Genomic DNA, 42,904 nt, shown 5'->3' on the forward strand with positions numbered 1-42,904 from the left:
CCGTGTGGGAGAGTAGGACGCCGCCGAACAATGTGGGTGGAGAGGGCCCCGCCGGCATGCCGGCGGGGCCCTCTCTTTTTTGGTGTGTCCGGGGTGGTGTGGTGTCCGGGGATTGGGTTCCGGGGGCCGCGCCACCCCTCTTCTTTTTTCGCGTCCGGCGGGCAGCCCTCCGGCGGTGCCGGGTCAGGCCGGGAAGCGGTGGACGAAGCGGCGTTGCCAGGGGGTCTCGACGGCACGCGGGGAGTAGTGCCTCCTGACGTGGGCGACGGCTTCGCGGCCCGGCATTCCGTCCAGTACGGCGAGGCAGGCCAGTGCCGTACCGGTACGGCCGTATCCGCCGCCGCAGGCGATCTCGACGCGTTCGGTCCCCGCTCGCTCCCATGCCTCGCGCAGTGCCTCGGAGGCCGCCGTGCGGTCCGACGGCAGCCGGAAGTCGGGCCAGTGGATCCAGCGGGACTCCCATGCCACGGCCGATGGTTCCCGGCCCAGGAGGTACAGCGCGAAGGCGGGGGCAGGCCCCTCGGGGAGGGGACGGCGCAGTCCGCGGCCCCGGACGAGCCGGCCGGACGGCAGCCGCAGCACGCCCGCCGCCGCAGGGTCCCAGGTGGTGGTCACGGCGTGGGCCTCGGCACCGCCGGCCCGGTCTCGGCGAGCCGCGGCCACCAGACGTGCGCCTGCGCCTCGGAGCGGAGCAGCGCCAGGGTGGGCATGCCCATCGCCTCGCCGTTCACCAGGAGGTCGGGGAGCTGGGGGATGGGGGCCACCGCCGCGACGTTGTGGAGCACGAGGGCGAGTGGTGGGTCGAGCCGACCGGCGGATGACCCTGCGGCCATGCGGCGGCCGTGCTCGACCACGCTCGCGGTGAGAGCCGTGAGGAGCGGCATCGTGCCGGGGGCGCGGCGCGGGTCCTCGACGGTTTCGCCCACGACATAGAGCGTTCCCCCTTCGGCCGCAAAGGATTCCAGGGCGGCCGAATCCGCGCGGGATGCCGTACAGGCGTTGCGGACGTGGAGTCGGGAGAGGCCGGCCAGTGCGCCGCGGATGAGGTGGACGGCGGCGTCCCGGCGCTCCGGGTGGGCGATCAGGGTCGCCTCCAGCTCGCCCGCCGCGCCCGACGCCGCCTTGGGGTGCGTGCGCAGGATCCGGACGGCCTCGGTGGTGGAGCCCGCGGTGGCGCCGGCCCAGCGGTGGACCTGGCGGAACGGCTCGCCGGCGACGGCCGCGGCGTGGAGCCAGCATCCCAGGAGCGTCTCGGCGGCGCCGTGGACGGCCGCGTCCGCGCGGGCGGGGCTGCGTACGGGGGCGAGCAGGGCGGCGGCCCGGACGGCGGCGGTACGGCGGTCCTCGCAGCCGTGGTGGGGCGACCAGCGCAGGCGTACGGGGGCGTCGGTGCGCTGGTCCGGGTCGTAGAGGTGGACGGGGCCGAGCTTGGCGCGGGCCCCCACGGTCTCCGACCACAGGGTGGGGTCGGCGGTCACGACGAGGGCGGCGCCGGGGGCGGCGCGCAGGGCGTCGGCCGCGCGGCCGACGTGGGTGGTGCCGTACTCGATGCCTGCGGGCGGGCCGGAGAACGCCTCGGGGACGGGGTGGGCCCGTACGGGCGTCGGAGGGGGCGCTGGAGCCGTCGCGGGGATGGCGTGGGGTTCGGCGTGAGGTTCGGGGGCCGCGGGCTCGGGGAGGGGCGCCGTGGCCGTCTCGTGGGGCGCGGGCAGGGGCACGGACGCGGGCGCGGGCGGAGCGCCCGCGCGCCGGGCCGCGCGCAGGGCCCGTCGGCGGGCGACGGTACCGGCGACGAAGAAGCCCAGGACCGTGAGGACCATCGCCTGGCTGACGAGGATCCCCCAGAACAGGCCGGGGCCCGGCAGGGCGGCGGCCTCGGCGGCGGGCCAGGCGGCGGCCAGGTCGCCCGGCTCGGAGACGAGCGCGCGCATGGCCGTCGGGGTGTCGACGAAGGCGACGCCCCGCGGCCACGAGCCGTGGGCGAGGACGCCGGCCAGCCCGGCGGCCGTCCAGCACAGGGTGGTGAGACCCAGCAGGAAGCCGATGAGGCCGAGCAGCAGGCCGTCGGGGATGCCGCGCTCCGGCGGGGCACCCGTACCGCCGTCCCGCGCCCCTCGTGCTCCGCCCCGGCCCCGCGCCACCGTCAGGCCACCGTCTCGTCGGCGCGTGCGAGCCGTTCCATCGCGGCCGCGCGGGACTCGGTCTCGGCGTCGAGGTCGTCGGCCAGGGTGTCCTCCAGGGACGAGCGCGGGGAGGAGCCCGCCGAGGGGGCGGGCGAGGAGTCCGGCGAGGAGGATTCCGTCATGGCGCGGTCGGTGAAGACCAGCGGGCGCTCGGCCTCGGTGATCAGGTGTTTGACGACCTGGACGTTGCCGTTGACGTCCCAGACGGCGATGCCGGGGGTGAGCGTGGGGATGATCTCCACGGCCCAGCGCGGCAGGCCCAGCACCTTTCCGGTGGCCCGTGCCTCGTCGGCCTTCTGGGCATAGACGGTGCGGGTGGAGGCCATCTTGAGGATGGCGGCCGCCTCCCTGGCCGCCGCGCCGTCGACGACGTCGGACAGGTGGTGGACGACCGCGACGAACGACAGGCCGAGCCGCCGGCCGAACTTCAGCAGGCGCTGGAAGAGCTGGGCGACGAACGGGCTGTTGATGATGTGCCACGCCTCCTCGACCAGGAAGATGCGCTTCCTGCGATCGGGGCGGATCCAGGTGTGCTCCAGCCAGACGCCGACGATGGCCATCAGGATCGGCATGGCGATGGAGTTGCGGTCGATGTGGGAGAGGTCGAAGACGATCAGGGGCGCGTCGAGGTCGATGCCCACGGTCGTCGGGCCGTCGAACATGCCGCGCAGGTCGCCGTCGACCAGCCGGTCGAGGACGAGGGCCACGTCCAGGCCCCAGGCGCGGACGTCCTCCAGGGCGACGTTCATCGCCTCGGCGGACTCCGGTTCGGGGTGGCGCAGTTGCTCGACTATGTCGGTGAGGACGGGCTGGCGGCCGGTGACGGTCTCGTTGACGTAGGAGTGGGCGACCTTCAGGGCGAAGCCGGCGCGCTCGTCGAGGCCGTGGCCCATGGCGACCTCGATGATGGTGCGCAGCAGGGCGAGCTGGCCGGTGGTGGTGATGGACGGGTCCAGCGGGTTGAGGCGGATGCCCCGGTCGAGCGCGGCCATCGGGTCCAGGCGGATGGGGGTGATGCCCATCTGCTCGGCGATCAGGTTCCACTCGCCGACGCCGTCCTCGCCCTGGGCGTCCAGGACGACGACCTGGCGGTCGCGGAAGCGCAGCTGGCGCAGGACGTAGGTCTTCTCCAGGGCCGACTTGCCGTTGCCGGACTCGCCCAGGACCAGCCAATGGGGGGCCGGGAGCTGCTGGCCGTAGAGCTGGAAGGGGTCGTAGATGTAGCCCTTGCCGCTGTAGACCTCGCGGCCGATGATCACGCCGGAGTCGCCCAGGCCGGGCGCGGCGGTGGGCAGGTAGACGGCCTGCGCCTGGCCGGTGGAGGTGCGCACGGGCAGGCGGGTGGTCTCGGTCTTGCCGAAGACGAAGCTGGTGAAGGCGTCGGTGACGGCGGTCAGCGGATCGAACGCGGCCATGGTGGGTTGCGCCTCCTCAGCGGCGGATGCCGGTCGCGAACGGCAGGGTGTTCACGAACGCACGGTGATGCTCGCGGTCGCACCACTCCAGCTTCAAGTAGCTCTTTCCGGCCGATGCCCGGATGGTGCGCTTGTCACGTGCCAGGGCGTCGGGGTTGCGGGAGGAGACGGTGATGTAGCCGACGAGGTTGACGCCGGCGGCGCCGGAGGCCAGGTCCTGGCCGCGCTGGTCGACGCGGCTGTGGGCGGCCACGTCGCGGGGGTCGACGGTGCGGTTCATCTTGGCGGCGCGGCTGGCCTCGGCCTCGTCGTTGGTCTTCTCCGTGAGCATGCGCTCGATGGCGACCTCGGTGGGCTCCAGGTCCATGCAGACGGCGACGGTGCGGATCACGTCGGGGGTGTGGACGAGCAGCGGCGCCAGGAAGTTGACGCCCACGGGGGTCATCGGCCACTCCTTGACCCAGGCGGTGGCGTGGCACCAGGGGGCGCGGGTGGCGGACTCGCGGGTCTTGGCCTGGAGGTGCGTCGGCTCGGAGGCGTCCAGCTCGGCGGGCCAGGCGTTGCGGCGGCTCATGGCCTGGATGTGGTCGATGGGGTGGTCCGGGTCGTACATGGAGTGGATCAGGGAGGCCACGCGGGCCTGGCCCAGCGGCTGCCGCACCCTGATGTCCGCCTCGGTGAGGCGGGCGCAGATGTCGGTGAGCTCGCGGGCCATGACGACGGCCAGGCCCTCGTCGCGGGTGAGGCGGCGGCCGGTGGAGGCGCGGGTGGCCTTGGCGATCGCGGTGGCCTCGGCGGCCAGGTCGCGGGTGTAGTGCATGCAGGCCACGAGGTAGGCGCGGTGCTGCTCGCTGGAGGTGGAGACCATCGACAGCAGTTGCTCGTAGGAGTCCCGCAGCCAGGGCGCGGCCCGCTCGTCGCCGCGCTGGGCGACGTCCTTGGCGTGGGCGTCGGGGTCGGCGGGGAGGGTGCGGGCGAGCATCTGGAGGCGGGTGACGAAGCCGTCGCCGTTGGCCACGTGCTTGAGGAGGGTGCCGAAGCGGTCGACGAGGGCCTCCTGGTCCTCGCTGTCGCGCAGGCCCACGCCCGGTCCCTCGATCTCGATGGCGGCGGTGACGGTGCGCCGGTCGGCGTGGAGGAGGACGGCGATCTCGTCGGGGCCGAAGGGCGCGGACAGCCAGTTGACGCGGCCGACGCCGGGGGGCGGCGGGACGTCCACCTCGGTGCCGTCGAGCCGGGTGCCGGCCTCGGCGGCGGCCGAGCGGTAGGTGGTGCCGCGGCGCAGCAGGCGGCGGTAGCTGCGGTTGATCTCGAACCACCTGTAGTACGTACGGCCGTTGTAGGGGACGTACACCGCGGCCAGGGCGAGCAGCGGGAAGCCGACGAGCAGGGCGATGCGCAGCGACAGGACGGGAACGAGGAGCCCGCTCATCATGCCGAGGAAGGCGCCCGCGATGATCAGCGCGATCTCGCCCGTCTCCCGGTTCCTGCCGACGATGGCGTTGGGACGGGCGCGCCCGATCATGTACGTGCGGCGCGGTGCGACGGTGTGGGACGGGGTCGTCACCCGCGATCACCTCCGGTGCGAGGGCTGGTGCCGCCGCCACCGCTGCCCGTGCGGGGCGGGGGCGGCGCGGTGGGCTGGGAGGTCTGGGCGCCGCGCGAGGCGTGGGCGGCCACTCCGCCGGCCATCGGGTTGGCGGGCCGGGGGGTGGCGCCGGACTGCCCGCCACCGCCGCCCGCGTCGGCGCCGCCGCGGGCGCTGTGGGTGTTGATGCCCTGGCGCAGCATGGCGGCGGGGGAGGAGACGACGGCGGCGGCCGTACGGGAGGCGGGGTCGGCGCTGGCGTTGCGCTGGCGGACGATCTCGTCGCCGAAGCCGGGGACGAAGCGGTAGATCATGGCGCTGGCGAAGATGGCGAGCAGGATGATCGCCAGGCCGGAGACGATCGCGGAGAAGGCGTTGGGGCCCTCGTCGGAGGCGAGCGCCCCGGCGAGGCCGAGGACGATGACGATGACCGGCTTGACGAGGATCACCGCGATCATGATGCCCGCCCAGCGGCGTACGTGGCCCCACAGGTTCTTGTCGACGAGTCCGGCGTAGACGACCGTGCCCAGCAGGGCGCCGACGTACAGCAGGGCGGCGCGGATGACGAGTTCGAGCCAGAGCACGCCGGCGGCGAGGACGGAGACGAGGGAGACGACGATCAGCATGACGGGCCCGCCGCCGATGTCGTCGCCCTTCTTGAGGGCCTCGGAGAAGGAGCCGAAGAACTTGTCGGTGTCGGAGCCGGCGCCCGCGGCGATCACGTCGGTGACGGCGTCGGTCGCGGTGACCAGGGTGTAGAGGATCAGGGGGGTGAAGGCGGAGGCCAGGACCGTCAGCCACAGGAAGCCGATGGCCTCGGTGAGGGCCTCGGTGAGGGGGATGCCGCGGACGGCGCGCTTGGCGACGGCCAGCAGCCACAGGACGAGGGTGAGGATCGTCGAGGCGGCGAAGACGACGGCGTACTGGCGCAGGAAGGCGGCGTTGGTGAAGTCGACGGTGGCGGTGGAGGAGACGGCCTCGGAGAGCTTGTCGACGATCCAGGCGGCGGCGTCGGCGCAGCCCCGGGCGAGGGAGGCGAGGGGGTCGAGGGTGGACAGGGGGTCGGCGTCGCCGCCGGAGCCGCCGGTGGCGTTCTCGCCCTGCTCGCAGACGTCCCGGGCGGAGCCGGGGACGATCTCGCACTCGCTGCGGTCCCGCTCCTCGTCGGCCGGCGGGGACGGGGTGGGGTCGGCGGCCGCACGGGTGGCCAGCCAGAGCCCCGCGGCCTGTACGCCCGCCAGGATCGCGGCGAGCGACAGGGCGCGGCGGCCGGCTCGGTCAACGGGCATAGGTGAACCCTCCGTACTCGTCGACGGCCTTGCTGATGTCCTCGGCTGTGGAGGCCCGGAGGTCGCCCGGCACGGGGGCGGGGCCGTCCTTCTGGGAGTCCTCGGCGATCTTCCAGTCCGATCCGGTCCAGCGCAGCCGGAAGGTCCAGGTCTTCCAGGTGGTGGTCACGGGGAAGGTCGACTCCTCGCCGGCCATGCCGATCAGACCCGTGTACCAGACCTCGACGGTGGCGCCGTCGTCCCCGTACTCCGCCACCTTGGTGCCGACGGGGACGGTGCGCGAGACGAAGGTCATGCCGTCGGGGGCCTCGCCCTGCGGGGTGAGGCCCAGGCGCTCGAGGAAGGCCCGCGAGTACGCCTTGTCCTGCAGGCCCTTGACGCGGGCGGCGGCCTCGGGGGTGTAGAGGGCGTCGACGAGCATGTGCCGGTGCTCGGTCTCGAACATGCCCGTACCGCCCAGCGCCACCGCGTAGTTGGCCGCCGCGCTCTGGGCGCCCTGCTCGGTGCGGGGGAAGCCCGCGGGGACGCCGCCCGACCGGCCGGTGACGGGGCGTTCGCCGGTGGGGGCGGTGGGCCGGGCGTCGTCGCGCACGCTCTGTCCGCCGCCCGGCGAGCCGTCGCCTCCGCCCCTGTTGGCGAAGGCGAGGGCCGCGACCAGCAGGACGACGACGCCCACCACCGTCACCATGCTGCGGCCCACGCGGACCGGCTGCCGTCTGGGCCCGTCGTACGCGTCGACGACGTCGTCCCCGTACCCGCCATCGCCGCCGATGCTCATCGTGCGCGTGCCCTCTCGGTCGCCCGGGCGACGCCCGGTTGTCGTCGTGCCCTCTCCATGACGTTAACTCCGCCGCGGCGGTTGTGGGGCCGGTGTGTGCAGGATCGCTTCCGCACCGTGAGCGGCGCATCGGCGTGCCCGGTCCGGTGACGCCGTCGTGCGCCGCCGGTTGCGCCGCGGCGGTGGGGGCGGGAGGGCGTCCGGAGTGGGGGGCGGATCCTGGGCTGGTGCATCGCTGCGGTGCTCTTTTTCCTGGTGGGTGGGGCCGGCCGGGCGGTGGCGGCCCTCCGGGCGCGGCGGGGCGCGGCGCCCCGCCGTCCGCCGCGGGTCCGGCGCCGGCGGGCGGGGCGCCCGGACGGTGCGCCGCCCCGTCTACCGCTACGGACGTGGCGGGTCTCACGGGGCGTCCAGCGGGCCACCGGCCGGGACGCGTACCGCCGCCGGTCCGCGTACGGGCGGGTTCCCGACCCGCCGTCAGGCGCGCCGGTGCGCCCGGGAGTCGGGCGCCGGGAGGCGGGGGCCGGGGGGTCGGGGGGAGTGGGGGAGGGCGCCCGGGGGACGGCGGACGGGGCGGCGGGCGGCTACACGGCCATGCCGTAGACGATCGTGAAGAGCGTGCCGAGGGACCCGATGATGAAGACCCCGGTCAGGCCCGCCACGATCAGGCCCTTGCCCTGCTCCGCGCTGAAGGTGTCGCGCAGCGCCGTGGCGCCGATGCGCTGCTTGGCCGCGCCCCAGATGGCGATGCCGAGGCAGAGGAGGATGGCGACGGCCATCACGACCTCGATCATCACGCGGGCCTCGTTGCCCAGTGACCCGAACGGGCCCCAGTCAGGAGCGATCCCGCCGATGATGGTGGTGATGTCGCCCTTTTCGGCTGCCAGAAACATGGTGTGTCACCGCCCCTGGTGGGTTGTTGGAAATGCGCTTCACTTGGATTCTGACACGGTTGCGGCCGAATCGGCAGTGAACTCCTTTCGGATGGGGGAGGGTTGAGGGGTGCGGAAGGCATGGGTGGCGATCGGGGTCGGCGTCGGACTCGTCATGTGCTTCCTGGCGCTGCTCGTGGTGGGCACGTACAGCGCCGCGTCGAACCTCTTCGGCGGGCGGGGCGGGACGGTCGCGCTGGCGAAGAACGCGGTGCCGGCGGCGTACCGGCCCCTGGTGCAGAAGTGGGGCAACTACTGCCCGGCGCTCAACCCGGCGCTGCTGGCCGCCCAGCTCTTCCAGGAGAGCGGCTGGAACCCCCGGGCGCAGAGCCCGGCGGAGGCGCAGGGCATCGCCCAGTTCATCCCGGGCACGTGGGCGGTCCACGGCATCGACGGCGACGGCGACGGGGACCGCGACGTGTGGGACCCGGCCGACGCGATCCCGTCGGCGGCGAAGTACGACTGCACGCTGGCGAAGGACGTCAAGGGGGCCTCCGGCGACCCGACGGACAACATGCTGGCCGCCTACAACGCGGGCCCCTACGCGGTGGTGCGGTACGACGGCGTGCCGCCGTACCGCGAGACGCAGAACTACGTGAAGGTCATCCGGAAGCTGGAGAAGAGCTTCGCGGCGCCCGCCGGGCGCCTGTCGCCGACGCGGCAGGCCGCCGGGGCGATCGACTTCGCCCAGAAGCGGCTGGGGACGCCGTACCTGTGGGGCGGTGACGGCACGCCGGAGGACGGCGGGCGGTTCGACTGCTCGGGCCTGACGAAGGCGGCGTACGCGAGCGTGGGGATCGAGCTGCCGCGCGTCGCCAACGACCAGTGGAACACCGGTCCGCACCCGAGGCGGAACGAGCTGCTCCCGGGCGATCTGGTCTTCTTCGCGCACGATCTGAACGACTCGCGGTCGATCCACCACGTGGGGATCTACGTGGGCGGTGGCTATATGATCGACGCGCCGTACACGGGCGCGGTGATCCGCTTCGATCCGATCGACTCCCCCGACTACTTCGGGGCGACGAGGCCCACGGCGTCGTGACCTCCGGGGCGGCCGATGCCCCGGTGACGTGGTGTGCGGGACGCGACTCCCGGGCCGCGGCGCGGGTCACCCTCCGATAACGTCCGGGTGATCGTTCGGTGGAGGTTGGAACGCGCGGCCGGGGCAGGGCGTTTCCTTGACCGGAACGGGCATTCCGCTACCACGGGGGTCGGCAGCGAAGAGTGAGGGGCAGCATCGCGATGGCTGAATGGGACAACCCCGACGTCGAGCTGCTCTACGACATCAACGGATTGGCCAGGGAGGCCCCCGCCTGGGCCGACCACCTCATGGAGTACGTCGGCGAGTACGGCACCGTCGCGGCGCTGGCGCTGATGGGCGTGTGGGCCTGGTGGACCGCGCGGCGCCGCCCGGACGCGGTGTCGGCGGTGGCCGGACTGGTCTGGGCGCCGCTGGCGGCCGGCGTGGCGCTGCTGGTGAACGTGCCGATCCGGGGGTTCGTGGAGCGGCCCAGACCCTTCCTGACCCATGACGGGCTGGAGGTGCTGGTGGACGGGAAGCGGGACTTCTCGTTCGTCAGCGACCACGCGACGCTGGCGATGGCGCTGGCCGTGGGGATCTTCATGGTGAACCGCAGGCTGGGCCTGGTCGGGATCCTGGTGGCGGTCTTCGCCGGGTTCTGCCGGGTCTACATGGGGGTGCACTACCCCACCGACGTGATCGGCGGCCTGGCGCTGGGCACGGCCGTGGCGCTGCTGCTGGCCCCGGCGGCGATGGCGCTGCTGACGCCGCTGCTGCGCGCGGTGGCCTCCTCGCCGCGGATCGGCCGGCTGGTGAGCGCGGTCCCGGAGGCGGCGGCGCGGGACGAGGCTCCGGGGGCGGAGCGCCGCTCGTACGACCGGGACCTGGCCGCCTGAGACCGGAGAGCGCCCGGGGATGGCGGGCGTCCGCGGGAGACAACGGCGGGAGACACAGCGGGAGACAACGGCGGGAGACACGGCCGCCGGGGCGCACGCTCCGGCGGCCGTTCGCTCTGCCGGGGGTTCCCGGCCCCCTTCACGCCCCCCGGTGGTCCGCGGCGTCCGCGCGGGCGCGCCCGCGTGCCCGCCGGGCCGGGCCGCGCCACCCGCAGGTGCAGGTCGCGCTGCAGAACGGGCCCTTCTCCGTCGTCGAGACCAGGTGCTCCTCCGGAGGCGCCGGCCGCTGCGGCGGCACCCCCTGGCTGTTCTCCTGCTGCACACGACCACGGTACCGGCCGTGACGGCGGCCGGTGGGCGTCGTTAGTCGGATCGAGTTCCGAGACGTGTCCTTGGGGGTCGGCAGACGATGGTGGTGGAGCGGGGGCTGAAGGGCGGGACCGCGGTGGCCGGCGCGGTCTGCGCCGGGATGGCGCTGGTGGCCCTGGCCACCGCCGGGTGTTCCGGGCAGGGGGCCGCCGCCGCCGACGTGAGCGCCGCCGAGGCGCGGGCCGCCGTGCGGAAGGCGGCCGAGGTGCTGGCGAGGTCGGGCACCTCCCGGACGCGTACGGCGGTGGAGATGACCAACGGCGGCACCCGCGTCACCATCCGGGGTGCGGGCGTCTTCGACTACGGGGAGCGGACGGGGCGGCTGAGGGTGGTGCTGCCGGGCGAGGCCACCGGCGAGGAAGGGCGCCGCCCCATCGTGGAACTGGTCACACCGGGCGCGCTGTACATGCGGAACCGGGGCGCGGGCGTGCCCGACGGCAAGTGGGTGCGCGTGGACACGGCCACCCTGCCCGACGGGAACCTGGTCACCGGGGGCGCCACCGACCCGATCAGCGCCGCCGAACTGCTGCGCGGCGTGCGGTCGGCGTCGTTCCGGGGGGAGGAGCGGCTGCACGGGGAGACGGTGCGGCACTACCGGGGCACCGTGGACCTCGCGGCGGCGGCGAGGGAGGCGGAGCCGCGCTCGCGCCGGCAGCTGGCCGCCGCGGCGGAGGGGCTCTCCCGCCGGACGGTGGTCTTCGACGCGTACGTGGACGAACGGGGGCGGCTGCGCAAGGTCCGGCACCGCTTCGCCTTCCCGCACACGGCGGGCGCTCCGGGCCGGGAGGGGGAGGTCTCGGTGGTCTCCACGACGGCGCTGTACGGCTTCGGGGTGCCGGTGGAGGTCGAGTTGCCGGAGCCGGAGGACATCTACACCGGGAGGATCGCCGCGCCGTAGCGGAGGCGTCCGGGCGTAGCCGGGGACGGTGGCGCGAAATGGTCCGGACGTGCCATGCGCGGAGGGCGCGCTCCTTCCTACTCTGGAGTTCGGGCGCGCAGGAGGGGACCCGGAGGAGGTGGTGCGTGTGTCCGGCAGGAGCGGCGGTCCACTGGTCCAGGACCACGTGGCCCTCGACGAGATCGAGCTCTACGGGGAGCTGATGATCGCGGCGTCGACCGCGGCCGAGGACCGGCTCAGCCCCGCCCGCATCGACGAGGTGCTGCGGGTCGGGCGCGACCACGAGCGGAAGGGCCGCGGCTAGCCGCATCGCCCCGCGGCCCGCCCCGGCGGGCGTGTGCCGGCCGCGTATCGCCGCGTACCGCCGTGTGCCGGCCGCACGCCGGAGCTGCGGAACCACGGGTTCCGGTGTCCGGCCCCGTGCGTGCGCGCGCCGGCGCGCGTCAGGTGCGCAGCAGCCGGGCGATGGCGGCCGTGGCCTCCTCCACCTTGGCGTCGATCTCGGTGCCGCCCTCGGTGGCCGCGTGGGCCACGCAGTGGCGCAGGTGCTCCTCCAGCAGCTGGAGGGCGAAGGACTGGAGCGCCTTGGTGGACGCCGAGACCTGGGTGAGTATGTCGATGCAGTAGACGTCCTCCTCGACCATGCGCTGCAGGCCCCGGATCTGGCCCTCGATCCGGCGGAGCCGCTTGAGGTGGGCGTCCTTCTCCTTGGCGTAGCCGTGCGGACCGTGGGCGGTCTCTGGACGGGCGTCGGTGGTCGTCATACGGTCCTCCCGTGGTCCCCGTGAGGATCAATACCCCCACTGGGTATATGGTACCGAATGTTCCGATCTGTGGTGATGAGATGGCGGATCCCCGGGTACGGAGCGTGTGGTCCGATGGGTGACACTGAAGGACGCCGGTTCAATCCGACCGGATGATGCGCCTAGCATCATCGAGACCGACAACGATGCACCTCGAGGAATCCCAGTGCGCTTTCGTCTGACCCCCAGGGAGACGAGCTTCTATGACATGTTCGCGGCTTCCGCGGACAACATCGTCACAGGTTCGAAGCTCCTGATGGAACTGCTCGGGGCGGAGACCTCGGCCCGGGCCGAGATCTCGGAGCGCATGCGTGCGGCCGAGCACGCCGGTGACGACGCCACCCACGCGATCTTCCACCAGCTGAACTCCTCGTTCATCACGCCGTTCGACCGCGAGGACATCTACCGGCTCGCGTCGTCCCTCGACGACATCATGGACTTCATGGAGGAGGCCGTCGACCTCGTCGTCCTCTACCAGATCGAGGAGCTGCCCAAAGGCGTGGAGCAGCAGATCGAGGTCCTGGCGCGGGCGGCCGAGCTGACCGCCGAGGCGATGCCGAACCTGCGGACGATGGCCAACCTCACCGAGTACTGGATCGAGGTCAACCGGCTGGAGAACCAGGCCGACCAGATCCACCGCAAGCTGCTGGCCCACCTGTTCAACGGCAAGTACGACGCGATCGAGGTCCTCAAGCTCAAGCAGATCGTGGATGTCCTGGAGGAGGCGGCCGACGCCTTCGAGCACGTGGCGAACACGGTGGAGACCATCGCCGTCAAGGAGTCCTGAACCACGTGGACACCTTCGCGCTCGTCGTGACCGTCGGGGTCGCGCTCTTCTTCACGTACACCAACGGCTTCCACGACTCGGCGAACGCCATCGCCACCTCCGTCTCCACGCGCGCGCTCACCCCCCGGGCCGCGCTGCTGATGGCGGCCGTGATGAACCTGGCGGGCGCCTTCCTGGGCAGCGGTGTCGCCAAGACGGTCAGCGAGGGGCTCATCGAGACCCCGGACGGCCAGAGCGGAATGGCGATCCTGTTCGCCGCGCTGGTCGGGGCGATCACCTGGAACATGATCACCTGGTACTTCGGCCTGCCGTCCTCCTCCTCGCACGCCCTGTTCGGCGGCATGGTGGGCGCGGCGCTGGCGGGCGGCATCGCGGTGTACTGGTCCGGGGTCCTCCAGAAGATCGTCATCCCGATGTTCGTCTCGCCGGTGGTCGGGCTGCTGCTCGGCTACCTGGTGATGGTGGTCATCATGTGGATGTTCCGCAAGGCCAACCCGCACAAGGCCAAGCGCGGCTTCCGCATGGCGCAGACGGTCTCGGCGGCCGGCATGGCGCTCGGCCACGGTCTGCAGGACGCGCAGAAGACGATGGGCATCGTGGTGATGGCCCTGGTGATCGCGGACGTCCAGGACCACGGCCAGATCCCGATCTGGGTCAAGATCTCCTGCGCGCTGATGCTGTCGCTGGGCACGTACGCCGGCGGCTGGCGGATCATGCGGACGCTGGGGCGCCGGATCATCGAGCTGGACCCGCCGCAGGGCTTCGCCGCGGAGACGACGGCGGCGTCGGTCATGTACACGGCCTCGTTCATGTTCCACGCGCCGATCTCCACCACCCATGTGATCACCTCCGCCATCATGGGCGTGGGCGCCACCAAGCGCGTCAGCGCGGTGCGCTGGGGGGTCGCGAAGAACATCGTGCTCGGCTGGTTCATCACGATGCCGGCCGCCGCCGCGGTGGCGGCGGTGAGCTACTGGGCGGTGAAGCTGGTCATGGCCTGAGCCCGTGGCCGCCGCCGCGGGCCGGAGGCACAGGACGCCCGCCCCCCGGGATCCGGGGGGCGGGCGTTTCGTCTTGCGGTGGCACCGCCATGCAGCACCGCAGACGGCCGGGACGGGCCGGGGCCGGCCGGATCAGCCGAAGCGGCCCGAGATGTAGTCCTCGGTGGCCTGCACCGAGGGGTTGGAGAAGATGCGCTCGGTGTCGTCGATCTCCACCAGCTTGCCGGGCTGGCCCACCGCGGCCAGGTTGAAGAACGCGGTGCGGTCCGACACGCGCGCGGCCTGCTGCATGTTGTGGGTGACGATGACGATCGTGAAGCGCTCCTTCAGCTCGCCGATCAGGTCCTCGATGGCGAGGGTGGAGATCGGGTCGAGCGCGGAGCACGGCTCGTCCATCAGCAGCACCTGCGGCTCGACCGCGATGGCGCGGGCGATGCACAGCCGCTGCTGCTGGCCGCCGGAGAGGCCGGAACCGGGCTTGTCCAGGCGGTCCTTGACCTCGTTCCAGAGGTTGGCGCCCTTGAGCGACTTCTCCACGACGTCGTCGAGCTGCGACTTCTTGTAGGAGCCGTTGAGCCGCAGACCCGCCGCCACGTTGTCGTAGATCGACATGGTGGGGAAGGGGTTGGGCCGCTGGAAGACCATGCCGATGGTGCGGCGTACGGAGACCGGGTCGACACCGCCGGCGTACAGGTCCTCGTGGTCGAGCAGCACCTTGCCCTCGACGCGCCCGCCGGGGGTGACCTCGTGCATGCGGTTGAGGGTGCGCAGGAAGGTGGACTTGCCGCAGCCGGAGGGGCCGATGAAGGCGGTCACGGAGCGGGGCTCGACGGACATCGAGATGTCCTCGATGGCCTTGTGGGATCCGTAGTACGCGGTGAGGCCGCTGACGTCGATGCGCTTGGCCATGGGAATCACTTCTCTTCTGCTCGTACGGCCGGGTCAGCGGCCGGTCTTCGGGGCCTTCCAGCGGGCTATGCCGCGGGCCACCATGTTGAGGATCATCACGAAGGCGATCAGTACGAGGGCCGCCGCCCAGGCGCGGTCGTAGGAGGCCTCGTTGCCGTTGGCCCACTGCTCGTAGACGTAGTACGGCAGGGACGACTGGGCGCCCTCGAAGGGGTTGTTGTTGATCGACTGGGCGCCGAACACCAGCAGCAGGATCGGTGCGGTCTCGCCGGCGATGCGGGCGACGGCGAGCATCACGCCCGTGGTGATGCCGCCGATCGCGGTGGGCAGCACCACCTTGAGGATGGTGCGCCACTTCGGCACGCCCAGTGCCAGGGACGCCTCGCGCAGCTCGTTCGGGACGAGCTTGAGCATCTCCTCGGTGGAGCGCACGACGATCGGCATCATCAGGATGGCCAGCGCCATGGCGCCGGCGAAGCCGGAGTAGCCGAAGTCCAGGATGATGATCCAGAAGGACAGCACGAACAGGCCGGCGACGATCGAGGGGATGCCGGTCATGACGTCGACGAAGAAGGTGACGGCCGCGGCGAGCTTGCCGCGCCCGTACTCGACGAGGTAGATCGCCGTCAGCAGGCCGATCGGCGCCGCGATCAGGGTGGCGATGCCGACCTGCTCGACGGTGCCGATGATCGCGTGGTAGATGCCGCCGCCGGGCTGGAGGGTGATCACGCCGCTCATGGAGTGGGTGAGGAAGTACACGTCCAGCACCTTGGTGCCGCGGGCGATCGTCTCCCAGATCAGGGAGGCCAGCGGGAGGAGGGCGACCAGGAAGCTGACCCAGATCAGGCTGGTGGCCAGCCGGTCCTTGGCCTGGCGCTTGCCCTCGACGGCCGTGGTGACGGCGTAGGTGGCCACGACGTAGACGATCGCGGCGATCAGGCCCCACTGGATGCGGCTGTCCAGGCCGAACGCCAGGCCGGTCCCGGCGCCGACGCCCGCGGCGAGCAGGGCGAGCCCGGCGGGGGCCCAGCGCGGGAGGCGGGGCTGCTTGAGGGCGCCGCTGCCGGAGGGCGGTACGGAGACCGGGGGCTTTTCCATGACCGTGTTGCTCATCAGGCGTTCGCCCCCGAGTACTCCTTGCGGCGGGCGATGATCAGCCGGGCCGCGCCGTTCACCAGCAGGGTGATGACGAACAGGACGAGGCCGGACGCGATCAGGGCGTCACGGCCGATGTCGCCGGCCTCCTTGAAGCCCGCGGCGATGTTCTGCGCGAAGGTGCCGCCGCCGGGGTTGAGGAGACTGACGTTGATCAGGAAGTTGGGGGAGAGGACGGTGGCGACCGCCATCGTCTCGCCCAGCGCGCGGCCCAGGCCGAGCATCGAGGCGCTGATCACGCCGGAGCGGCCGAAGGGCAGGACGGCCATCTTGATGACCTCCCACCGGGTGGCGCCGAGCGCGAGCGCGGCCTCCTCCTGCATCTTCGGGGACTGCTTGAAGACCTCGCGGCTGACGTTGGTGACGATCGGCAGGATCATGATCGCCAGCAGGATGCCGACGGTGAACAGCGAGCGCGGGGCGCCGCCATCGTAGGAGAGGACGCCCGTCCAGCCGAGGAACTGGTCGAACCACTCGTACAGGCCGGTCAGGTGCGGCACCAGGAACAGGGCGCCCCACAGGCCGTAGATGATGCTGGGGACGGCGGCGAGCAGGTCGACGACGTAGGCCAGCGGCGCGGCGATCCGGCGCGGCGCGTAGTGCGAGATGAAGAGGGCGATGCCCACGGCCACGGGGACCGCGATGACCATCGCGATGACCGAGCTGACGACCGTGCCGTACGCCAGGACCGCGATGCCGAAGACCGGCGGGTCGGCGTTGGCGCTCCACTCGAAGGTGGTGAGGAAGTTGCCCTCGTTCTCGGCGAGGGCGACCAGGGTGCGCCAGGTGAGGAAGACCGCGATGGCGGCCATGATCACCAGCAGTGTGATGCCCGAGCCCTTGGAGAGGCCGAGGAAGACGCGGTCACCCGGGCGGTTGGCGCCCCTCGGTGGTGACTTCTGCGGAGGGAGTGAGGCGGTGGGTGCTATGTCCATGGTTTCTCCGGTCTGATGAGGGGTGTCATCCCCTGGCGGCGGTGCACCGGATGGGTCGGTCGTGTGCGGGACGGGGAAGCGGCCGGCCCCGCTGGGGTGCGGGGCCGGCCGCCCGTGGCGTCAGGAGAGGGACGAGACGGTCTCGCGGACCTTGGTGATGATCTCGTCGGGGATCGGGGCGTAGCCCTGCTCGGCCAGCGCCTTCTGGCCGTCCTCGCTGGCCGTGTAGGTCAGGAAGGACTTGGTCAGGTCCAGGGACTCCTTGGAGTTGCCCTTGTCGCAGACGATCTCGTAGGTCACCAGGACGATCGGGTAGGCGCCCTCGGCCTTGGTGGCGTAGTCCAGCTCCATGGCCAGGTCGTTGCCCTCGCCGACGACCTTGCCGGCGGCGATGGCCGCGGAGGCGTTCTCGACGGTGGCCTCGACCGGCTCGGCCGCGCCGGTGTCCAGCTTCACGGTCGGGATGTTGTTGCCGGAGGCGTAGGACAGCTCGAAGTAGCCGATGGCGCCGTCGTTGTTCTTGACGTTGGTGGCCACACCGGAGGAGCCGTCGGCCGACTGGCCGCCCTTGCCGGCCCACGCCTTGGCGGGCTCGTACTTCCAGGCGTCGGGCGCCGCGGCGTGCAGGTACTCGGTGAAGTTGTCGGTGGTGCCGGACTCGTCGGAGCGGTGGAACGCCTGGATCTTGGTGGACGGCAGCTTGGCGTCCGGGTTCAGCTTCTTGATCGCCTCGTCGTCCCACTGGGTGATCTTGGAGTCGAAGATCTTGGCGATGGTCTCGGCGTCCAGGACCAGGTCCTCCACGCCGGCCAGGTTGTAGCCCACGGCCACCGGGCCGCCGACCATCGGCAGGTTGATGCCCTGGCCGCCCTCGCAGACCTTCTTGGACTGCTCGATCTCCTGCTCGTCGAGGGCCGAGTCCGAGCCCGCGAAGCCGGTCTTGCCCTGCAGGAACTCCTGGATGCCCGCGCCGGAGCCGGTGGGCTTGTAGTTGACCGCGGCGCCGTCGCAGGCCGCCTGGTAGTTCTTGACCCAGATGTCCATCGCGTTCTTCTGGGCGCTGGAGCCGGACGCGAGGAGGTTGCCCTCGCCGTCGCACTTGATGTTGCTCGCGGCCTTGGAAGAGCCGCCCCCGTTGTCGCCCCCGGTGTTGTCGTCCGAACCGCAGGCGGTCAGGACCAGGGCGCTGGAAACCACGGCAGCGCCGACGGCGATCGCTCGAAGCCGGCTGGTGGGCTGAAGCTTCACTTCGTTCAGTTCCTTCCTGGGGCCCGCCGGTGGGGTCGGCAAGCGATGAGGTGTGTCCGGGTCTCGTCGTTCAGCATGTGGGGCCGTCCGCGTCCGCCGGCGACCGGGCGCGCTCCCCGTGAGGCCGAAATTAGGCAGGACAGGTGAAGCGCCCGGCGGCCGAGAGTGAACGCGAGGTGAACCTCGGCGGACGGTGCAGTTGACGAGGCGGCCCGTGTGCCGGGGGTGGCCGGTTCGCGCCCCCTGTCGTCGGCGGGGCCGACGTGGCACCATCCGCGGCTGTGACTCGTTACGCGCGGGTAGGAACCGTGCGACGTGCGTGGAGGGGATGACGGGTGGGACGGCAGGGGGACGGCGCCAGGGTGGTCCGCCGCGTGAGGCCGGCGGGCGCCGTGTCCGCGGGGGCGGCCGTCTGCGCGCTCGTGTGCGCGCAGTTCGCTCTGCTGGTGGCGCCGGCGGGAGCCGCGCACGCGGAGCCGGGCGGGCCGGGTGCGCGGGACAGGGGCGGCGTTCAGGCGCCCACCGGGTCCCCGGAGCCCGGCGGGCCGGGCGAGGCGGGCGAGGCGGGAGGGGCCGACGGGGCCGGTGGGGCCGGCGAGGAGGAGGCCACCGCGCGGCTGGAGGAGCTCCGCAAGAGGATCGAGAAGCTTCACGACAGGGCGGAATCGGCCACCGAGAAGTTCAACGCGGCCGGCGAGCGGGCCGATGAGCAGCGGCGCGAGATCGTACGGCTGGCCCGGGCGATCGTGCGGACCAGGGGGCGGCTGGAGGACCTGACGGACAAGGCCGGCGCGATGGCCCGCGCGCAGTACCGCGGCGGCGGCCTGCCGCCGTCGGCGCGGCTGGTCCTCGGCGACGACCCGGAGGACTTCCTGCGCGACCTCGGGCTGCTCCACAAGGGCGACCAGGCGGTCAGGGGCCTGATCGGGAAGCTGAGGACGGCCAACGAGGACCTCGACGCGTACGCGGACGAGGCCGCCGGCCGCTGGGCGAAGCTGGAGGCCGACCGCGAGCGGAAGGCGGCGGCGAAGAAGAGCGTCGAGGCCGAACTGGCGAAGGCCGAGGAGCTGGAGTCGGAGCTGGAGGCCGAGGAGCTGGAGCGGCTGCGGAAGCTGGAGGACGACGCGGCCTGGGCCCGGCAGGCGCGGTGGCTGGAGACCGGCGTGCTGGAGGAGATCGACGACCGGGCGTCGGCGCGCGGCAGGAAGGCCGTCGCGTACGCGATGGCCCAGATCGGCAAGGACTACGAGTGGGGCGCCGAGGGCCCGGCCACCTTCGACTGCTCGGGGCTGACGCTGCGCGCCTGGGAGGCGGCGGGCCTGCGGATCCCGCGCACCTCGCAGGAGCAGTGGAGGCTGCTGCCGCGGGTGGAGATCACCGACATGCGCCCCGGCGACCTGATCGTCTACAAGCGTGACGCCGGCCACGTCGGGATGTACGTCGGCGACGGGGTGATGGTCCACGCGCCGCGGACCGGCCGGCAGATCACCACGGCGGGGGCGGGGTCGCTGCCGATCCTGGGCGTGGTGAGGCCGGACAGGTAGGCTGTCTCGGTTGGCCGCTCGCCGACCGTTTGGCATATGCCACAAGGCATTCCGTGCAGGCCCCCGGGGCCGCTATGGTCGCCCGGGGCGTCTGCACCCTGGCGTCCTGGTGCCCTCGGGGGGAGGGAAGAGGAATTCTGGCATGCCCGTATCGATGGGCAACGAGGTGAGGACCGTGGCACTGCCGCGGCAGTCGGCCGGCCCGCAGGCCGTGTCCGCCGGGTCCCCCGGTGGTCTGACACTGCTCGTCATCGAGGACGATCCGGTGGGTTCCCTGGCCATCCCCGAGATGCTCGACGCCTCCGGGGGCCGGATGAGGGTCCGCACCGCACGCAACCTCACCGAGGCCGAGCGGCTGCTCACCGACGACGTCCACTGCATCCTGCTCGACCTGGCGCTGTCCGACGGCACGTCCTCCGCGGAGGACGCGGAGGAGCTGGACATACTGCGCCGGGTGCTGCGGCTGGCGCCCCGGCACGCGGTGCTGGCGCTCACCGCCGAGGACGACGCCGAGCGCGCGGCCGAGGCCGTACGCGTCGGGGCGCAGGACTTCCTCTTCCGCGACGAGCTGGACGGCCGGGTGCTGAGCCGCGCCGTCCGCTACGCGGTCGAGCGCAAGCGGGCGGACCTGGCGCAGCGGCAGCTCACCGAGTCGCGGCTGCGGGCCCAGGAGAACGCCCGGCTGGAGCGCGGGCTGCTGCCCACCCCGCTGCTGGACGGCTCCGAACTGCGGTTCGCCGCCCGCTACCGGCCCGGACGGTCGCGGGCGCTGCTGGGCGGCGACTTCTACGACACCGTGCGCACCGCCGACGGGACCGTCCACGCCATGATCGGCGACGTGTGCGGGCACGGCCCGGACGAGGCGGCGCTGGGCGTGGAGCTGCGGATCGCCTGGCGGGCGCTGACCTTCGCCGGGCTCTGCGGCGACCAGCTCCTGAGCACCCTCCAGCGGGTGCTGGAGCACGAGCGCTCCAGCGACGAGATCTTCGCCACGCTCTGCACGGTCGACATCGCGCCGGACGGGCGGCGGGCCGGGCTGTGCCTGGCCGGGCACCCCGCGCCGCTGGTCGCGGGCGGCGGGCGCGGGCCGCGGCTGCTGCCGCACCGGGAGGAGGGCGGCGGTCCGGCGCTGGGCGTGCTGCCGAACGCCCGCTGGCCCCGCACGCAGGTGGAGCTGGGCGGCTCGTGGAGCCTGATGATGTACACCGACGGCCTGATCGAGGGCCGGATCGGCCGGGGCGGCCAGCGGCTCGGCCAGGACGGCATGCTCGGGATCGTCGGCCACCGCATGGCCGCCGGGCTGCGCGGCGAGGAGCTGCTGGACGCCGTGCTGGCCGAGGTGCGGGAGCTGAACGGCGACGAGCTGACGGACGACGTGGCGGTGATGCTGCTCGACCGGGGCTGACCCCGGCCGGGCGGACCGGCCGGCCGGCTCCGGTCAGCGGCCGCCGTTGTACGGGCCGTAGGGGCCGTCGCTGCTGCTGCCGCGGCGGAAGCCGCCCCGGCCGCCCCCGCCGACCTGGATGAGCGCGGGCCGCACGTCCACCATGTACACGATGTTGGCGATCAGACCGGCGATGGTCAGGAAGAGCATCCCGAGGAAGAGGTTCACGGCCACCGTGATCCCCAGGACGATCAGCCAGAAGCCCTTGGTCTTCTTGTCCGCGGCGCGGTAGGCGTCCTCACGGCGCAGGACCGCGTCGACGAAGCAGAAGACGCTGAAGAGGAGCATGCCCAGGAACACCCAGGACATCAGCCCGTAGAAACCGTCCAACAGCACGCTGGCCACCATCCTGATCCGTGATCCGGTCGTCGGCTCCCCACGCTACCGGTCCCGGGACCGGACACGAAGGGCGTGCCCGGTCCCGGCGGCGCTCATGCCTCCGGCTTGTCCGTGGGCAGCCTGTCCGACGGCGACGACGCCTTCGAGGAGGAGGTCCGCTTCGCGGGGGACTGCTTCGCGGCGGACTGCTTCGCCGCGGTCTTCTTGGCGGTGGTCTTCTTCGCGACCGTCTTGGGAGTCGCCTTCGCGGTGGTCTTCTTCGCCGTGCCGGTGCCGGAGGCGGCGCCGGTGCCGGAGGCGGTGCTCTTGCGGGCCGCGGTCCCCGTGGCCGCCGTGCCCCGGCGGGTGTCGCCCATCTTCGGGCGCGGCTTCTCCTCCTCCTCGCCCGCCTCGACGGTGACGGCCTCGCCGCCCCCGCGCGCCCCCTTCACCGGGAGCCCGCGAGCGGCCTTGGCGCCGTTGCGCTCCTCCTCCTTCTCCCCGCGCCAGGTCTGCACCGCGCCCCGGCCGCGCTCGGCCAGCTCGCCGTACCCCTCGCGGGCCTTGACGGCGTACTCGGCGGCGAGCCCGACGCTCTGGAGGGCGAGGTGCTGGGCCTGCTCGCGCAGCTTCTTCAGGTCGGTGTCGAACCCGGACAGCGCCGTGGTCAGCCGCGACTGGGTCTGCTTGGCCTGCTGGGCGAAGCGCTCCTGCACGGCCTTGGGGTCGGCGGCCCTGTCCTTCACGGAGGCCAGGCGCTCGGGCGCCGCCTCGCGGAGCTTGTCGATCAGGCCGGCCGCGAAGTACAGCGGCGTGGGGTCGGTCAGCGCCTTGCGGAGGTCGCTCGTCTTCTCGGCGGCCTTGCCGGCGGTCTTCTCGGGCATGAGGGTCCCTCCTCGTTATGGGGTCTGGGGCTTCGCGTCGGTGGAGGGGGCGTCCTCGGCCTCCGGGCCGGAGGCGTCGTCGGTGTGTCCGTTCTCCTTGCGGAACGACCCGTAGATCTGGAGCAGCACCTGTTTCTGCTGCTCGTTGATCGACGTGTCGGCCAGGATCGCGCTGCGCACCTCCAGTCCGGCCTGCTCCTTCTCGTCGAGGATTCCGGCACGGACGTAGAGCGTCTCGGCGGAGATCCGCAGCGCTCTGGCGAGCTGCTGGAGGATCTCGGCGCTGGGCTTGCGCAGCCCCCGTTCGATCTGGCTGAGGTACGGATTCGACACCCCTGCGGCATCCGCGAGCTGCCGCAGGGAGAGCTGCGCGCTGCGCCGCTGCTCCCGCAGGAACTCGCCGAGATTGCCGACATGCAGTGAAGCCATGCCTCCACCGTGCCTCTTCTTGCTAACTTTTGCAAGCAAGTGCTTGCAGGAGTGTTGCTCCTCTCTCCCTCACGCCGCCCGTGCCGCCCGTCCCGCCCGTGCCGCCCGTGCCGCCCGTTGCCGGTGCGGCCGGCGGGGCGGACGGGTTCCGGACGGCGCGGCGCGCGAGCCGTCCTCCGCCGGGCCGGGGAGCGCGGGGCGCACCCGCGGCGCGGGGAATCATGAGGCATGCGATCGGACCACTGGCACCTCACCGAAGACGTCGGCGACTTCCTCGCCCGGGCCGGGGACTTCCTGCGCTCGCGGCCCGGCCCGCACGTCATGCAGCTGACGTGGGCCGAGAGGGTGCGGATGCGGGGGGCGGAGGCGTTCGGCACCCGAGCGCCCGTCTTCGGTGTGCTGGAGCGGGCGGGCGAGGTCCGCGCCACCTTCTACCACTTCCCGCCCCGCGCCCTGGGCCTCTCCCCGCTCACGCCCGGGCAGGCCGACTCCCTCGCCGCCCGCCTGGCCGCCCTCGGGCACCCCGTTTCCACCGTCAGCGCGGACCACGGCACGGCCACCGCGTTCGCCGGGGCCTGGCAGCGGCACACCGGGGCGGTGCCGGGACTCCGCGCCACGCGGCTCCGGCTGTACCGCCTCGGCGCGCTCACCCCGCCGGACCCGCTGCCGGAGGGCCGGGCCCGCGTCCTGGGCGAGCGGGACCTCGAGCTCGTCATGTCCTGGTGCGGCGCGTTCGCCGAGACCGTCGGGGAGGCCGTCCCGATGAACGCCGGCTCGTGGGCCGGCACGCGCTTCGCCGACAAGCGCCACACGCTCTGGGAGACCCCGGACGGCACTCCCGTCTCCATCGCGGGCATGAACCCGATGATCGGCGGCCAGATCCAGGTGGACGTCGTCTACACCCCGGCCCGCCTGCGCGGCCGCGGCTACGCGGGCGCCGTGACGGCGGAGGTGAGCCGGGCCGCGCTGGCCGCGGGCGCGCGGGAGGTCGTGCTGTTCGCGGACCTGTCCAACCCCACCAGCAACGCCCTCTACCGGCGCCTCGGCTACCGCGCGCTCACCGACTGGGCGGTGTACGACTTCTCCCGCGCGGCGCCGGGCGCCGGCCGGGAAGGCGGCGGGCGGGCCCACCGCGCCGTCGGATGACCTCTTCCGCCGCGACCCGACGTCCGCTCCTCCTCCGCGAACCGGCGGCGCGGGACGGGAGCACCCGTCGCGCACCCGCCGCGGCTCCGGCGACCGCGGGGACGCGGCCGGCCCGGCCGGACTCGAGCAGGCCCCAGCCGGGCGGGCCGCCGCACACGCGGCGGCCCGCCCGCGCTCAGCGCTCCGTGCCGTGGTGCGGGGGCAGGGAGGCGGCGTACGGCTGCGCCGCGGTGCGGCCGAGGCCGTCCGCGGCGTCGCCCCCCGCCGCGCGGGCGGCGGCCTCGCGCCTGTTCTTGGTGATGTGCTCGGCCACCGCGAACGCCGCCACCACCGCGAAGCCCAGCGCCGCGAAGCCGACCGCCGCGCCCAGGTCGTCGCCCGGCGCGAGGAGGGCCCGGTCCTCGTCCTGCCAGGGCCACAGCGCCCGCAGGCAGCCCGCCACCACGCCGGTCAGGACGACCAGGGTGATGCGCTGCCGGTTCTCCAGCAGCCACTGCATCAGCTTGACGAACGAGGCGAGGCCCAGGGCGGCGCCGAGCGCGAACAGGCCCAGATAGCCGAAGTCCCGGTCGTTGACGGCGGAGAGGGTCCTCTCGTACAGCCCGAAGGTCAGCAGCAGGAACGAGCCGGACAGGCCGGGCAGCACCAGGGCCGACACCGCGACCGCCGCCGCGGCGACGACGACCAGGGGGGTGGCCTCCACCTCGCCGGGCGGCAGGCTGACGATCACGAAGGCCGCCGCCGCGCTCACCAGGGCGATGACGGCCTCGCCCGGCCGCCAGGGGGAGGAGGCGCCGTTCGGCAGCGGCGCCCGGGAGGCGAGCGAGAACGGCACCCACAGCGAGGCCAGCACCAGTCCGAAGAACAGGGCGCGGCTGTGCACCGGCTGCTCCTCGACCCAGCCCTCGACCAGTCCGGCCATCAGCAGCAGCGCGGCGAACATGCCGAGCAGCAGCGGGACGATGACGCGCCACTGGACCTGGCGGACCTCGTGGGCGGCCCGGGACAGCCCCCGCCCCCGGGGGAGGTCGGCGAGCGCCAGCCGGGCGCCGGTGACCAGCCGGCTCGCCGAGCCGATCGCCGTGTCGTACACGCCGACCACGAGGGCCACCGTGCCGCCGCTGACGCCCGGGACGGTCTCCGCGGTGCCTATGAGTGCGCCGCGCACCACGTTGAGGCCGTGCGCCGGCCAGGATGGCGTTGACTTCGACGCCCTGTGTCGCTGGGTTTCCCCCACCAGAGCTCCTTCGGTACTGGTCGAGTGCTGTGGGACGGCCCGGACGCCGGTTCCTGCGCGGCCGGGGGCGGGGCGGCCCCCGGTCCGGCCGGTGCGGGCGCACGGGAGACACATTGTCCCCGGTCCCGAGTTCCCCCGTTCGGCGGAGTGGGGCGGACGGCCCGGCGGCCCCCTCGCGAAGCCGTACGAAGTCGTACAAGGTTTAACCAACTCCGGGCGTGAAACCCGTCGCCGACCGCGGGCGCCGGTACCCGCCGTGGCGCGGGAAATGGGACCTACGCCATGGAAAGCCGCATAAGGTGACAATCGGCAGACGGTGAACGGAACGCGTCGGCGCCCCCGCGGTCGCCGACGCGGGGCAAGGAGTCGGAACCAGATGAGCGATGTCAGGCTGGCAGTGATCTACTACTCGGCGACCGGCACCCTCCACGGGATGGCCAGGCGCCTGGCCGAGGCGGGCGGGCAGGCGGGCGCGGAGGTGCGGCTGCGGCAGGTCGCCGAGCTCGCACCGGACGAGGCGATCGCCTCCAACGCCGCGTGGAGCCAACACTTCGACGACACCAAGGACGAGCCGAGGGCCACCGCCGACGACATCGTCTGGGCCGACGCGGTGCTGTTCGGCTCCCCCACCCGGTACGGCAACGTCGCCAGCCAGCTCAAGCAGTTCCTCGACACCCTGGGGCCGCAGTGGCAGCAGGGGCTGCTCGCCGACAAGGTGTACGCCGGCTTCACCGCCACCCAGACCGCCCACGGCGGCCAGGAGTCGACGCTGCTGGCCCTGTACAACACCATCCACCACTTCGGCGGCCTCGTCGTCGCGCCCGGCTACACCGACCCGCTGAAGTTCGCCGACGGCAACCCCTACGGCGTCTCCCACGTCACCGGCCCGGACAACGACGCCCCGCTCACCGACACGGAGCACGCCGCCCTCGACCACCTGGCGCGGCGCGTGGTGCGCATCGCGGGCCGCCTCAAGGGCGAGGGCTGACGGCCCCTCCGCGCGGATGCGCCGGGGGAGGACGGGTGACGGACCGTCCTCCCCCGGCCGTCTCCGGCGGCTACGCCCGGTGCACCTCCAGCGCCGCCCGCACCGCCGACTCCAGGGCTCCCTCGATCCACGCCGTCCTGATCGAGGTGTGGTCGCCCGCGAAGAACAGCGGCCCCTCGCGGCGGCCGAGCAGCGGGAACAGCTCGGTGTGCTGACCGGGCAGCAGCACGGCGGCCTCGCCGTACGCGTACGGGTCGCGCTGCCAGCTCTGGGTGCGCCCGGCGCCCGTGTAGAAGACCTCCACCCGCTGCCCGTACACCTGCTGCACACCGCGCAGGGCGTACGGGTAGCGGGCGTCGTCGTCGAGGCAGTCCCAGCGCCGCGCGTCGTCGGCCCAGCTGTAGGAGGCCAGCAGGACGCCGCCCTCGCTGCCCTCGACGCGGTGCGAGGGGTTGAACATGAACCGGTTGGGGTTGTCGCACACCGACCCACCGCCGACCACGCCCGCCGCCTCCGGCTGGTCCCGGGAGATCCAGCGGCAGGCGGTGTAGTGCACGCGCTGGGCCGCCGAGATGTGGCCGCGCGGCACGGACGGGTGCGCGCCCAGCAGGCTGCCGTCGTCCGGGGCCCTGCCCAGGCGGTAGGCGTCGTACAGCCCCGGCCGCACCCTCTCCAGCTCCCGCTTCCAGTCGGCCTCGCCGAACTCCCACCAGCGGCGGCTGAACTCCAGCAGCACCTTGGTGGCGCTGTCGTAGTGCAGCTCGGTGACGGCCCGCCGCTTGCCGTACGACAGCGGCGGGGCGATCTGGACCTGCCGCAGCCCGGAGAAGGGCACGGTGAGGACCGCGCAGTCGCCGGTGAACTGCTCGCGCACCACCGCGCCGTCGCGGCCCTCGGAGACGGTGTCGATCCACACCGCCGGACCGTCGGCGCCGATGTGCGGGGTGTCGCCGCGGTCGGCCCGCCCGCCCGCGCGGTACTCGACGCGGGTGGCGCGGCGGTCGAAGCGCACCGAGCCCCCGAGCTCCCCGAACTCCTTCAGCAGCGCGTCGGGCAGGGTGGCGGTGCCGCCCGCCAGCTCCCAGAAGGTGGTGTCGGGGCTGATCAGGGACCAGCCGATGAAGCTGTGGAGGAAGGAGAGCGGGAGGCGGGAGGTGAGGTTCTCCAGGGTGCCGATCAGGTCGATCGTGCGCTCGTCGAACTTCGCGTGCTCGGTCAGGAAGCGGTGCATCGACCAGTCGCCGAACCGCCGCACGACCCGCGCCCAGCCCTCCAGGCACTCCGGCAGCGGCTTGTTCACGCGCTTCCCGTCCGGTCCGACGGTGCTGTACTCGTCGCGCACCGGGTCCAGGACCCGGCCGAGGATCCTCGCGGCGGGGACGTCCCGGTACTTCTCGGGCACGCCGAAGGACCGGTTGACCGCCCGCGGGTCCTTCGCGTACTCGGCGCGGCGGACGCGGATGCCGTTGACGTTGATCCAGGTGCGGTACGCGGGCCTGCCGTCGGCGTCCACGTCCACCAGGTGGAAGCGGCGGCGCCCCAGCCCGAGCCGGTCGATCAGCCCCATGACCAGCGGGTGGCTGCCGGGGATGCGCATGGCCCCGGCCTCCGCGTACTGCCTCGGGTCGGCGAAGGGCTGCTCCGCGCCCTCGTGGCCGCCGGTGCGGAAGGTCTTGATCCGGCCGCCGGCCCGGTTGCCGTTGGCCTCGATGACGGTGACGTGGTGCCCGGCCCGCCTCAGCAGCAGCGCGGCGACCAGCCCGGCCGGGCCCGCGCCGACGACCAGCACCTTCTTGCCGGGCGTGCCGGCCGCCGCGGCGCCGGAGCGGGGCAGGCCGTCGCGCAGGATCCTCTCGTACCGGGGAGTGAGTTCGGAGCCGTCCTCGTCCAGCAGGAGGATGGCGCGGGCCACCGCCAGACAGGTCTGCCAGTCGGCTGTGCCCGCGGCCTCGGAGAAGGTCTCGGGCGGGGGAGCGGCGGGCGCGGCGGGGGCGGCGGCGGCGAGTCCGGCGACGGCGGCGACCGTCCCGGCGCCCGCGGTGAACCGCCGCCGCGACAGGGGCGCGGCGGCTTCGGCGGTGTGCTCGGAGGGGTGCTCGGAGGGGTGTTCGGCGGCGGCTTCGGGGGTGTGCTCGGCGGTGTGATGGTCTTCGTGGAGGGCCATGGTCTCTGCCTAAGGCCGCGCCGCCCCGGCGGGCCGTCGGCACACGGGACGACCCGCCGGATTCCCCCGTACGGGAGCGGCTTTCGGGTGTGAAAAGCCGTTGGGGAGCGGCGCGCGTCTCGGGCATGGTGCCCCCATGGACCTCACGAGCCCCGCTCCCGTCACCCTGCGCCCCCTGGACGAGGCGCTGCTGGACGCCCTGCTGGCCACGGCCGCCGCCGACGCCGATCCCGGCGAGGTGATGCCGCCGACCGAGGGGGAGGAGGAAGGGGAGGGCGGGGCCGGCTGGACGGACGCGCGGCGGGAGGCGTTCCTGCGCTTCCACCGCGCGCGCTCGCTGTGCGCCGAACCGGTGGAGACCGTCTACGCCGTGGTCGTGACGGAGCCGGGGGAGGACGGCCGGCCGGAGGAGGCGGTCGCCGGCGCCGCCCGGCTGGCGCCGCTCCCGGAGCCGGGCGCGGTCGAGGCCGGGGTGTGGCTCGGCCGCTCCCACCGCGGCCGGGGCGTCGGCACGGCGGTGTTCGCCCTCCTCCTCGACGCGGCCCGCGAGGGCGGCGCCACCCGGCTGCTCGCCCGTACGAGCGCGGCCAACGCCGCCACCCGCCGCCTGCTCGCGGCCGCCGGCGCCGACCTCGTACGGCGGGAGGGGCCGGACGGCGCGACGGTCACGGCGTGGCTGCCCCTCACCGGCCGGAGCCGGACGGCCTGATGTTGCGGTTCAGGCGGAAGAGGTTGTGCGGGTCGTGGACGGCCTTGAGGGCCGCCAGCCGCTCGTAGGCGCCCGCGTCGTGGCCGGCGCGGGTCTGCGCCTCGTCGGCCCGCTCGCCGTCCCCGTAGAGGAAGGCCAGGCTGTGGCCCGCCGTCCAGGGCGCCAGGACCTCGCGCAGCAGGTCGAGCCGGTCGCGCACCTCCTGGAGGCCGTGCCCCGTGCCGCCGGGCGGGGGGCCGGGGAAGGCGACGGCGCGGACGGCGTACTCCGCCTCCCGGTGGCCCACGGCGTTCCCGGCCGGGCCGGGCCCGCGCAGCGCCCCGCCGAGGTGGCGGACGTCCGTGACGCAGGGGACGGGCGAGCCGGGGCCCACCGTGTCGAGCACGGCGCCCAGCGCCTCGGGCGGCAGTTCCCGCAGCAGGGCGTTGGTGGCGGTGTAGGGCTGCGGGAAGGACGGGTCGCGGTGGACGGAGTCGCAGGCGGCGTACGGCATCTCGCGCAGGTCGTCCACGAGCCGCTCGCCGGCCGCCCGCAGCGGCGCCACCAGTCGCTCGCCCTCCTCGGCCGGGCCGCTGTGGACGATCCGGAAGGAGGCGGCGTACCGGCCGCGCAGCGGCGCGGGGACGGCCGGGACGTCGGGGTGGCGGAGCAGGGCGACGGAGGAGGTCAGCGTCTCGGGGACGTCCGCCGTCCAGCGCCGCCAGACCTCCAGGGCCCGCTCCGCCGCCGGGGCGCCGAAGACGAGCTGGCCGCCGTAGATCGCGGGCACGGGGAAGAGCTCGATCTCCATGGCCGTCACCACGCCGAAGTTGCCGCCGGTGCCCAGCAGCGCGCCGAACAGCTCGTCGCCGGGGACGGTGCGGCGCGGGCGCCCGTCGGCGGTGACGACCTCCAGGGCGCGTACGTGGTCGGCCGCGTAGCCGAACCGCCGGGCCAGCAGGCCGATGCCGCCGCCCAGGGTGTAGCCGACGGCGCCCACGGTGGGCGAGGAGCCGTTGAGCGGCGCCAGTCCGTGGGGGGCGGCGGCCCGGACCACCGCGCCCCACCGCGCGCCGGCGGCGACGCGTGCGGTCCGGGTCCCGGGATCGACGCTCACCCCGGTCATCCGCCGGGTGCCGACGAGCACCCCGCCCTCGGCGGCCACCGACAGCCCGTGCCCGGTGGCCTGCACCGCCACCGGCAGCCCGCGCCCGGCCGCGTACGCCACGGCCAGCCGCACGTCCTCGGCGTCCGCCGCGCCGACGACGAGGGAGGGGCGGTGGGTCCAGGCGGTCTGGAAGCCGGAGACCTCCTCGTCGTAACCGGGCTCGCCGGGCCGGAGGACCGGGCCGGTGGTGGCGGGGAAGCGGTGGGCCGTGCGGTGCGGTGAGCTCTCCATGCCCTCCAGGGTGGTGACCGCCGTGCCATAAGTCCAAGATCTGATCGATATCGCAACTAGAATCACCGGTTATGGAGATCCGGCAGCTGCGGTACCTCGTCGCCGTGGTGGAGGAGGCCAACTTCACCCGCGCCGCCGCGCGTCTGCACGTCGCCCAGCCCGGCGTCAGCGCCCAGATCCGGCAGTTGGAGAGGGAGCTGGGGCAGCCGCTGCTGGACCGCTCCGGCCGCTCGGTGCGCCCCACGGAGGCGGGGGAGGCGGTGCTGCCGTACGCGCGGGCCGCGCTCGCCGCCGTCGACGGCGTGCGGCAGACCGCGGACGAGTTCACCGGGCTGCTGCGCGGCCGGGTCACGGTCGGGCTGTTCTCGGCCGCGGCCACGCACGACCTCGACGTGGTCTCCGTGCTGGCCGACTTCCACGACGACCACCCGCGGGTCGAGATCACCCTCACCGAGGACGTCTCGGACCGGATGCTCGCCGCCCTCCGGCACGGCGAACTGGACGTGGCGGTGGTCGGGCTCACCGGCGAGGAGCCGCCGCCCGGCGTCTCCCTCCAGGTGGTCGTCGACGAACCGCTGGTGGCGGCCGTACCGCCGCACGACCCGCTGGCCGGGCGCACGAGCGTGACGCTGGCCGCGCTCGGCGACCGCACCCTGATCAGCCTGCCGCGCGGCACCGGGCTGCGCGGCGTGCTCGACCGGGCCTGCGCCGCGGCCGGCGTCCGGCCCCGCGTCGGCTACGAGGCCGCCGCGCCGCACGTCCTGGCCCGGCTCGCCGCGCGCGGTCTGGGCGTCGCCGTGCTCCCGGCGGGCTCGGCGGCGGAGCACCGGGACCTGCTGCGGGCGCTGGAGATCGTACGGCCGCGGCTGCGCGGCCGGATCGCCCTGGCCTGGCGCACCGACGGCCCGTCCGGGCCGGCGGCCCGGGCCTTCCTGGCCCGGCTGCGCACGGCCATGCCGGTGCCGATGCCGGTTCCAGGTCCGGTGCCGGCGTCCGGTCCGGAGCGGGCACCGGCACCGGAACCGGAACCGGACTAGGCGTCCGGGCCGGCCGGCCGCGCCGCGACGATCACGTTCCCGTACAGGTCGGCGAAGTGCAGCGATCCGCCGTCGGCGTCCTCCCGCTCGCCCCACGTCCGTACACCGTGCTCGCGCAGCCGCGCGGCGACCCCGCCCAGGTCGTCGGTGTGGAGGACGAGCAGCGGCTGCCCGCCGGTCTGCCGCCCGACCAGCCGGCGTTCCCGCTCGCCGGTGGCGGGCATCAGCCACAGACCCGTCCCCTCCTGGCCGGGGACGCCCAGGTGGAGGTAGCGGTAGCCGTCCGCCGTGCGGTCGTGCAGCACGCGCAGTCCGAGGACGTCGCGGTAGAACGCCAGGGCGTCGTCCGGGTCGTCGACGAGGACGACCAGGCGGCCGAGTGCGGAGAACGGGCTCCGGCCGGGGTGGGAGGTCATGCCGGGACCGTAGCGGCGCCCACCGACATCGGCGGGTGGCAGGGGCGCGCGGGGCCCGGCGACCGCGCCGCCCGCCGCCCGCCGGGCCGGGGTCAGCGTTTGACGCGGGTGCGGACGGCCAGGACGGCGAGGCCGAGGAGGACGGGTTCGGCGAGGCGGGAGGCCATCTCGGTGTAGGTGCCGGCGGTGGTCAGGTCCTGGCCGGAGGAGCGGAAGGCCACCGAGTTGATCACCACCCGCAGGGCCTTCTCGAACCGCTCGGCGGTGACGCGTTCGGTCAGCGGCCCGGTGGGGCCGACCGGGTCGGGGGTGCGGGTGGTCCAGGTGACCTCCTGCCCGGCGGCGACCTGGCGGCCGGTGGTGACCGGCTCCGGATCGCCGGCGGGCAGGCCCCACAGCAGCAGCGCGAGCAGGGTGGCGGCCATGGCCCCCAGCAGCCAGACCAGGGCGCGGGCGGCGCGCAGGCCGTAGCCCGACAGGGCCCAGTAGGCGGTCAGCAGGGCCCGCTCGCTCCGGGGCCGGTGGGTGTCGTGGCGGCGCATCTCCATCTCGCCGTAGTAGAAGTCGGCGGCGTCCGGCTCGTTCTTGCCGTCCTCCAGCGACTTGCGCACCTGCCGGTACAGCGCGGCCACCGCGGCCGGTCTCAGGTCGGGGGCGTCGGGCGGCGGGGCGGTCCAGCCGCGGGCGAGGGCGGGGCGGCGGGCGGTGCGCGACCGCCAGTGGTGCTCCTCGGCCAGCGTGTTGCGCCGGCTCCACCGCCAGGGGAAGCGCCGGTTCCAGCCGGTGGGGGTGGTGGCGAAGGTGCACCAGCCGTCCACCCGTAACTGGTCGAGGTGGACGGCGCCGGCGAACCGGCACGCGCTCAGGTCGACGTCGTGCAGCGCCAGGTGCGCGGCGTCGACCCCGCCCACCGACACCAGGCGTACGCCGGGCTCCCGGCCGGACAGCCGCGTCTCCGGCAGCGGGCTGTCCGGGCCCAGGCGGGGGAAGGGGGTGGGGCGGGCGGCGACCAGCACCGGGTACTCGAGGACCGCGTCGCGCAGGTCCACCTCGGCGTAGCGCAGGTGCAGCGTGGCGGTCGACGCCCACCGCGTGCGCGCGCAGCTCACCCTGCGGGCGGCGGCCTCCACCGTCGCCGGCACCGCGAACACCGCGCCGTCCAGGCTCACCGTCCCGTCGCACACCAGCGGGCCCAGCCGCGACACCCCCTCGAACCGCGCTGCGTCGAACCAGGCGCTGCCGGTGAGGACCGCCCCGTCGAACCGGGCGTCGCCGGTGAAGACCGCCCCGCGGAACCGGGCGCCGTGGGCGAAGGCGGCCCTGGCGAACACCGCGTCCCGGGCGAAGGCCGCCGAGCCGAACCGGGCGTCGCCCTTGAAGACCGCGCCGCCGAACCGTGCGGTGCCGTCGAAGGACGCCCCGCTGAAGTCGGCGGTGCCCTTGAACGACGCGTCCTTGAACCAGGCGTCGTCCCGGAAGGCCGCGCCGCCGAACGAGGCGTGGCCCTTGAAGATCGCTCCGCCGAAATCGGCGTCGCGGGCGAAGGAGGTCCGGTCGAACGTCGCCCCGCCGGTGAAGCTGGTGGCCCTGAGGTCGCAGTCGCCCCGGAAGGCCGCCCTGTCGAACGAGGCGCCGCCCTCGAAGCCCGCCCCACCGAACCGCGCGCCGCGGGCGAAGACCGCGTCGCCGAAGTCGGCCCCGCCGGTGAAGACCGCCGCCGTGAACCCGGCGTCGCCGTCGAAGACCGCTCCGCCGAAGTGCGCGCCGCGGGTGAAGACCACCCGGTCGAATCCGGCGTCGCCGCCGAAGACCGCTCCGTCGAACCGGGCACGGCCCGCCTCCGGCCGGCCGGAGGCGGAGGTGGAGGCGGAGGTGGAGGCGCGCAGGGCGCCGAGCAGCCGGCGCAGCAGGTCCGTGGTGAAGGGGGTGTCGCGGTGGTCGACGTCGGCGCCGGGCGCCAGGGACGCGAGGTAGGCGTCGCGGTCGGCCTCGTCCAGGTGGGCCAGGCACGCGGCGGTGCCGGGGACGGGGACGCCGCGGCAGCCCGGCGGATCGGTCGCGGGGCCGGCGCCGTGTCCGCAGCGCGGCCCCGGCGCCGGGATCGGGAACGGTTCGGGGCTCGGGTGTGTCACGTCCCGAGGACGATCCGGCCCGGCCGCGTGGTTGCCCGCCCCGGAGGTGGCGTGCGGCACCGGGACGTCCGGGGCCGGTCCGGACACCGGGCGCGCTACTGCCCGGCCCCCACGACCTCGGCGAGGCGGCGCCAGCCCTCCCGGGGCAGCCCGCCGGGCGCGGGGGAGCCGATGAGCTGGAGGGCGACGTGGTCGGCCCCCGCCGCCCGGAACTCCTCGACGCGCGCCCGGACGCGCTCCTCGCCGCCCCAGGCGAACAGGGCGTCGACGAGGCGGTCGCTGCCCCCGTCCGCGAGGTCCTCCTCGGTGAAGCCGCCGCGCAGCCAGTTGGCGGTGTAGTTCGTCAGGCCCAGGTAGAACGACAGGGCCTCGCGGGCCAGGGCGCGGGCCCGTCCGGGGTCCGCCTCCAGCACCACCCCCAGCTCGGGGGCGAGGACGGGGCCGGCGCCCAGGGCCCGGCGGACCGAGGCGACCTGGTCGGCCGTCACCAGGTAGGGGAGGGCGCCCGCCGAGCGGTCCCGGGCCAGGCCCAGCATCCTGGGTCCCAGGGCCGCCAGGACGCGCCGGCCGGCGGGCACCGGCCGCTCCGCGGCGTCCAGGCCGTCGAGGTAGCCGGCCATCGAGGCGAGCGGGCTGCGGTAGCCCCGGACCATCTGGGGGTGGCTGACACCCAGGCCCAGCACGAAGCGCCCGGGGTGGGCGGCCTCCAGCTCCGCGAAGCGCGCGGCGGTGTCCTCCGCCCCGGACCGCCAGATGCTCTGGATGGCCGTGGCCACGGTGATGCTCCCGGTCGCCGCGAGGACGGGCGCGGCCTCCCCGGCGGTGCTGTGGCCGAGCCAGAAGGCCCCGAAGCCCAGTTCCTCCAGCTCGGCCGCGGCCTCGTTCCGCACGGACCGCTCCGCGTCCGAGATCCCGCCGAAGACGCCGAAGCGCCCGATGGCCTGCCGGAGGGAGAAGGCGCCCGTCCCGTCCACCGCGTCGTCCACCGTCTCGTCCACCGTCTCGTCCATCGCGTCGTCCATCGTGTCGGCTCCCCGTGTCGGTGGTCGCGGCGGACGGCTGCCCGCTCTCACGACCACGCCCAACTCGCTCCGCTCACACGGTATTTCCGCCTGCGCCCGCCGCGCGTGTGCCGTACGTCCGCCGGCGGCTCCGGGGCCGGGGCGCGCCCCGTGGCCGCGGCCGGTACGGCGCCGCGTCACGCCGCGGCGAGCGCCCGCTCCCCCGGCGCGCAGGCCTCCCGCAGCGCGGCCAGCTCGTCCGGCGGCAGCCGCAGGGAGGCCCCGCGCCTGCCCGGGTCGAGCCTCTCCCGGCCCGCCGCCAGCCACTCGCCGCCGGGCTCCACGCCGACGAACTCGGCCAGCCGCGACAGCTCCTTGTCCGGTGAGTCCAGCAGGTCCTCGTACGACAGGCTCATCCGGGCCGCCTCCGGCACCCGCGCCAGGTGCTCCAGGCACTCGGTCACCAGCCGCGACCACAGCTCCCCGAAACGGGCCACCGGCATCACCCGGTCGAACACCAGCCGGGGGTCGAACGGGTCCTGGAGCAGCCCCGCCAGGTCCGGAGGCAGCTCCCGGGCGTGCTCGGGCGTCAGCTCGTCACCGAATTCCAGCCCCAGCAGCGCGTACATCTCCTCCATCATCGAGAGCAGCCGGAAGCCGGTGTGGCGGCTCATCGACAGCGCGCAGTCGGGGCCGCCGCGGTGGAGGTGGACGAACCTCGCCTCGGGGAAGCCCGCGCGCAGCCGGGGCACCCACCGCACCGAGAAGCCCGAGCGCTCCACCGTCACCCGCCGCCCGAACCGGGCGCACAGCAGCCCGAACAGCTCCCGGTACTGGTCCTCGACGGGCCGGCGCGGCCAGGAGGAGACCCGCGGGGCGAGTTCGTCCAGCAGGCCGTCGGGGTCGTCGGTGAGGTGCGGCAGCACCATCAGGGACAGCCTGGGGATGCCGGTGGCGTCGGCCGAGAAGCGACCGGCCCGGCGCGGGTAGAGGAACTCCGGCATGGACGCGCCGCTGCGAATCATCCTGTCGAACGTGGGGTTGGGTTCGGCCAGGAGCCGCCAGAACCCCCGGCCGTCCAGCTCCCCCTCGGGCATCCCCTCGGACCCGACCGAGGAGAGCAGCTCGTTGAGGCTGAGGATCTCCGGGTGCAGGTTGAGCACGCGCGACAGCGCGGTCGAACCGCTCCGCCCGGTCCCGACGACGAACGACAACGGCCGCACGGTCACGTCCCCCACCCCACCCGCTCCATCGGTCCCGGTCCGCGGTCTGCACGACGCAGCGTACGGACCCGGACACGGTGTGCGGCAGGGCGACTTCCGGCCAGGGACGCGGCGCGGCCGGGAGCGCGGCGCGGCCGGGGCCGGACGGGCCGCGCCGCCCGGCCCCGTCGGCGCGGACGCCCCCTCCCGGATGGTTCCATGCTCGTGTCAGGCAGTCCGGGCGAACCGCGAGGGAGGTGTCCGACCGTGGAGCGAGGCGACGGGGCCGGCGGTCCCCGCCCCGCACGGGTCCTGGTGGTCGGGGACGTGCACGGCGAGTTCGGGAGGCTCGCCGAGTGGTCGGCCGCCGTCCGGCGGCGCCGCGGCCCGCTGGACGCGATCCTCGCCGTCGGCGACGCCGAGGCCAACCGCGACGGGACCGACGCGGCGGGGGAGCACAACCCCAGGGCCCCCGGCGGGATCGGTGATTTCCCGCTCGTCGCCGACGGGCGGATCGACCTGGGCGCCCCGCTGTACTTCATCGGCGGCAACCACGATCCCTGGCCCGCCCTGGACGAGGCGGGCCCCGGCCGGTGGAGCGGCGCGGCGCACTTCCTCGGCCGCGCGGGCGTCACCGACGTCGCGGGCTTCCGGGTGGCGTTCCTCTCGGGCATCCACGCGGCCCGCGTCACCGGCACCCCGGGAGCGCCGCGGGAGACGCCCAGGGACCGCACGTACTACACGGCGGAGGAACTGGAACGGGTGGCGCGGGAGGCGCGGGAGGCGGGCCCGGTCGACATGCTGCTGACCCACGACTGGCCCTCCGGCGTCGCGGGACCGCGCCGGGGCCACGTGGGCCGCCCGGAGCTGCGGACGCTGTGCGAACGCGTCCGGCCGCGGTGGCACTTCTGCGGGCACATGCACTACCGGCGCCGGGCGGCCGTCGGTCCGACGCGGGTCGTGTGCCTGGGCCGCATCCGGACCGGCCCGGCCGCCCTCGCCCTGGTCGAGCGGGGTCCCGGCGGGCGGCCCGTGCTCGTCGAGGACGCCGCGGGCGCGGGCGGCGCCGCCCGCTGACGGCGGTACGGCCCACGGCACGGGAACCGGGCGCCGCGAGCGGACAGGTACGGGTGTGGAGCAATCACTGCGAGCCCGCGTACGCGCCGGTGACCCGGCCGCGTACGGCGAGCTGTTCGACGAACACGCGGCGGCCGTCCACCGCTACGCGGTCCGCGCGACGGGCGACTGGGCCGCGGCCGAGGACGTGGTGTCGCTGACGTTCCTGGAGGCCTGGCGGCTGCGGGAGAAGGTGCGCCCCGACGGGGGGAGCCTGCGTCCCTGGCTGCTGGGCATCGCCACGAACGTCGTGCGCAACACCGCGCGGGCGGCGCGGCGGCACCGGGAGGCGCTCGCGCGCCTGCCCCCGAAGGAGGTGGTGCCCGACTTCGCCGACGAACTGGTCGGCCGGATGGCCGACTCCGAGCGGCTGGCGGCGGCGGGGCGGGCGCTGGAGAAGCTGCGCCGCCCGGAGCGCGAGGTGTTCGTGCTGTGCGTGTGGCAGGGGCTCGACTACGCCGCGACGGCCGAGGCGCTGGGCGTACGGGTCGGCACGGTGCGTTCCCGGCTGTCCCGTGCCAGGGCCCGGCTGCGCGGGCTGACGGACGCCGGGCCGGAGCGGCCGGGGGAGGGGCCGGAACCCCCTTCCGGCAGCGGACAGGTACAGGGCGGCCGCACCGCAGCGGCCCGGTCGAGGGAGGACAGGACCCGATGAACGCCAACCAGCGGCGGCACGGCGAGCCGGCCGAGCACGAGGAACTGGCCCGGCTGCTGCCGCCCCCCGGCGACCCGGACCTCTCCCCCGGCCGCCACCGACTCCTCAAGGAGCACCTGATGCGAGAGATCACCCGCGACAGCGCACCGGCCGCACCGGCCGCACCGGCCGCACCGGCCGTACCGGCCCGTCCGCGCACGCGGCGGCGCCCGGCCCTGGCGGCCGTGTCCGTGCTGGCCGCCGCCGCCGTGGCCGCCGGGGTGACGGCCGGCGGAGTCCTGGACGGCGGCTCCCCGGCGCCGTCCGCCGCCGTCACCGCCGCCGAGCGGCAGGAGGCGGTGAGGTTGCTGGACCGCATCGCCACCGCGGCCTCGGCCCGCGACGCCTCCGCCGTACGCGACGGCCAGTACGTCTACGTCCGCACCCAGGGCACCCGGGAGGTCGGTGGGGAGGGCACCGACAGGATCCGGCGCGAGGACTGGCACGCGGTGGACGGCGCACGCGACGGACTCGCCCGCGTGGACGTCCTCTCCGGTCCCTCGAAGGACGGTCCGGCGGACGAGTCGGGCCACGACATCAGGCTGGCGGCGGACCCGAACACGACCACCTACCGCGAGCTCCAGGCGCTGCCCACCGACCCCGGCGCCCTGCTGGAGAGGCTGTACGCCGACACCGAGGGCCAGGGCCCGGACCGCCACGAGCCGGTCTTCGAGGCGATCGAGGCCATGCTCCCGGCGTCCACCCTCCTGCCCGAGGTGAACGCGGCGCTCTACCGGGCCGCCGCGGAGATCCCCGGCGTGGCGGTGGACCGCGAGGCGGAGGACGCCGCCGGGCGCCGGGGGGTGGGCCTGGTGTTCGAGGGCGCCGACGGGTCCCGCTCCACCTGGGTCTTCGACCGCGCCACCCTGGCCTACCTCGGCTCGGACGAGACGGCCGTCCTCGCCGTCGCCGTGGTCGACGCGCCGGGCGACACCCCCGCCCGCCACTTCGGCGACCGCTCCGTCTGACGCCCGCGGCCACCGTGCCCCCCGGCCGCCGCCGAAGGCCGGGGGGCACGTGCTCGGCCGCGTCCGGCGGGCCCGCCCGCCGGCCGTACGCGGCGCCGGCCGGTCCGGGCCGCCGGACGGCGCCGGCCCCTCGCCGGTCGTCACGCCGGTGACGGTCCCGGCGGTGACGGTCCCGGCGGAGCGCAGGCCGGCGGCCGGGGCCGGAACCTCCTCACGGCAGGGGGTGGCGGCTGCGGGCGTTGGCGGCGGCGAGACGGGCGCTGAGCTGCTCGCGCGCGGTCAGCGGCCGGACGTCGTCCGGCTTCGCGTCCCACTCCCGCCCGCCGCCGAGCGGGCGCAGCCAGACCCGCCCGGGGTGGACGTCCATCACGTCCCCCACCCGGCCGTCCCGCAGGTCCCTCGCCACCGAGCCGACCGTGATCGCGGGCGGCCCCTCCCGCCTGCCCGTGCTCACCGCGCCGCCCAGGCCCGCGGCGCCGCCACGGCCTCCTCCGGCAGCTCGGCCGGCGGCACGATCGGCACGAAGTCCGGCGCGTGCGCGGTGCGTACGGGTGTCGGCGTCCACCAGAACCCCCTGTCGTCGAGGCCCGGCAGGACCTCCGCCGTCGTGTCCGCGCCCGCGTCCGTCGCGGCGCGGGCGAATTCCTCGCGGTCGGCAAAGGCCGCCGAGGAGTGCTGAGTTCGGGATTCCATCGTGCTCCGTGGTCGGTGATGCCATCTGACGGGCGGCTATCACTTTCTGTATCCCGATCGTCGCTGTCCGACGCCGGTGTCAACAGGGTTTTCACCGTGACCCCACAGAGGTCTCGGAAGGGAGAACGAACGGTGACAGCGAGGGACGGTTCCGGTCCCGGGCCGGGATCCGGCCCCGCGGCCTCGACGCCGGCCTTCTCCGGCCGGACGTGCGCCCCCGGGGGAAGCCGGCGGCCCCCCGCGGCAGGGAAGCGGGCGCGCAGGGCTTCCCCGCGCCGTCGGGCGGACACGGGCGCCGGGGGAGCGAACAGGCCGCCCTGGGCGCGCCGTTGACGCGCGGGAGGCCGAACGCGTACGGGACGGGCGGCGGCGGACCGGCCTCGGCCCGTCGGCCCGTCGGCCCGTCGGCCCGTCGGCCCGTCGGCCCGTCGGCCCGTCGGCCCGTCGGCCCGTCGGCCCGTCGGCCCGTCGGAAGGGCGTACGCGGCCGCACGGGGCCGTCGGGGGACTCGCCGCGGCCTCCGCCGTGCCGCGGGCAACCGGCCGGGAGGGACGGGCGGTTCGACCGGAGCGCCCACCGGGGCGCGAGTCCGACGGTCTATCGTGAACGGCATGTCCGCCCCTGAGCTGATCCGCATCGTCTCCCGCGACTCGCCCATGGCCCTGGCGCAGGTGGAACGCGTCCGCGCCGGACTGGCCGCACTCCACCCGCACGTCCGTACCGAGGTCGTCCCGGTGAAGACCACCGGCGACAAGTGGCTGGGCGACCTCTCGCAGGTCGAGGGGAAGGGCGCGTTCACCAAGGAGGTCGACGCGGCGCTGCTGGCCGGCGAGGCGGACCTGGCGGTGCACTGCCTCAAGGACATCCCCGCCGACCGGCCGCTTCCGGCCGGCACGGTGTTCGCCGCGTTCCTCGAGCGCGACGACGTCCGCGACGCCCTGGTCCACCCCGGCGGCCTCACCCTCGACGAGCTTCCGCCCGGCACCCGGATCGGCACCTCCTCCGTGCGGCGCGTCGCGCAGCTCGCGGGCTCCCACCCGCACCTGGAGTGCGTGCCGTTCCGGGGGAACGCCAACCGGCGCATGGAGAAGATGGCGGCCGGTGAGGCGGACGCCCTGCTGCTGGCGGTCTCCGGCCTGGAGCGGATCGGCCGCCGGGACGTGATCAGCGAGGTCCTGCCGACCGAGGTGATGATGCCGCCGATCGGCGCCGGGATCCTCGTCCTCCAGTGCCGGGAGGGCGACACCGCCCTGATCGAGGCCGTCAGCGGTCTGGGCGATCCGGACACCCACCGCGAGGCCACCGCCGAGCGGATGCTGCTCCACGTCCTCCAGGGGCACTGCAACAGCCCGATCGCCGGATACGCCAGGACCGAGCGGAACGGCGAACTGTCGCTGAGGGCGTGCGTGTTCACCCCGGACGGCAAGACCGTCCTGAACGCGCACGAGTGGGCGGGCCGCCTCGACCCGGCCACCCTGGGCACGTCCGTCGCGGTCGCCCTGCTCCGCCAGGGGGCGCGCGACCTGATCGACGGCATCGCGCACTAGGCGCTCCGCCGGGCGTCCCCCCGGGCGGAGCACCCGAGGGGACGCCCGGCGGGCCGTGCGGTGGTCCTCAGCTCCTCGGCTGGGTGAAGCGGATACGGTTGCCGAAGGGGTCGCGGAGGCCGCAGTCGATTCCGTACGGGCGCTCGGTGGGCTCCTCGGTGAACTCGACGCCCTTCCCCAGCAGCGTCTCGTACGTTCCGCGGCAGTCGTCCGTGGTGAGGATGAGCCAGCCGCCCATCGCCCCCTTGGTCACCAGCTCGCGGACCTGCTCCGCGGTCTCCTCGGACATCGCCGGAGGGCCCGGCCTCTCCAGCAGGACCTGGCGCTCCGGGTGGCCGGGGACGCTGACGGTGAGCCAGCGCATGGGGCCCAGGTCGACATCGGTGTTGACCTCCAGGCCGAGCTTGCCGACGTAGAAGTCGAGGGCCTCGTCCTGGTCGAGGACGTAGATCTGCGAGTGCGTGATGGCGTTGAACATGCGCACCACGCTACTGAGCGGGCCGGGGGAAAACTTATCCGAAACCGCTCAGTCGGCGGCCGGGGCGGACGGGGCGGCCGGCCGGGTGCTCGGCCGTGTCCACGCCATCGTGAAGCACGTCGGCACGTCCGTGGCCGCCGTCTCCCTCCGGTACTCCCTCGGCGACCGGCCGACGATGTCGCGGAACGTGCGGCTGAAGGTCCCCGGGCTGCCGAAGCCGACCTCGAAGCAGATGTCCGTCACGCGCCGGTCGGTCGTCCGCAGCAGGAACATCGCCCGCTCGACGCGGCGGCGCTGCAGGTAGCGGTGCGGGGTCTCGCCGAAGACGGCCCGGAAGGTGCGCGTGAAGTGCGCCTCCGACACGTGGGCGACCCGGGCCAGGGCCGGGACGTCCAGCGGCTGCGCGTAGGCGCGGTCCATCACGTCCCGCGCCCGGAGCATGCGGCGGTTGGTCTCCTCTGCGGCGCGGCTCACGGTGCCATCCCATCACGGCCGTCCCCCGTCCGGGGGACGGGGGTTGACTTCAAGTCGGCTTGAAGTCCTAGGTTCTGGTCGTGTCCTTACGACCGAGTGGACGGGAAACCGAGATGACCGCCGCAGCAGCACCGCAGCAGGACCAGTACCGGCTCGCCGTGATCCTCGGAAGCGTGCGCGAGGGGCGCTTCGTGACCACGGTGGGCGAGTGGTTCGCCCGGCAGGCCGGGCGGCGCGACGACGTGAAGCTCGACGTGATCGACCTGGCGCGGCCCGACGAGGGCGGCCGCGGGTTCGGGGAGCGGATCGGCGCCGCGGACGCCGTCGTGGTCGTGGTGCCCGAGTACAACCACAGCTTCCCCGGCGAGCTGAAGAAGGCGATCGACTCCCTGAAACCGGAGTGGCGCGCCAAGCCGGTCGGCTTCGTCTCCTACGGGGGGCGGGGCGGGGGCCTGCGGGCGGTGGAGCAGCTGCGGCTGGTCTTCGCCGAGCTGCACGCCCCCACCGTCCGGGAGACCGTCAGCTTCCACGACGCCTGGCAGGAGTTCGGACCCGGCGGCGAGCCCCGCCGGGCGGGCGAGGCCGCCCGGGCCGCCACCGCGCTGCTGGACCAGCTCGCCTGGTGGGCGCTGACCCTGCGACGGGGACGGGAGGAGAGGCCGTACCCGGTGTGAGCGGGCGGGGACGCGGGACGGCCGGCC

Annotated in this window: 44 protein-coding genes; 17 read left to right on the forward strand and 27 right to left on the reverse strand. The window is 74.3% G+C overall.

What is annotated here, in order from left to right:
- Positions 1-183 precede the first annotated feature (183 nt).
- The 7 genes from QC029_RS24370 to QC029_RS24400 form a co-directional block, all read right to left on the reverse strand.
- Positions 184-615: a protein-tyrosine phosphatase family protein gene (locus QC029_RS24370; protein ID WP_279557924.1), complete on the reverse strand. Its 432-nt coding sequence runs from the start codon at positions 613-615 to the stop codon at positions 184-186.
- On the reverse strand, positions 612-2,141 hold the full coding sequence (locus QC029_RS24375; protein ID WP_279557925.1) for a type VI secretion protein: 1,530 nt from the start codon (positions 2,139-2,141) through the stop codon (positions 612-614). Before QC029_RS24375 ends, QC029_RS24370 begins: the two co-directional genes overlap by 4 nt.
- 2 nt (positions 2,142-2,143) lie before the next feature.
- Positions 2,144-3,598, reverse strand: coding sequence for an ATP-binding protein (locus QC029_RS24380; protein WP_279557926.1), 1,455 nt, complete (start codon positions 3,596-3,598; stop codon positions 2,144-2,146).
- 16 nt (positions 3,599-3,614) lie between these two features.
- Positions 3,615-5,165, reverse strand: coding sequence for an SCO6880 family protein (locus QC029_RS24385; RefSeq protein ID WP_279557927.1), 1,551 nt, complete (start codon positions 5,163-5,165; stop codon positions 3,615-3,617).
- A complete protein-coding gene (locus tag QC029_RS24390) occupies positions 5,162-6,475 on the reverse strand; it encodes a hypothetical protein (protein ID WP_279557928.1) in 1,314 nt (437 codons plus the stop codon). Before QC029_RS24390 ends, QC029_RS24385 begins: the two co-directional genes overlap by 4 nt.
- Entirely contained in the window at positions 6,465-7,253 is a 789-nt protein-coding gene (locus tag QC029_RS24395; protein WP_279557929.1) for a hypothetical protein, read from the reverse strand. The genes QC029_RS24390 and QC029_RS24395 overlap by 11 nt, the downstream gene beginning before the upstream one ends.
- A 581-nt stretch (positions 7,254-7,834) precedes the next feature.
- Positions 7,835-8,143 carry a hypothetical protein gene (locus QC029_RS24400; protein WP_093658653.1) on the reverse strand — a complete coding sequence of 103 codons (309 nt, stop codon included), beginning with the start codon at positions 8,141-8,143 and terminating at the stop codon, positions 7,835-7,837.
- 109 nt (positions 8,144-8,252) lie between these two features.
- Between QC029_RS24400 and QC029_RS24405 the strand changes: the two genes are divergently transcribed.
- On the forward strand, positions 8,253-9,224 hold the full coding sequence (locus tag QC029_RS24405) for a bifunctional lytic transglycosylase/C40 family peptidase (RefSeq protein WP_279557930.1): 972 nt from the start codon (positions 8,253-8,255) through the stop codon (positions 9,222-9,224).
- 200 nt (positions 9,225-9,424) lie between these two features.
- A complete protein-coding gene (locus QC029_RS24410; protein WP_279557931.1) occupies positions 9,425-10,099 on the forward strand; it encodes a phosphatase PAP2 family protein in 675 nt (224 codons plus the stop codon).
- 139 nt (positions 10,100-10,238) lie between these two features.
- Here QC029_RS24410 and QC029_RS24415 read toward each other — a convergent pair whose 3' ends face one another.
- Positions 10,239-10,421: a hypothetical protein gene (locus QC029_RS24415; RefSeq protein WP_279557965.1), complete on the reverse strand. Its 183-nt coding sequence runs from the start codon at positions 10,419-10,421 to the stop codon at positions 10,239-10,241.
- Between the two features lie 87 nt (positions 10,422-10,508).
- Between QC029_RS24415 and QC029_RS24420 the strand changes: the two genes are divergently transcribed.
- Both QC029_RS24420 and QC029_RS24425 read left to right on the forward strand, forming a co-directional pair.
- Complete coding sequence (locus tag QC029_RS24420) at positions 10,509-11,366, forward strand: hypothetical protein (protein WP_279557932.1); 858 nt, start codon at positions 10,509-10,511, stop codon at positions 11,364-11,366.
- A gap of 121 nt (positions 11,367-11,487) precedes the next feature.
- Entirely contained in the window at positions 11,488-11,670 is a 183-nt protein-coding gene (locus tag QC029_RS24425) for a hypothetical protein (RefSeq protein ID WP_279557964.1), read from the forward strand.
- Positions 11,671-11,809: 139 nt separating this feature from the next.
- Here the strand turns inward: QC029_RS24425 and QC029_RS24430 are convergent, their stop codons facing one another.
- A complete protein-coding gene (locus QC029_RS24430) occupies positions 11,810-12,130 on the reverse strand; it encodes a metal-sensitive transcriptional regulator (protein WP_279557933.1) in 321 nt (106 codons plus the stop codon).
- Positions 12,131-12,335: 205 nt separating this feature from the next.
- Here QC029_RS24430 and QC029_RS24435 point away from each other — a divergent pair, with 205 nt between their 5' ends.
- Complete coding sequence (locus QC029_RS24435; protein WP_237877824.1) at positions 12,336-12,956, forward strand: DUF47 domain-containing protein; 621 nt, start codon at positions 12,336-12,338, stop codon at positions 12,954-12,956.
- Positions 12,957-12,961: 5 nt separating this feature from the next.
- The gene (locus QC029_RS24440) at positions 12,962-13,957 is read left to right on the forward strand and encodes an inorganic phosphate transporter (protein WP_279557934.1); all 996 of its coding nucleotides are present in this window, start codon (positions 12,962-12,964) and stop codon (positions 13,955-13,957) included.
- Positions 13,958-14,089: 132 nt separating this feature from the next.
- On the opposite strand, the gene pstB is transcribed toward QC029_RS24440, so the two are convergent.
- From pstB to pstS, 4 genes are all read right to left on the reverse strand, one after another.
- Positions 14,090-14,866, reverse strand: coding sequence for a phosphate ABC transporter ATP-binding protein PstB (pstB, locus tag QC029_RS24445; RefSeq protein WP_279557935.1), 777 nt, complete (start codon positions 14,864-14,866; stop codon positions 14,090-14,092).
- A 33-nt stretch (positions 14,867-14,899) separates the two neighbouring features.
- Positions 14,900-15,979, reverse strand: coding sequence for a phosphate ABC transporter permease PstA (pstA, locus tag QC029_RS24450; protein ID WP_279557936.1), 1,080 nt, complete (start codon positions 15,977-15,979; stop codon positions 14,900-14,902).
- Positions 15,979-16,956, reverse strand: coding sequence for a phosphate ABC transporter permease subunit PstC (gene pstC, locus QC029_RS24455; protein WP_279557937.1), 978 nt, complete (start codon positions 16,954-16,956; stop codon positions 15,979-15,981). Before pstC ends, pstA begins: the two co-directional genes overlap by 1 nt.
- A 120-nt stretch (positions 16,957-17,076) precedes the next feature.
- Complete coding sequence (pstS, locus tag QC029_RS24460; protein WP_279557938.1) at positions 17,077-18,204, reverse strand: phosphate ABC transporter substrate-binding protein PstS; 1,128 nt, start codon at positions 18,202-18,204, stop codon at positions 17,077-17,079.
- Between the two features lie 374 nt (positions 18,205-18,578).
- On the opposite strand from pstS, the gene QC029_RS24465 reads away from it, so the two are divergent.
- Complete coding sequence (locus QC029_RS24465) at positions 18,579-19,748, forward strand: C40 family peptidase (RefSeq protein ID WP_279557939.1); 1,170 nt, start codon at positions 18,579-18,581, stop codon at positions 19,746-19,748.
- Positions 19,749-19,890: 142 nt separating this feature from the next.
- Positions 19,891-21,153, forward strand: a complete 1,263-nt coding sequence (locus QC029_RS24470; RefSeq protein WP_279557940.1) for a PP2C family protein-serine/threonine phosphatase — start codon at positions 19,891-19,893, stop codon at positions 21,151-21,153.
- 33 nt (positions 21,154-21,186) lie between these two features.
- Here the strand turns inward: QC029_RS24470 and QC029_RS24475 are convergent, their stop codons facing one another.
- The 3 genes from QC029_RS24475 to QC029_RS24485 all read right to left on the reverse strand — a co-directional run bounded on the left by QC029_RS24475 (position 21,187) and on the right by QC029_RS24485 (position 22,823).
- Positions 21,187-21,528, reverse strand: a complete 342-nt coding sequence (locus QC029_RS24475) for a DUF2516 family protein (RefSeq protein WP_279557941.1) — start codon at positions 21,526-21,528, stop codon at positions 21,187-21,189.
- 95 nt (positions 21,529-21,623) lie between these two features.
- Positions 21,624-22,394: a hypothetical protein gene (locus QC029_RS24480; RefSeq protein ID WP_279557942.1), complete on the reverse strand. Its 771-nt coding sequence runs from the start codon at positions 22,392-22,394 to the stop codon at positions 21,624-21,626.
- A gap of 15 nt (positions 22,395-22,409) precedes the next feature.
- Entirely contained in the window at positions 22,410-22,823 is a 414-nt protein-coding gene (locus QC029_RS24485) for a helix-turn-helix domain-containing protein (protein WP_279557943.1), read from the reverse strand.
- 228 nt (positions 22,824-23,051) lie between these two features.
- On the opposite strand from QC029_RS24485, the gene QC029_RS24490 reads away from it, so the two are divergent.
- Positions 23,052-23,969 (forward strand): GNAT family N-acetyltransferase, encoded by a 918-nt coding sequence (locus QC029_RS24490; protein WP_279557944.1) that lies wholly within the window; start codon positions 23,052-23,054, stop codon positions 23,967-23,969.
- A 175-nt stretch (positions 23,970-24,144) separates the two neighbouring features.
- Here the strand turns inward: QC029_RS24490 and QC029_RS24495 are convergent, their stop codons facing one another.
- Entirely contained in the window at positions 24,145-25,140 is a 996-nt protein-coding gene (locus QC029_RS24495) for a DUF368 domain-containing protein (protein ID WP_279557945.1), read from the reverse strand.
- A gap of 442 nt (positions 25,141-25,582) precedes the next feature.
- On the opposite strand from QC029_RS24495, the gene wrbA reads away from it, so the two are divergent.
- Positions 25,583-26,194 (forward strand): NAD(P)H:quinone oxidoreductase, encoded by a 612-nt coding sequence (wrbA, locus tag QC029_RS24500; protein ID WP_279557946.1) that lies wholly within the window; start codon positions 25,583-25,585, stop codon positions 26,192-26,194.
- Positions 26,195-26,264: 70 nt separating this feature from the next.
- Here the strand turns inward: wrbA and QC029_RS24505 are convergent, their stop codons facing one another.
- The gene (locus tag QC029_RS24505) at positions 26,265-28,358 is read right to left on the reverse strand and encodes an NAD(P)/FAD-dependent oxidoreductase (protein ID WP_279557947.1); all 2,094 of its coding nucleotides are present in this window, start codon (positions 28,356-28,358) and stop codon (positions 26,265-26,267) included.
- A 136-nt stretch (positions 28,359-28,494) separates the two neighbouring features.
- Here QC029_RS24505 and QC029_RS24510 point away from each other — a divergent pair, with 136 nt between their 5' ends.
- Complete coding sequence (locus QC029_RS24510) at positions 28,495-29,067, forward strand: GNAT family N-acetyltransferase (RefSeq protein WP_279557948.1); 573 nt, start codon at positions 28,495-28,497, stop codon at positions 29,065-29,067.
- On the opposite strand, the gene QC029_RS24515 is transcribed toward QC029_RS24510, so the two are convergent.
- A complete protein-coding gene (locus QC029_RS24515) occupies positions 29,042-30,445 on the reverse strand; it encodes an FAD-binding oxidoreductase (protein WP_279557949.1) in 1,404 nt (467 codons plus the stop codon). The genes QC029_RS24510 and QC029_RS24515 overlap by 26 nt on opposite strands.
- Positions 30,446-30,516: 71 nt before the next feature.
- Here QC029_RS24515 and QC029_RS24520 point away from each other — a divergent pair, with 71 nt between their 5' ends.
- Entirely contained in the window at positions 30,517-31,482 is a 966-nt protein-coding gene (locus QC029_RS24520) for a LysR substrate-binding domain-containing protein (RefSeq protein ID WP_279557950.1), read from the forward strand.
- Here QC029_RS24520 and QC029_RS24525 read toward each other — a convergent pair.
- The 4 genes from QC029_RS24525 to QC029_RS24540 all read right to left on the reverse strand — a co-directional run bounded on the left by QC029_RS24525 (position 31,479) and on the right by QC029_RS24540 (position 36,269).
- Positions 31,479-31,898 carry a VOC family protein gene (locus QC029_RS24525; RefSeq protein WP_279557951.1) on the reverse strand — a complete coding sequence of 140 codons (420 nt, stop codon included), beginning with the start codon at positions 31,896-31,898 and terminating at the stop codon, positions 31,479-31,481. The two genes, QC029_RS24520 and QC029_RS24525, sit on opposite strands and share 4 nt — an antisense overlap.
- A gap of 92 nt (positions 31,899-31,990) precedes the next feature.
- A complete protein-coding gene (locus QC029_RS24530; protein WP_279557952.1) occupies positions 31,991-34,030 on the reverse strand; it encodes a pentapeptide repeat-containing protein in 2,040 nt (679 codons plus the stop codon).
- 95 nt (positions 34,031-34,125) lie between these two features.
- Positions 34,126-35,052 (reverse strand): LLM class F420-dependent oxidoreductase, encoded by a 927-nt coding sequence (locus QC029_RS24535; protein WP_279557953.1) that lies wholly within the window; start codon positions 35,050-35,052, stop codon positions 34,126-34,128.
- 176 nt (positions 35,053-35,228) lie between these two features.
- Positions 35,229-36,269 (reverse strand): sulfotransferase, encoded by a 1,041-nt coding sequence (locus QC029_RS24540; RefSeq protein WP_279557954.1) that lies wholly within the window; start codon positions 36,267-36,269, stop codon positions 35,229-35,231.
- A gap of 231 nt (positions 36,270-36,500) precedes the next feature.
- On the opposite strand from QC029_RS24540, the gene QC029_RS24545 reads away from it, so the two are divergent.
- The 3 genes from QC029_RS24545 to QC029_RS24555 are packed head-to-tail and all read left to right on the forward strand — an operon-like array spanning position 36,501 to position 39,011.
- The gene (locus QC029_RS24545) at positions 36,501-37,310 is read left to right on the forward strand and encodes a metallophosphoesterase (RefSeq protein WP_279557955.1); all 810 of its coding nucleotides are present in this window, start codon (positions 36,501-36,503) and stop codon (positions 37,308-37,310) included.
- 55 nt (positions 37,311-37,365) lie between these two features.
- Positions 37,366-38,004, forward strand: coding sequence for an RNA polymerase sigma factor (locus QC029_RS24550; RefSeq protein ID WP_279557956.1), 639 nt, complete (start codon positions 37,366-37,368; stop codon positions 38,002-38,004).
- Positions 38,001-39,011 carry a CU044_5270 family protein gene (locus tag QC029_RS24555; protein ID WP_279557957.1) on the forward strand — a complete coding sequence of 337 codons (1,011 nt, stop codon included), beginning with the start codon at positions 38,001-38,003 and terminating at the stop codon, positions 39,009-39,011. Before QC029_RS24550 ends, QC029_RS24555 begins: the two co-directional genes overlap by 4 nt.
- A gap of 211 nt (positions 39,012-39,222) precedes the next feature.
- On the opposite strand, the gene QC029_RS24560 is transcribed toward QC029_RS24555, so the two are convergent.
- Entirely contained in the window at positions 39,223-39,465 is a 243-nt protein-coding gene (locus QC029_RS24560) for a hypothetical protein (RefSeq protein WP_279557958.1), read from the reverse strand.
- Positions 39,462-39,704: a hypothetical protein gene (locus tag QC029_RS24565; protein WP_279557959.1), complete on the reverse strand. Its 243-nt coding sequence runs from the start codon at positions 39,702-39,704 to the stop codon at positions 39,462-39,464. The genes QC029_RS24560 and QC029_RS24565 overlap by 4 nt, the downstream gene beginning before the upstream one ends.
- A gap of 611 nt (positions 39,705-40,315) precedes the next feature.
- Between QC029_RS24565 and hemC the strand changes: the two genes are divergently transcribed.
- On the forward strand, positions 40,316-41,251 hold the full coding sequence (gene hemC / locus QC029_RS24570) for a hydroxymethylbilane synthase (protein ID WP_279557960.1): 936 nt from the start codon (positions 40,316-40,318) through the stop codon (positions 41,249-41,251).
- 67 nt (positions 41,252-41,318) lie between these two features.
- On the opposite strand, the gene QC029_RS24575 is transcribed toward hemC, so the two are convergent.
- Together QC029_RS24575 and QC029_RS24580 are read right to left on the reverse strand one after the other, a co-directional pair.
- Complete coding sequence (locus QC029_RS24575; protein ID WP_279557961.1) at positions 41,319-41,729, reverse strand: VOC family protein; 411 nt, start codon at positions 41,727-41,729, stop codon at positions 41,319-41,321.
- A 48-nt stretch (positions 41,730-41,777) separates the two neighbouring features.
- On the reverse strand, positions 41,778-42,203 hold the full coding sequence (locus QC029_RS24580; protein WP_279557962.1) for an AraC family transcriptional regulator: 426 nt from the start codon (positions 42,201-42,203) through the stop codon (positions 41,778-41,780).
- A 113-nt stretch (positions 42,204-42,316) separates the two neighbouring features.
- Here QC029_RS24580 and QC029_RS24585 point away from each other — a divergent pair, with 113 nt between their 5' ends.
- Positions 42,317-42,877, forward strand: coding sequence for an NADPH-dependent FMN reductase (locus QC029_RS24585; protein WP_279557963.1), 561 nt, complete (start codon positions 42,317-42,319; stop codon positions 42,875-42,877).
- Positions 42,878-42,904: the final 27 nt, after the last annotated feature.

Source organism: Streptomyces sp. DH37 (genome assembly GCF_029813835.1).
GTDB lineage: Bacteria > Actinomycetota > Actinomycetes > Streptomycetales > Streptomycetaceae > Streptomyces.

Coding starts and splice junctions, on each gene's coding strand:
- QC029_RS24380 (WP_279557926.1), bottom strand. CDS start 3,598: ATGGCCGCGTTCGATCCGCTGACCGCCGTCACCGACGCCTTCACCAGC.
- QC029_RS24390 (WP_279557928.1), bottom strand. CDS start 6,475: ATGCCCGTTGACCGAGCCGGCCGCCGCGCCCTGTCGCTCGCCGCGATC.
- QC029_RS24395 (WP_279557929.1), bottom strand. CDS start 7,253: ATGAGCATCGGCGGCGATGGCGGGTACGGGGACGACGTCGTCGACGCG.
- QC029_RS24400 (WP_093658653.1), bottom strand. CDS start 8,143: ATGTTTCTGGCAGCCGAAAAGGGCGACATCACCACCATCATCGGCGGG.
- QC029_RS24410 (WP_279557931.1), top strand. CDS start 9,425: ATGGCTGAATGGGACAACCCCGACGTCGAGCTGCTCTACGACATCAAC.
- QC029_RS24420 (WP_279557932.1), top strand. CDS start 10,509: ATGGTGGTGGAGCGGGGGCTGAAGGGCGGGACCGCGGTGGCCGGCGCG.
- QC029_RS24430 (WP_279557933.1), bottom strand. CDS start 12,130: ATGACGACCACCGACGCCCGTCCAGAGACCGCCCACGGTCCGCACGGC.
- pstB (WP_279557935.1), bottom strand. CDS start 14,866: ATGGCCAAGCGCATCGACGTCAGCGGCCTCACCGCGTACTACGGATCC.
- pstA (WP_279557936.1), bottom strand. CDS start 15,979: ATGAGCAACACGGTCATGGAAAAGCCCCCGGTCTCCGTACCGCCCTCC.
- pstC (WP_279557937.1), bottom strand. CDS start 16,956: ATGGACATAGCACCCACCGCCTCACTCCCTCCGCAGAAGTCACCACCG.
- QC029_RS24470 (WP_279557940.1), top strand. CDS start 19,891: ATGCCCGTATCGATGGGCAACGAGGTGAGGACCGTGGCACTGCCGCGG.
- QC029_RS24480 (WP_279557942.1), bottom strand. CDS start 22,394: ATGCCCGAGAAGACCGCCGGCAAGGCCGCCGAGAAGACGAGCGACCTC.
- QC029_RS24485 (WP_279557943.1), bottom strand. CDS start 22,823: ATGGCTTCACTGCATGTCGGCAATCTCGGCGAGTTCCTGCGGGAGCAG.
- QC029_RS24490 (WP_279557944.1), top strand. CDS start 23,052: ATGCGATCGGACCACTGGCACCTCACCGAAGACGTCGGCGACTTCCTC.
- wrbA (WP_279557946.1), top strand. CDS start 25,583: ATGAGCGATGTCAGGCTGGCAGTGATCTACTACTCGGCGACCGGCACC.
- QC029_RS24505 (WP_279557947.1), bottom strand. CDS start 28,358: ATGGCCCTCCACGAAGACCATCACACCGCCGAGCACACCCCCGAAGCC.
- QC029_RS24510 (WP_279557948.1), top strand. CDS start 28,495: ATGGACCTCACGAGCCCCGCTCCCGTCACCCTGCGCCCCCTGGACGAG.
- QC029_RS24515 (WP_279557949.1), bottom strand. CDS start 30,445: ATGGAGAGCTCACCGCACCGCACGGCCCACCGCTTCCCCGCCACCACC.
- QC029_RS24520 (WP_279557950.1), top strand. CDS start 30,517: ATGGAGATCCGGCAGCTGCGGTACCTCGTCGCCGTGGTGGAGGAGGCC.
- QC029_RS24525 (WP_279557951.1), bottom strand. CDS start 31,898: ATGACCTCCCACCCCGGCCGGAGCCCGTTCTCCGCACTCGGCCGCCTG.
- QC029_RS24535 (WP_279557953.1), bottom strand. CDS start 35,052: ATGGACGACGCGATGGACGAGACGGTGGACGAGACGGTGGACGACGCG.
- QC029_RS24555 (WP_279557957.1), top strand. CDS start 38,001: ATGAACGCCAACCAGCGGCGGCACGGCGAGCCGGCCGAGCACGAGGAA.
- QC029_RS24565 (WP_279557959.1), bottom strand. CDS start 39,704: ATGGAATCCCGAACTCAGCACTCCTCGGCGGCCTTTGCCGACCGCGAG.
- hemC (WP_279557960.1), top strand. CDS start 40,316: ATGTCCGCCCCTGAGCTGATCCGCATCGTCTCCCGCGACTCGCCCATG.
- QC029_RS24575 (WP_279557961.1), bottom strand. CDS start 41,729: ATGTTCAACGCCATCACGCACTCGCAGATCTACGTCCTCGACCAGGAC.
- QC029_RS24585 (WP_279557963.1), top strand. CDS start 42,317: ATGACCGCCGCAGCAGCACCGCAGCAGGACCAGTACCGGCTCGCCGTG.